The 55,529-nt window shown below is 67.5% G+C and carries 54 protein-coding genes, 1 pseudogene and 1 riboswitch (1 of these 56 running past the window's edge); of the genes and pseudogenes, 31 read left to right on the top strand and 24 right to left on the bottom strand.

Going from position 1 to position 55,529, the window contains the following annotated elements:
* The 5 genes from gcvP to gltX all read right to left on the bottom strand — a co-directional run.
* Positions 1–2,306: the 5' portion of an aminomethyl-transferring glycine dehydrogenase gene (gene gcvP, locus CXR42_RS16530; RefSeq protein WP_103258702.1), read on the bottom strand. The gene continues 532 nt to the left of window position 1, outside the view; only the first 2,306 of its 2,838 coding nucleotides appear in the window; it begins with the start codon at positions 2,304–2,306; the stop codon falls past the left edge of the window.
* 105 nt (positions 2,307–2,411) lie between these two features.
* Positions 2,412–2,771, bottom strand: a complete 360-nt coding sequence (gene gcvH / locus CXR42_RS16525) for a glycine cleavage system protein GcvH (protein ID WP_103258701.1) — start codon at positions 2,769–2,771, stop codon at positions 2,412–2,414.
* Between the two features lie 9 nt (positions 2,772–2,780).
* Entirely contained in the window at positions 2,781–3,902 is a 1,122-nt protein-coding gene (gcvT, locus tag CXR42_RS16520) for a glycine cleavage system aminomethyltransferase GcvT (protein WP_103258700.1), read from the bottom strand.
* Positions 3,903–4,060: 158 nt separating this feature from the next.
* Positions 4,061–4,160, bottom strand: a riboswitch (glycine riboswitch).
* Positions 4,161–4,237: 77 nt separating this feature from the next.
* A complete protein-coding gene (locus CXR42_RS16515; protein WP_245875473.1) occupies positions 4,238–5,650 on the bottom strand; it encodes an MATE family efflux transporter in 1,413 nt (470 codons plus the stop codon).
* A 103-nt stretch (positions 5,651–5,753) separates the two neighbouring features.
* Positions 5,754–7,079 carry a glutamate--tRNA ligase gene (gene gltX / locus CXR42_RS16510; RefSeq protein ID WP_103258699.1) on the bottom strand — a complete coding sequence of 442 codons (1,326 nt, stop codon included), beginning with the start codon at positions 7,077–7,079 and terminating at the stop codon, positions 5,754–5,756.
* A 203-nt stretch (positions 7,080–7,282) separates the two neighbouring features.
* Between gltX and CXR42_RS16505 the strand changes: the two genes are divergently transcribed.
* From CXR42_RS16505 to CXR42_RS16495, 3 genes are all read left to right on the top strand, one after another.
* Entirely contained in the window at positions 7,283–7,693 is a 411-nt protein-coding gene (locus tag CXR42_RS16505; RefSeq protein ID WP_103258698.1) for a metallopeptidase family protein, read from the top strand.
* 110 nt (positions 7,694–7,803) lie between these two features.
* Positions 7,804–8,736, top strand: coding sequence for an MBL fold metallo-hydrolase (locus tag CXR42_RS16500; protein ID WP_103258697.1), 933 nt, complete (start codon positions 7,804–7,806; stop codon positions 8,734–8,736).
* Between the two features lie 137 nt (positions 8,737–8,873).
* Positions 8,874–9,821 (top strand): 1-phosphofructokinase family hexose kinase, encoded by a 948-nt coding sequence (locus tag CXR42_RS16495; RefSeq protein WP_103258696.1) that lies wholly within the window; start codon positions 8,874–8,876, stop codon positions 9,819–9,821.
* A 192-nt stretch (positions 9,822–10,013) separates the two neighbouring features.
* On the opposite strand, the gene CXR42_RS16490 is transcribed toward CXR42_RS16495, so the two are convergent.
* On the bottom strand, positions 10,014–11,480 hold the full coding sequence (locus CXR42_RS16490) for an MORN repeat-containing protein (RefSeq protein WP_103258695.1): 1,467 nt from the start codon (positions 11,478–11,480) through the stop codon (positions 10,014–10,016).
* Between the two features lie 263 nt (positions 11,481–11,743).
* Between CXR42_RS16490 and CXR42_RS16485 the strand changes: the two genes are divergently transcribed.
* Together CXR42_RS16485 and CXR42_RS16480 are read left to right on the top strand one after the other, a co-directional pair.
* Entirely contained in the window at positions 11,744–13,402 is a 1,659-nt protein-coding gene (locus tag CXR42_RS16485) for an NAD+ synthase (protein WP_103258694.1), read from the top strand.
* The gene (locus CXR42_RS16480; protein ID WP_103258693.1) at positions 13,395–13,790 is read left to right on the top strand and encodes a hypothetical protein; all 396 of its coding nucleotides are present in this window, start codon (positions 13,395–13,397) and stop codon (positions 13,788–13,790) included. Before CXR42_RS16485 ends, CXR42_RS16480 begins: the two co-directional genes overlap by 8 nt.
* A 348-nt stretch (positions 13,791–14,138) precedes the next feature.
* On the opposite strand, the gene CXR42_RS16475 is transcribed toward CXR42_RS16480, so the two are convergent.
* Together CXR42_RS16475 and CXR42_RS16470 are read right to left on the bottom strand one after the other, a co-directional pair.
* Positions 14,139–15,662 (bottom strand): cryptochrome/photolyase family protein, encoded by a 1,524-nt coding sequence (locus tag CXR42_RS16475; protein WP_103258692.1) that lies wholly within the window; start codon positions 15,660–15,662, stop codon positions 14,139–14,141.
* Complete coding sequence (locus tag CXR42_RS16470; RefSeq protein WP_103258912.1) at positions 15,656–16,315, bottom strand: SDR family oxidoreductase; 660 nt, start codon at positions 16,313–16,315, stop codon at positions 15,656–15,658. Before CXR42_RS16470 ends, CXR42_RS16475 begins: the two co-directional genes overlap by 7 nt.
* Positions 16,316–16,704: 389 nt before the next feature.
* Here CXR42_RS16470 and CXR42_RS16465 point away from each other — a divergent pair, with 389 nt between their 5' ends.
* Together CXR42_RS16465 and CXR42_RS16460 are read left to right on the top strand one after the other, a co-directional pair.
* On the top strand, positions 16,705–18,270 hold the full coding sequence (locus tag CXR42_RS16465) for a 2-isopropylmalate synthase (protein WP_103258691.1): 1,566 nt from the start codon (positions 16,705–16,707) through the stop codon (positions 18,268–18,270).
* A gap of 165 nt (positions 18,271–18,435) precedes the next feature.
* Positions 18,436–18,987 (top strand): DUF305 domain-containing protein, encoded by a 552-nt coding sequence (locus tag CXR42_RS16460; protein ID WP_103258690.1) that lies wholly within the window; start codon positions 18,436–18,438, stop codon positions 18,985–18,987.
* 8 nt (positions 18,988–18,995) lie between these two features.
* Here CXR42_RS16460 and CXR42_RS16455 read toward each other — a convergent pair whose 3' ends face one another.
* Positions 18,996–19,895: a LysR family transcriptional regulator gene (locus CXR42_RS16455; RefSeq protein WP_103258689.1), complete on the bottom strand. Its 900-nt coding sequence runs from the start codon at positions 19,893–19,895 to the stop codon at positions 18,996–18,998.
* Between the two features lie 94 nt (positions 19,896–19,989).
* Between CXR42_RS16455 and CXR42_RS16450 the strand changes: the two genes are divergently transcribed.
* Positions 19,990–20,184 carry a DUF1127 domain-containing protein gene (locus CXR42_RS16450; RefSeq protein WP_180996092.1) on the top strand — a complete coding sequence of 65 codons (195 nt, stop codon included), beginning with the start codon at positions 19,990–19,992 and terminating at the stop codon, positions 20,182–20,184.
* Here the strand turns inward: CXR42_RS16450 and CXR42_RS16445 are convergent.
* Positions 20,181–20,915, bottom strand: a complete 735-nt coding sequence (locus CXR42_RS16445) for a hypothetical protein (RefSeq protein WP_103258687.1) — start codon at positions 20,913–20,915, stop codon at positions 20,181–20,183. The two genes, CXR42_RS16450 and CXR42_RS16445, sit on opposite strands and share 4 nt — an antisense overlap.
* Entirely contained in the window at positions 20,912–21,667 is a 756-nt protein-coding gene (locus CXR42_RS16440) for an SDR family NAD(P)-dependent oxidoreductase (protein ID WP_219727962.1), read from the bottom strand. The genes CXR42_RS16445 and CXR42_RS16440 overlap by 4 nt, the downstream gene beginning before the upstream one ends.
* 235 nt (positions 21,668–21,902) lie before the next feature.
* Between CXR42_RS16440 and CXR42_RS16435 the strand changes: the two genes are divergently transcribed.
* The 12 genes from CXR42_RS16435 (at position 21,903) to CXR42_RS16380 (ending at position 35,804) form a co-directional block, all read left to right on the top strand.
* Positions 21,903–22,940: a rod shape-determining protein gene (locus CXR42_RS16435; protein ID WP_103258686.1), complete on the top strand. Its 1,038-nt coding sequence runs from the start codon at positions 21,903–21,905 to the stop codon at positions 22,938–22,940.
* Between the two features lie 31 nt (positions 22,941–22,971).
* Complete coding sequence (gene mreC / locus CXR42_RS16430) at positions 22,972–23,967, top strand: rod shape-determining protein MreC (protein ID WP_103258685.1); 996 nt, start codon at positions 22,972–22,974, stop codon at positions 23,965–23,967.
* Positions 23,960–24,499 (top strand): rod shape-determining protein MreD, encoded by a 540-nt coding sequence (locus CXR42_RS16425; protein WP_103258684.1) that lies wholly within the window; start codon positions 23,960–23,962, stop codon positions 24,497–24,499. Before mreC ends, CXR42_RS16425 begins: the two co-directional genes overlap by 8 nt.
* A complete protein-coding gene (gene mrdA / locus CXR42_RS16420; protein ID WP_103258683.1) occupies positions 24,496–26,442 on the top strand; it encodes a penicillin-binding protein 2 in 1,947 nt (648 codons plus the stop codon). Before CXR42_RS16425 ends, mrdA begins: the two co-directional genes overlap by 4 nt.
* Positions 26,443–26,455: 13 nt before the next feature.
* A complete protein-coding gene (gene rodA / locus CXR42_RS16415) occupies positions 26,456–27,595 on the top strand; it encodes a rod shape-determining protein RodA (protein WP_103258682.1) in 1,140 nt (379 codons plus the stop codon).
* Entirely contained in the window at positions 27,596–28,216 is a 621-nt protein-coding gene (locus CXR42_RS16410) for a DUF1345 domain-containing protein (protein WP_103258681.1), read from the top strand. It abuts the gene before it with no gap.
* Between the two features lie 172 nt (positions 28,217–28,388).
* Positions 28,389–29,303, top strand: a complete 915-nt coding sequence (locus tag CXR42_RS16405; RefSeq protein WP_103258680.1) for a 2-hydroxyacid dehydrogenase — start codon at positions 28,389–28,391, stop codon at positions 29,301–29,303.
* Positions 29,304–29,427: 124 nt separating this feature from the next.
* Positions 29,428–30,333, top strand: a complete 906-nt coding sequence (locus CXR42_RS16400) for a DMT family transporter (RefSeq protein ID WP_103258679.1) — start codon at positions 29,428–29,430, stop codon at positions 30,331–30,333.
* A gap of 185 nt (positions 30,334–30,518) precedes the next feature.
* On the top strand, positions 30,519–31,886 hold the full coding sequence (locus tag CXR42_RS16395; protein WP_103258678.1) for a glutamine synthetase family protein: 1,368 nt from the start codon (positions 30,519–30,521) through the stop codon (positions 31,884–31,886).
* A 79-nt stretch (positions 31,887–31,965) separates the two neighbouring features.
* Positions 31,966–33,342, top strand: coding sequence for an aldehyde dehydrogenase family protein (locus CXR42_RS16390; protein WP_103258677.1), 1,377 nt, complete (start codon positions 31,966–31,968; stop codon positions 33,340–33,342).
* Positions 33,343–33,346: 4 nt separating this feature from the next.
* Positions 33,347–34,519 carry an iron-containing alcohol dehydrogenase gene (locus CXR42_RS16385; RefSeq protein ID WP_103258676.1) on the top strand — a complete coding sequence of 391 codons (1,173 nt, stop codon included), beginning with the start codon at positions 33,347–33,349 and terminating at the stop codon, positions 34,517–34,519.
* A gap of 46 nt (positions 34,520–34,565) precedes the next feature.
* The gene (locus tag CXR42_RS16380; protein ID WP_103258675.1) at positions 34,566–35,804 is read left to right on the top strand and encodes an NAD(P)/FAD-dependent oxidoreductase; all 1,239 of its coding nucleotides are present in this window, start codon (positions 34,566–34,568) and stop codon (positions 35,802–35,804) included.
* Positions 35,805–35,833: 29 nt separating this feature from the next.
* Here CXR42_RS16380 and CXR42_RS16375 read toward each other — a convergent pair whose 3' ends face one another.
* From CXR42_RS16375 to CXR42_RS16345, 7 genes are all read right to left on the bottom strand, one after another.
* Positions 35,834–36,070 carry a hypothetical protein gene (locus tag CXR42_RS16375; RefSeq protein ID WP_103258674.1) on the bottom strand — a complete coding sequence of 79 codons (237 nt, stop codon included), beginning with the start codon at positions 36,068–36,070 and terminating at the stop codon, positions 35,834–35,836.
* A 100-nt stretch (positions 36,071–36,170) separates the two neighbouring features.
* Positions 36,171–36,404, bottom strand: a complete 234-nt coding sequence (locus tag CXR42_RS16370) for a hypothetical protein (RefSeq protein WP_146038093.1) — start codon at positions 36,402–36,404, stop codon at positions 36,171–36,173.
* 138 nt (positions 36,405–36,542) lie between these two features.
* Positions 36,543–36,755 (bottom strand): hypothetical protein, encoded by a 213-nt coding sequence (locus CXR42_RS16365; protein WP_103258672.1) that lies wholly within the window; start codon positions 36,753–36,755, stop codon positions 36,543–36,545.
* 157 nt (positions 36,756–36,912) lie between these two features.
* Positions 36,913–37,131, bottom strand: a complete 219-nt coding sequence (locus CXR42_RS16360) for a hypothetical protein (RefSeq protein ID WP_103258671.1) — start codon at positions 37,129–37,131, stop codon at positions 36,913–36,915.
* A 174-nt stretch (positions 37,132–37,305) separates the two neighbouring features.
* Positions 37,306–37,533, bottom strand: coding sequence for a hypothetical protein (locus tag CXR42_RS16355; protein ID WP_103258670.1), 228 nt, complete (start codon positions 37,531–37,533; stop codon positions 37,306–37,308).
* Between the two features lie 216 nt (positions 37,534–37,749).
* Complete coding sequence (locus CXR42_RS16350; protein WP_103258669.1) at positions 37,750–37,953, bottom strand: hypothetical protein; 204 nt, start codon at positions 37,951–37,953, stop codon at positions 37,750–37,752.
* A 157-nt stretch (positions 37,954–38,110) separates the two neighbouring features.
* Positions 38,111–39,097: a 2-hydroxyacid dehydrogenase gene (locus CXR42_RS16345; protein WP_103258668.1), complete on the bottom strand. Its 987-nt coding sequence runs from the start codon at positions 39,095–39,097 to the stop codon at positions 38,111–38,113.
* 120 nt (positions 39,098–39,217) lie between these two features.
* Between CXR42_RS16345 and CXR42_RS16340 the strand changes: the two genes are divergently transcribed.
* The 5 genes from CXR42_RS16340 to CXR42_RS16320 all read left to right on the top strand — a co-directional run bounded on the left by CXR42_RS16340 (position 39,218) and on the right by CXR42_RS16320 (position 44,142).
* Positions 39,218–39,763, top strand: coding sequence for an SH3 domain-containing protein (locus tag CXR42_RS16340; RefSeq protein WP_103258667.1), 546 nt, complete (start codon positions 39,218–39,220; stop codon positions 39,761–39,763).
* On the top strand, positions 39,747–40,655 hold the full coding sequence (locus tag CXR42_RS16335; protein ID WP_103258666.1) for a cation diffusion facilitator family transporter: 909 nt from the start codon (positions 39,747–39,749) through the stop codon (positions 40,653–40,655). Before CXR42_RS16340 ends, CXR42_RS16335 begins: the two co-directional genes overlap by 17 nt.
* 66 nt (positions 40,656–40,721) lie before the next feature.
* Positions 40,722–41,378: a TetR/AcrR family transcriptional regulator gene (locus CXR42_RS16330; RefSeq protein WP_103258910.1), complete on the top strand. Its 657-nt coding sequence runs from the start codon at positions 40,722–40,724 to the stop codon at positions 41,376–41,378.
* Positions 41,378–42,565: a pyridoxal phosphate-dependent aminotransferase gene (locus tag CXR42_RS16325; RefSeq protein ID WP_103258665.1), complete on the top strand. Its 1,188-nt coding sequence runs from the start codon at positions 41,378–41,380 to the stop codon at positions 42,563–42,565. Before CXR42_RS16330 ends, CXR42_RS16325 begins: the two co-directional genes overlap by 1 nt.
* A complete protein-coding gene (locus tag CXR42_RS16320; protein ID WP_103258664.1) occupies positions 42,562–44,142 on the top strand; it encodes a 5-guanidino-2-oxopentanoate decarboxylase in 1,581 nt (526 codons plus the stop codon). Before CXR42_RS16325 ends, CXR42_RS16320 begins: the two co-directional genes overlap by 4 nt.
* Here CXR42_RS16320 and CXR42_RS16315 read toward each other — a convergent pair.
* Complete coding sequence (locus CXR42_RS16315) at positions 44,130–45,275, bottom strand: MFS transporter (protein ID WP_103258909.1); 1,146 nt, start codon at positions 45,273–45,275, stop codon at positions 44,130–44,132. The genes CXR42_RS16320 and CXR42_RS16315 overlap by 13 nt on opposite strands.
* 222 nt (positions 45,276–45,497) lie before the next feature.
* Here CXR42_RS16315 and CXR42_RS16310 point away from each other — a divergent pair, with 222 nt between their 5' ends.
* Entirely contained in the window at positions 45,498–46,103 is a 606-nt protein-coding gene (locus tag CXR42_RS16310) for a 50S ribosomal protein L25/general stress protein Ctc (RefSeq protein WP_103258663.1), read from the top strand.
* A 141-nt stretch (positions 46,104–46,244) separates the two neighbouring features.
* Here CXR42_RS16310 and CXR42_RS16305 read toward each other — a convergent pair whose 3' ends face one another.
* Positions 46,245–46,829, bottom strand: coding sequence for a TetR/AcrR family transcriptional regulator (locus CXR42_RS16305; protein ID WP_103258662.1), 585 nt, complete (start codon positions 46,827–46,829; stop codon positions 46,245–46,247).
* 97 nt (positions 46,830–46,926) lie between these two features.
* Between CXR42_RS16305 and CXR42_RS16300 the strand changes: the two genes are divergently transcribed.
* Genes CXR42_RS16300 through CXR42_RS16290 form a run of 3 tightly spaced genes read left to right on the top strand, consistent with a single transcriptional unit; the run spans position 46,927 to position 49,261 of the window.
* Positions 46,927–47,514: an NAD(P)H-dependent oxidoreductase gene (locus CXR42_RS16300; protein WP_103258661.1), complete on the top strand. Its 588-nt coding sequence runs from the start codon at positions 46,927–46,929 to the stop codon at positions 47,512–47,514.
* A gap of 59 nt (positions 47,515–47,573) precedes the next feature.
* The gene (pth, locus tag CXR42_RS16295) at positions 47,574–48,248 is read left to right on the top strand and encodes an aminoacyl-tRNA hydrolase (RefSeq protein WP_103258660.1); all 675 of its coding nucleotides are present in this window, start codon (positions 47,574–47,576) and stop codon (positions 48,246–48,248) included.
* Entirely contained in the window at positions 48,245–49,261 is a 1,017-nt protein-coding gene (locus CXR42_RS16290; RefSeq protein WP_103258659.1) for a DUF2332 domain-containing protein, read from the top strand. The genes pth and CXR42_RS16290 overlap by 4 nt, the downstream gene beginning before the upstream one ends.
* Positions 49,262–49,399: 138 nt before the next feature.
* On the opposite strand, the gene CXR42_RS16285 is transcribed toward CXR42_RS16290, so the two are convergent.
* A complete protein-coding gene (locus CXR42_RS16285; protein WP_103258658.1) occupies positions 49,400–50,350 on the bottom strand; it encodes a YcjF family protein in 951 nt (316 codons plus the stop codon).
* A gap of 29 nt (positions 50,351–50,379) precedes the next feature.
* Positions 50,380–51,795 (bottom strand): YcjX family GTP-binding protein, encoded by a 1,416-nt coding sequence (locus CXR42_RS16280; protein WP_103258657.1) that lies wholly within the window; start codon positions 51,793–51,795, stop codon positions 50,380–50,382.
* Between the two features lie 211 nt (positions 51,796–52,006).
* On the opposite strand from CXR42_RS16280, the gene truA reads away from it, so the two are divergent.
* Entirely contained in the window at positions 52,007–52,777 is a 771-nt protein-coding gene (truA, locus tag CXR42_RS16275; protein ID WP_103258656.1) for a tRNA pseudouridine(38-40) synthase TruA, read from the top strand.
* 156 nt (positions 52,778–52,933) lie between these two features.
* On the top strand, positions 52,934–53,206 hold the full coding sequence (locus CXR42_RS16270) for a hypothetical protein (RefSeq protein WP_103258655.1): 273 nt from the start codon (positions 52,934–52,936) through the stop codon (positions 53,204–53,206).
* A gap of 84 nt (positions 53,207–53,290) precedes the next feature.
* On the opposite strand, the gene CXR42_RS16265 is transcribed toward CXR42_RS16270, so the two are convergent.
* Complete coding sequence (locus tag CXR42_RS16265) at positions 53,291–55,171, bottom strand: MFS transporter (protein ID WP_219727961.1); 1,881 nt, start codon at positions 55,169–55,171, stop codon at positions 53,291–53,293.
* Between the two features lie 182 nt (positions 55,172–55,353).
* Positions 55,354–55,529, bottom strand: a pseudogene (locus CXR42_RS19810) (adenylate kinase); the annotation flags it as partial.

Genomic DNA, 55,529 nt, shown 5'->3' with positions numbered 1-55,529 from the left:
ATCGCCACGCGGGTCGCTTGAGTCAGCCCCGGCCCGCCCATCATCAGACAGTAGGCCCAGGAGATCAGCAGGATCGACGCAGACCCGTAGGGTGCCGCCGAAACCGCACCGTCGCCCCCCGTCTCGGGATGACCCGGCAGATGTGGCGCAAGGTGGGCTTTGACGCCGATCGGCCCCATGCCCGGCCCGCCGCCGCCATGCGGGATGGCAAAGGTCTTGTGCAGGTTCAGGTGGCTGACGTCCCCGCCGATCTCACCGGGCTTCACCAAGCCGACAAGCGCGTTCATGTTCGCCCCGTCGATATAGACCTGCCCGCCGTGGTCATGGGTGATCTGGCAGATGGTCCGCACGGTCTCCTCAAAGACGCCATGCGTCGACGGATAGGTGATCATGCAGGCCGCCAGCCGGTCGCCCGCCGCCTCGGCCTTGGCGCGAAAGTCCTCGACATCCACGTCGCCGTTGGCCGAGGCCTTCACGACGACGACCTCCATCCCCGCCATTTGCGCCGAGGCCGGGTTGGTGCCGTGGGCACTGGTCGGGATCAGGCAGATCGTGCGCTGCGTGTCGCCGCGGGCGTGGTGATAGGCGAGGATGGTCAGAAGCCCCGCATATTCCCCCTGCGCGCCCGAGTTCGGCTGCATCGACATGGCGTCATAGCCGGTGATCTCGCACAGCTTGGCCGACAGGTCGCTGATGGCCTCATGGTAGCCAAGGGCCTGGTCACGTGGCGCGAAGGGGTGAAGGCTGCCGAACTCCGGCCAGGTGATCGGCATCATCTCGGCCGCAGCGTTCAGCTTCATCGTGCAGGACCCCAGCGGGATCATCGCCCGGTCCAGCGCCAGGTCGCGGTCCGACAGGCGGCGCATGTAGCGCATCATTTCCGACTCGGCCCGGTTCATGTGGAAAACCGGGTGGGTCAGATAGTCCGAGGTCCGCAGCATCTCCTCGGGGAAGCCCAGGGTGGCGCGGTGCGGCGGCACCCCGTCGATGCCAAAGGCGCGCAGGACCTTGATCAGCACGCGCTCGTCCGTCGTCTCGTCCAGGCTGATCCCGATGCGGTCATTGCCGATCTTGCGGAAGTTCAGGCCCTCGTTGCGGGCGGCCGCCAGGATACCGGCCTGACCGACACCAACCTCGACCGTGATCGTGTCGAAGAACGCCTTGGGCGCCACCTTCGCCCCCGCCGCCTTCAACGCGCGGGCCAGCCGCTGGGTCAGGAAATGCACCCGTTCCGCAATCGCGCGCAGGCCCTTCGGCCCGTGGAAGACCGCATACATCGACGCCATCACCGCCAGCAAAGCCTGCGCCGTGCAGACGTTCGACGTGGCCTTCTCGCGCCGGATATGCTGCTCGCGGGTCTGAAGGCTAAGGCGATACGCCTTCCCCCCCTGCGCGTCGATCGAGACGCCGACGATCCGCCCCGGCATCTGCCGCTTGTGCGCATCCTTCACCGCCATGAAGGCCGCATGCGGCCCGCCATAGCCCATCGGCACGCCAAACCGTTGCGCCGAACCCACGGCGATATCCGCCCCCATCGCGCCCGGCTCTTTCAGCACGCACAGCGCCAGAAGGTCGGTCGCCATGATCGCGATGGCCCCCGCCGCGTGCAAGGACGCGATGCGCTGGGTGAAGTCGATGACATGGCCATAGCTGGAGGGATACTGGAAGATCGCGCCAAAGACTTTCGAGGGGTCCAGCGCCCGGACATCATCCTCGATGATCTCGATCCCCAAGGGCATGGCGCGGGTGCGGATCACGGCGATGGTCTGCGGATGGCAGAAGCGGTCCACGAAGAAGGCCTTCGCCTTGGACTTCGCCACCCGCTCGGCCATGGTCATCGCCTCGGCCGCCGCCGTCGCCTCGTCCAGCAGGCTGGCGTTCGCCACGTCCAGCCCGGTCAGGTCGCAGACCATGGTCTGAAAGTTCAGCAGCGCCTCAAGCCTGCCTTGCGCAATCTCGGGCTGATAGGGCGTATAGGCGGTGTACCACGCCGGGTTCTCCAGGATGTTGCGCTGGATCGCCGGGGGCGTGACCGTGCCGTAATAACCCTGCCCGATCAGGCTGGTCATCACCCGGTTCTTCGCCCCGACTTCCTTCATGCGGGCCAGCAACTCATGCTCGGCCAAGGGGGCCCAGGGCAACGGCTGCGACTGCCGGATCGAGGGCGGCACCGTCTGGTCGATCAACTCATCCAGCGTGCGGATACCAACGGCGGCCAGCATCTCCTCCATCTCCACCGGAGAGGGGCCGATGTGACGGCGGTTGGCAAAGTCATAGGGGTTATAGTCGGTCGGGGTAAAACTCATGTCCTGCTCGGGGCCGCATCTGGACCCGCTCCCTTTCATCTTTGCCCAAATATCCCGGGGGGTCCGGGGGGCTGACCCCCCCGGCGCCTGCCACCGGACGCGCGATCAGCCGATCAGGTCCTGATACTCGTCCTCGTCCATGAACTGGTCGAGCACGCTCAGGTCGTCCAGCTTCATCTTGAAGAACCAGCCGGCACCCGTCGGGTCCTCGTTCACCAGGGCCGGCGCATCGGCCAGCTTCTGGTTGACCGCGACGATCTCGCCATCGACCGGGGCCAGGATGTCCGAGGCCGCCTTGACGCTTTCGATCACGCAGACCTCATCGCCCTCGGCGACCATCGTGTCGGTCTCGGGCAGTTCCACAAAGACCACATCGCCCAGCTGGGTCGCGGCGTGTTCGGTGATGCCGACGACCACGAGGTCACCCTCGACGCGCAGCCATTCATGTTCCTTGGTATACTTCATAATCGGTCCTCAGCGCTTGTAGGTTGTCGGTTGGAAAGGCATCTCGGTCACAGTCACGGGCATGCGCTTGCCGCGCACTTCGCCCAGCAAGGTGGCACCAAGCATAGCATGGGCGCGGGCCACATAGCCCATCGCAATCGGGGCATTGACGCTGGGTCCGAACCCGCCCGAGGTCACGCGGCCGACCGGCGTGCCGTCCTCGGCGAACAGCTCCACCCCCTCGCGCATCGGGGCGCGACCCTCGGGACGCAGACCCACCCGCAGGCGTTCCGGCCCCTCGGCCAGTTCCTTCAGGATGCGCGCGGCACCAGGGAAGCCACCCTCGCGCGCGCCACCGGCCTTGCGGGCCTTCTGGATCGCCCAGGTCAGGTTCGCTTCGACCGGACTGGTCGTCGTGTCGATATCATGGCCGTAAAGGCAAAGCCCCGCTTCCAGCCGAAGGCTGTCCCGCGCGCCAAGGCCGATGGGGGCAACCCCCGGCTGGGCAAGCAGCTTGCGGGCGAATGCCTCTGCCCCGGCTTCGGGGATCGAGATCTCGAACCCGTCCTCGCCGGTATAGCCCGACCGCGACACCCAGATATCCCCGAACACCCGGTGATCCATGAACCGCATCGCCGCAACGCCGGGCAAAAGGCCCGCAAGCGCCGCCTCGGCCCCCGGCCCCTGCAGGGCCAGCAGCGCACGGTCGGTCACCGGCTCTACCGAAACGCCGGGCATCCCGGCGATCATATGGGCGATATCCGCCGCCTTGCAGGCCGCATTCACCACCACATAGAGATGGTGGCCCCGGTTGGTGAACATCAGGTCATCCAGGATGCCGCCCGCATCGTTGGTGAACAGCCCATAGCGTTGCCGCCCCTCGGCCAGGCCCAGCACGTCCACCGGCATCAACGCCTCGAACGCCAGCTTCAGCTCGTCCATCGACCCCGTCGGCCGCAGGATCACCTGCCCCATGTGGGATACGTCGAACAGCCCGGCCGCAGACCGCGTGTGCAGGTGTTCCTTCATCACGCCATCCGGGTATTGCACCGGCATCCGGTAGCCCGCAAAGGGCACCATCTTGCCGCCAAGCCCTTCGTGCAGCGCATCCAGCCCCAGCAGCAAAAGCTCCGCCCCATCCAGGTCAGCCATCGCTGTCCCTCCGTCATCTCTGGCCGGAAAACGCACCGGCACCGTCAGGCAGGCAAATCCCCACCCTGCGATGCCCCCTCTGTCCTTGCGCCATTTGGCGCGCCTGAGATCGTTATCCCTTCGGCGTCCCGACCGTGCCGGGAACTCTCCAGAGTCTGTCGTCAGCTACGGTCCCTTGCGCCTGAGAGTTTACCGGGGCGGTTGCTCCTTCGGCACCTTCGGGTCTTGCGACCTTCCGGATTCTCCCGAACCTGACGCGCCTTGGGTAGCGCAAAGCCCCCCGACCGGGCAAGAGGGAATCGGAATACGACGGTATGCGACGCGGAAGCGACGGCTCAGGCCCGCCGCTCGCCCGGACTTGCGACCGGTTCAGTCTCAGGCGCGGGGTCCGGCGCAGGTCGGCCGCGGGACATGTGGACCGCGGGCGACTGGATCGCCAGAAGCGCCAGCCAGGCCGCCGCCAGTCCGAAAACCACGCCCCCCAGGGCCTGGCCGATCAGCACGCCCTCGGCCCCCCAATGCCCGCCCAGCCACAGCGCCAGCGGGATCGTCCCCACCGTGTGCCGCCCCCAGTTCACCACCGTCGACCAGAAGGGCCGGCCCAGATTGTTGCAGACCGCGTTGCCGACAAAGACCATGCCGTTGAAGAACCACAACAGTGCCAAGGGCCCGCAGAACAGATAGACCAGATCCCGCGTCAGCCCCTCGGCCTGAAAGGCATCCGCAATCGGCCCCCGCAGCGCAAACAGCAGCGCCGAGACCACCAGGATCACCAGCCCCGTAAAGATCAGCCCATCCAGAAACGCGCGCCGCACCCGGTCCATCCGACCGGCACCGAAGTTCTGCCCGATGATCGGCCCCAGCGCACCGGACAGCGCGAAGATCACCCCGAACGCGACCGGGGTCAGACGCCCCGCAATCGCCATGCCAGCCACCGCCGCCTCGCCATAGGCGCTGGTCGCCCGCGTGACGAAGGCCTGGCCCACCGGCGTCGCGACCTGAGTCAGGATCGCCGGCACCGCAATCGCCCAGATCGGCCCCATGTCGGCCATCACCTGCCCCGGGGTCGGCCGGTCAAAGCCGCCATACTGCGCCGTGATCGGCCGCAGCGCCATCCAGGCGATCACCACCCGCGCCGCGACACTGGCAATCGCCGCCCCGGTCAACTCCCAGCCCAGGCCGAAGATCAGGATCGGGTCCAGCACAGCCGTCGCCACCGCGCCCCAGACCGTCGCCATCATCGCCGCCCGCGCATCGCCATGGCTGCGCAGGATCGCGCCGCCGACCATGCCAACCATCAGCAAAGGCTGCGACGGGATGACGATCTGCAGGAAATGCACCGTCAGCGCCGCCGTCTCTCCGCTCGCGCCCAGCAAGCTTACCAGCGGCCACAGGAACGCCCAGACCACCGCCGCAAAGAACGATCCTGCAGCAAAGCTCAGCACCAGCCCGGTGGTCGCCTTCTCGCGCGCCAGGCCTGGGTCCCGCGCCCCCAGCGCCCGCGCGACCAGGGCCCCCACGGCGATGGTCATGCCGATCCCGAAACTGGTGGTGAAGAACAGGATCGCCCCGGCATAGCCGATGGCCGCCGCCAGCTCGGCCCGGCCCAGAAGTGCGATGTAGAACATATTGATCAGGTCGACGACGAACACCGCCATCAGCCCGACCGAAGAGGTCAGCGCCATCACCGACACGTGCCGGAAAAGGTTCCCTTCGACGAATTTCCCCTGCGCGCCCGGTCCAGCCATAGTATCCTCGGTCCTTGCGCCGAACTAGGCTCCGACCATTTTCTGTCCACAAATATCCTCTGGGGGTCCGGGGGGCGAAGCGCCCCCGGGGCCGGCCAAGGGATCAGAGGTTCGGCACCTTGCGCAAAAGCGGCATCACGTCCGCCATCTCCGGCCCCGCATCGCGGCCCGTCAGCGCCCGGCGCAGCGGGCGGAACAGGTCCTTACCCTTGCGCCCCGTCGCTTCCTTCACCGCTGCGGTCCATTCGCCCCAGGTCGCCGGGGTCCAGGGCTTCGGCGGCAGCAGCGCCAGCGCCTGCGCCACGAAATCGCGGTCGCCCGCGTCGATCACCGGCTCGGCCCCGTCGCGGAACAGCGCCCACCAGTCCTCAAGGTCCGCCAGCACCGTGATGTTGCCCTTGGCCACCGCCCAGAACGCCTCGGCCTCGCCCTCCGGCACGCCCAGGTCCAGCACCCGCGCCTTCACCGCCTCAAAGGGCAGCGACTGGACATGGTGGCGCGTCAGCGGGAACAGGTCCTCGGCATCGAACTTCGTTGGCGCAGCCCCGAAGGACCCCACGTCGAACCCGGCCACCAACTCGTCCATGCTGGCCGCCAGTTCCACCGGCTTCGACGACCCCAACCGCGCCATCAGGCTCAGCAGGGCCAGCGGCTCCACGCCCCTCGTCCGCAGGTCGCGCAGGGACAACACGCCCAGACGCTTGGACAATTCCTCGCCCTGCGGCCCCGTCAGCAGCGAGTGGTGCGCAAAGGTGGGGGGCACCCCGCCCAAGGCCTTCATGATCTGGATCTGCGTCGCGGTATTCGTCACATGGTCCGCGCCCCGGACGATATGGGTCACCCCCATCTCCACGTCATCCACCGACGAGGCAAAGGTATACAGCACCTGGCCATCCGCCTTGATCAGCACCGGGTCGCTTACAGATGCGGCATCAATCGAGATGTCCCCGATGATCCCGTCCTTCCACTCGATCCGCTCCTGATCCAGCTTGAAGCGCCAATAGCCCTGCCGGCCCTCGGCGCGGTAGACGTCCTTCTGCGCCTCGGTCAGGGACAGGGCCGCCCGGTCATAGACCGGGGGCTTGCCCATGTTCAGCTGCTTCTTCCGCTTCAGGTCCAGTTCGACCGGCGTCTCGAAACACTCATAGAACCGCCCTGCGGCCTTCAGCTGCTCGGCCGCCAGCGCATAGCGGTCCATGCGCTTCGACTGCTGCTCGATCCGGTCGTAGCGGATCCCAAGCCAGTCGAGGTCCGCCTTCAACCCGTCGATGTATTCCTGCTTCGACCGCTCCTGGTCGGTGTCGTCCAGCCGCAGGATGAAGGTCCCGCCGTTCTGACGCGCGATCAGGTAGTTCATCAGCGCAGTGCGCAGGTTGCCCACATGGATCCAGCCGGTGGGCGAGGGGGCGAAGCGGGTGGTGACGGTCATGGCCTTGGGCTCCTTCGAACGCCCTTCCCTGTCACAAGCCCCCGGCTTTGTCCAGTTTGCGGCGCGCAAGCCACCCTTCCGTGGCAACGCCGTCCGCGGGGCTCGATGCCCCAAGGACGGCAGCCGGCGCGGGATCGACGCCACCGAAAGTCACCCCCGCACGCCCCCTTCCCCCCGCCCGGAACCACGCCTATCTTCCGCCCATGACAAACCCGAGCCCCGACAGCATCGCCCCCTCCCTCGCCCTGATCGAGCAGCTTGCGCACGAGGCGATCTCGACCCTGCCCGCGCAATTCCGCGATCCGGCGACCCATGTCCGCCTGCGGGTCGAGGATTTCCCCGACGACGACATGGTCGAGGAGTTGGGACTCAGCGATCCGTTCGAACTGACGGGCCTTTATGAAGGCATCCCGCTGACCGAAAAATCCACGTCCGACCAGATGACCCGCCCTGATGTGGTCTGGCTTTTCCGCCGCCCGATCCTTGACGAATGGGCCGAACGCGGCAACGTCTCGTTGCAGGAACTGGTCAGCCACGTGGTCGTCCACGAACTCGCCCACCATTTCGGCTGGTCGGACGAGGACATCGCCACCATCGACCCCTGGTGGGAGTGAGCGGTCCCGCACACCCCCTGTGCAGCACCGCACCTCAACTGACGGACCCGTGACCGGACGCAGGGGCACCTCGCCCTATCCTTCCTGCACCACAACCCACAGGAGGATACATGACCACCCTGTCCCGCCGTCAGGCGCTTATCGCCGGTGCCACCATTCCCCTTGCCGCAACTTTCCTGCCCCAGGCCGTTCGCGCGCAGGAAACCATGCAAGGTTCGGGCTTCGCGCCCTGGAACCGCTTCAAGCTGGGCGGGTTCGAGGTGACCACCCTCCTCGCAGGCACCCGCGCTGGCGACAAGCCGCAGGAAACCTTCGGCACCAATGCCTCGCCCGAGGATTTCGCCGCCCTCTCGGCCGCGAACTTCATCCCCGCCGACATGACCCAGAACTTCTTCACCCCCACCGTAGTCAATACCGGGGCCGAGCTCGTGCTGTTCGACACCGGCCTTTCAGCCGAGGGCACCCTGGCCGCCCTGACTGCGGCCGGCATGACGCCCGACATGGTGGATGTCGTGGTCATCACCCACATGCACGGCGACCATATCGGCGGCTTGATGGGCGCGGATGGCACCACGCCGACCTATGCCAACGCGCGTTACGTGACCGGCTCGGTCGAGCATAACGCCGCCACCGAAGCTGGCGACGAAGGCTTCCTGAAGAACGTCGCCCCGCTGAACGACCGCTTCACCTTCCTCGACGACGGCGGCAGCCCGGTATCGGGGATCACCGCAATGGCTGCATTTGGCCACTCGCCCGGCCACATGGTCTACCAGATCGAATCCAACGGCCAGCGCCTGATGGTCACCGCTGACACCGCGAACCACTATGTCTGGTCGCTGCAACGGCCGGACTGGGAGGTGCGCTTTGACCGGGACAAGGCCGCTGCCGCAGCGACCCGCAAGGCCGTATTCGGCCAGATCGCGGCCGACCGCATCCCCTTCATCGGCTACCACATGCCCTTCCCGGGCGTCGGCTATGTCGAGGCGATGGGCGACGGCTTCCGCTACGTCCCGGCCAGCTACCAGCTTCTGCTGAACGGCTGATCCCCGGACCCAAATTCCTTAAGCTAGGAATTTGTCTAGAATCTTGATCAAGATTTTTGCCCCCGGCCATCAGCGTCGGGGGCAGTTCCATTCCGGCGCAAAGGGCTTATGATAGCGGTAACACGAACAGGTGCCGCATGACCCAAGCCCCGATCCTGACCCTGACGCTCAACCCCGCGCTCGACATGGCGACCGAGGTGCACGAGCTGATCCCCGGCCACAAGCTGCGCTGCGCCGAACCGCTTCTGGACCCCGGCGGCGGCGGTCTGAACGTCAGTCGCGCGATCAAGGCCCTGGGCGGCGACAGTCTCGCCCTCGTTGCCATCGGCGGGCTGACCGGCGACCGCCTTGCCGGATTGATCCGGGGCGAAGGGGTCACGTTCCTCTCCATCCTCGGCCCCGGCGAGACGCGCCAATCGCTGACCGTGAACGAGGCGACGACTGGCAAGCAGTACCGCTTCATGCTCCCCGGCCCGGTCTGGGGCGAGGCGGAACGCGCCCGCGTCTTTACCCTCCTGCGCGCCACCGCCCGACCCGGCGGCCTTTCGGTGATCTCCGGCAGCCAGCCCCCCGGCGTGCCCGTCGACTTCCCCGCCCAGCTAGCCGCCTCGATGCCCGAAAGCCGCGTCGTCCTCGACACCTCCGGCGCCACCCTGACCGAGGCAGTGCGCCATCCGATCCCCGGCCTTGAAGTCCTGCGCATGGACGGCCCCGAGGGCGAAGAGCTTGCCGGCAAGCCACTCCCCACGCTGTCGGACACCGCCGAATTCGCGCAGTCGCTGGTTCACAAGGGCGTGGCGAAAATCGTCATCATCGCCCGCGGCGCCGAAGGCAACGTGCTGGCTGACGCCGACCAGCGGCTCTTTTCCAAGGCGGCCAGGGTGCGGGTGAAATCCACCGTCGGCGCCGGCGACAGCTTCGTCGCAGCCTTCGTCCTGGCGCTCTCGCGCGGCCAATCCCATGCCGAGGCGCTGGCCCTCGGCTCTGCCGCCGCCTCCGCCGCCGTCACGACCGATGCCACCCAGCTGTGCCGCCCCGAGGATGTGATGCGCCTGCTGCCGGAATGCGCCGTCACGTCCGTCTAGACGCATCGGCAGCGTAGGGTGGGGTTCAACCCCACCCTACCAATGCCGCAGCCCCACCACCGCATCCCAAAAGGCGCAGGTCCAGACTCGCTCCGCTCTCATGCAGCACCGGGTCGTGAAAAGACATCGCGGAGACACCAAGCACGTCCAGACCCAGCACCAGGTTGGCCGTTACCCCACCGCACTGGCCGATCAGGGCGCGGCTTCGGCCGGTGCCCCTTCCGCCGGTGCCGTCGCATCGGCGGGCGCTTCAGGCGTCCCTTCCGGTGGTGCCGTCAGAATCCCATTCTGCCAGATCCCCGCCGCCACCTCGCCCGACGGATAGGTCATCTCGCCCTGCCCTTCGCGCCGGCCGGCCTTGAACTGGCCCACATAGACCTCGCCACCCGGATAGGTTGCCGTGCCCTGACCCTCCATCTGCCCGGCCACCCACTGGCCGACATAGCGGAAGCCTTCGGTCGTCGAGAACTCGCCTTCGCCATGGCGCAGCCCGGCCTTGAACCCGCCCTTGTACAGGCTGCCGTCGGGATAGACCGCGGCACCCAGGCCCTCGCGCTGGCCGTCCAGCCAGTCGCCCTCATAGCGATAGCCGTCGGGATAGGTCATCACCCCCACGCCCTGCGGGCGGGCATTGCGGAAAGCGCCCTCATAAACCCGGCCACCGGCATAGCTGGCCCGGCCCTGCCCGGCGATCAGGCCCTTGTCCCAGTTGCCCTGATAGGTCGTGCCATCGGGATAAGTGATCGCCCCCTGCCCATGCGGCTGATCCGCCAGCATCGCCCCGATATAGACCGACCCGTCGGGATAGGTGATCGAACCGGTGCCCTCCATCCGGCCCTCGACCCAGGTGCCCTCGTATTTGAACCCGTCCGCGGCAGTGAATGTGCCCTGCCCGTGGCGGCGGTCCTTCTGCCACTGGCCGTCATAGAGATCGCCGCTCTTGTGCGTCAGCACCCCGCGCCCCTCGCGCTGGCCGTTGACGAAGGCGCCCTCATAGACATCGCCATTGGGCTGCACCAACCGGCCCTGGCCGTTGATCTGACCCTCGGCCCAATCCCCCTCATAGACCAGACCGTCCGGCATTGTCAGCTTGCCCTTGCCGGACCGCTGGCCGGCCGCCAGCGTGCCCTCATAGGTCGCGCCATCTGGATAGGTGATCTTGCCCGTGCCTTCCTTGACGCCCAGGACCCAGCCGCCCTCATAGGTATAGCCCGAGGGGTTGGTCTGCTTGCCCTGCCCGTCATGCTGACCGCGTACGAAGCCGCCCTCATAGACCGCCCCATTGGCATAGCGGGCCACGCCCTGCCCGGTCATCTGGCCCTGAACCCAGTCGCCCTCATAAGTCCGCCCGTCCGGCGCGGTGATCCGGCCCTTGCCCTCGGGCTGGCCCTTCACGAAGGCGCCCTCGTAGATCGACCCGTTCGGATAACGGGCGGTGCCGACCCCGGTAATCTCGCCCTCGACCCACTCGCCGCTGTATTCAAAGCCCGAGGGCAGCCGGTACGTCCCCATCCCGTGCTGCCGGCCGTTCAAGAAGGTGCCTTCATAGACCGAGCCGTCGTCATACTGCTTGGTGACGATATCGCCGTCCTGGGCAAGCGCGGGCAGGACAAGGGCGGGCAGGGCAAGCAGGGACACGAGAACGACAAGGCGACGCATGGACGAATCCCCGAACAGTTTGCCGGGCAGCGTAAGGGGGCCGCACTGGGGTGACAAGCGCGGGCACCTCCTCGTTCGACTTCGTCTCCTCGTCGGGGCGCACCCGCGCGCAAAGGCCACCTCATTGCGCACAGTGCCATACCCGCCGACTCCTTTTGCTGAAATGGTGCGCCGTCGCCGTCAGCGAGGAGTGACGAAGTCATCGACGAGCGGTTCCATCCCCGACGATCCCGTCCTACAAGGACAGGAACGGAGGCTCTCGCATGACCGATACGTTCAAGATGATGCTGGCGCAGTTGAACCCGGTGGTGGGCGACATCCCCGGGAATATCGCCCGCGCGCATGCCGCCTGGCAGGCCGGTCGCGCCGCCAAGGCCGACATGGTCGCCCTGACCGAGATGTTCGTCACCGGCTACCAGACCCAGGACCTGATCCTGAAACCCGCCTTCGTCACCGACGCCATCCGCGCGGTCGAGGCGCTGGCCGCCGACTGTGCCGATGGCCCGGCGCTTGGCATCGGCGGGCCAGTGCGCCTGGGCGGCAGGCTTTACAACGGCTACTACGTCTTGCAGGGCGGCAAGGTCCATGCCCGGGTCCTCAAGCACCACCTGCCGAACGACGCGGTCTTTGACGAAAAGCGCGTCTTTGCCTCGGCCGATGTGCATGGGCCCTATGTCATCAACGGCGTCCGCATCGGCACGCCGATCTGCGAGGACGCCTGGCACCCGGACGTGGCCGAAACCCTGGCCGAGACCGGGGCCGAGATCCTGCTGATCCCGAACGGCAGTCCTTATCATCGCGGCAAGCCGAACCTGCGGCTGAACCTCATGGTCTCGCGCGTGGTCGAAACCGGCCTGCCTCTGGTCTACCTGAACATGGTCGGCGGCCAGGATGACCAGGTCTTTGACGGCTCCTCAATGGTGCTGAACCCCGGCGGACGGCTGGCCGCGCAGCTGCCGCAATTCGACGAGGCCGAGGTGATGGTCACCTTCCGCCGCACCGCCGATGGCTGGCAGGCCGACCCGGGCGAGATCCACGAAATCCCCCCGATCGGCGAGGCGGACTATCGCGCCTGCGTCCTGGGCCTGGGCGACTACATGCGCAAGACCGGCTTCCGCAAGGCGGTGCTGGGCCTTTCCGGCGGGATCGACAGCGCCATCGTCGCCGCCATGGCCGTGGATGCCCTGGGACCCGAGAATGTGCGCTGCGTGATGCTGCCCAGCGAATTCACCAGCGCCCATTCGCTGGAAGATGCCACCGCCGCCGCCCGTGCGCTTGGCTGCCGGCTGGACACGGTCCCGATCACCGGCGCGCAAGCCGCCGTGGGGGCGGCGCTGGGCCCGCTCTTTGCCGGCACCGAACCCGGGATCACCGAGGAGAACATCCAGTCCCGCCTGCGCGGCCTGCTTCTGATGGCGCTCTCGAACAAGTTCGGCGAGATGCTCCTGACCACCGGCAACAAGTCCGAGATGGCGGTGGGCTACTGCACGATCTACGGCGACATGAACGGCGGCTACAACCCGGTCAAGGACATGTACAAGACCCGCATGTTCCTGACCGCCCGCTGGCGCAACGAACACCACCGCCCCTGGATGAAAGGCCCCGCCGGCGAGGTGATCCCCCAGCGGATCATCGACAAGCCCCCCTCGGCCGAGCTGCGCGCGAACCAGACCGACCAGGACAGCCTGCCGCCCTACGAAGTGCTGGACGCGATCCTGGAAGGACTGGTGGAAAAGGACCTGTCCGTGGCCGAGATCGTGGCCCAGGGCTTCGACCATGCGACCGTGAAGAAGGTGGAACACCTGCTTTACCTGGCCGAATACAAGCGCTTCCAGTCCGCCCCCGGGGTCCGGCTGACGCAAAAGTCGTTCTGGCTTGACCGCCGCTACCCCATCGCGAACCGCTGGCGCGACAATGGCTGAGGCTTCGGCGGCTGACGCTTCGGCCGAGATCGTCGTCGTCAACCGCTATAGCCTGCGCGATGCGCAGGCGTTCGCTTCGGCGGCGACGGCCCTTGCGGCGCGGGTGCGCGACCAGGGGGACCCGGGGGTGCTAAGCTACCGGTTCCACTGTTCCGACCAGACGACCGCCTGGGCCGTCGTCCGCTATGCCGATGCCGCGGCCTGGATCGGCCACCACGACCTCGCCATGGCCTGGCCCGAGATGGCCGCCCTCCGCGCCGCCGCCGATCTGGACGAGGTGCTGCTTGCCTGCGAACCGACCGCCGAGATGCAGGACTGGATCGACCGCCTGACCCTGCGCCCCCGCCTGCGCAGCCTCGGCCACCCGGTCGCGGGCTTCCAACGGTAAGGTGGGCGTATCGCCCACCTTACGCCCGCGCGGGCGGAGAGGCTGGCCCGCACTTTACCAGGGCCTGAACGGAAATGTCCGCCCAAGCGTCGCTACCAGCCTCGGTTTGGGGTGCAGATTGGCTGCGAACAGACGGCCGAACGTCCGCGCTTGGATCGACCGCACCAACAGTCATCCCCGCCCCCGCAGCCGGGCCACCTCCCTGTCGCGGGGTGGCGCCTATCTTCCCTGTGTCCATGCCTCGGACGCAAGGACGCCGCCACCGGACGCGGGCACCAGACTGCAGCCAAGACCACGACGTACCGGGCAATCCGGGCGTAGGGTGGGCGATCCGCCCACCTCTCCCGCTTACACCACCTCGCCCGCCTCCAACCGCGCCAGCACCGCCTCAGCCCCGGCCAGCACCGCGTTCCGGTGCCCCTCGGCCATCGCGTCCCAAACCCGGTACATCTGCGCCATCCGTGGGTTCGCCCGGAACCTATCCCGGTGGCGGTCCAGGAAGTGCCAGTACAGCAGGTTGAACGGACAGGCCCTGTCCCCGACCTTTTCCTTCACCCGGTACCGGCACGCCCCGCAATGGTCCGACATCCGGTCGATATAGGCCCCGCTCGAGACATAGGGCTTCGACCCCAGAAGCCCCCCATCCGCGAACTGGCTCATCCCCAGCGTATTCGGCGCCTCCACCCATTCGAAGGCATCGACATAGACCGACAGATACCACTCATGCACCTGCCCCGGGTCCGCCCCCGCCAGCAGCGCAAAGTTCCCTGTCACCATCAACCGCTGAATGTGGTGCGCATAGGCCAGGTCCCGGGTCTGCCCCACGGCGGCCCTCATGCAGGCCATCCCCGTCTCCGCGCCCCAATACACCCCTGGCAACGCCCGGGAATGCCCCAGCGCGTTCCCCTCCAGATAGGCCGGCCCCTTCAGCGCCCAGATCCCCCGCACATATTCCCGCCAGCCGATCACCTGCCGGATGAACCCCTCTGCTGCCTGGATCGGCACCCGCCCCGCCTTCCAAGCCGCCTCCACGGCAAGGCAAACCTCCATAGGCCCCAGAAGCCCGATGTTCAGATACGGAGAGATCACCGCATGGGAAAGGAACCCCTCCCCCTCCAGCATCGCATCCTGCTCTTCGCCGAACCGGGGCAACCGCTCCTCGACAAACTCGCGCAGCGCCGCCAACGCCCCCGCCCGATCCGTCGCCCAGCGAAACGGCCGCAACCGCCCGAAATGGGCAAACCGCGCCGCCACCAGGGCCAGAACTTCCTCCACCACCGCATCCGGCGCGAAATCGCGGGGCCGAGGCCGCAGCAGATCGGACTTGGCAGGCTTGCGGTTGTCGTGGTCGAAGTTCCACTGCCCGCCGACGGGCTGGCCCCCCTCCATCAAGAGACCGGTCTTTCGCCGCATCTCGCGATAGAACCACTCCATCCGCAACTGCTTGCGCCCCTCGGCCCAGGCGGCGAACTCGGCCTCGGAACACAGGAACCGGTCATCCTCCAGCACCCGCACCGGCACCGGCAATGCCTCCAGGTCGCGCAAGAGCCGCCACTCGCCCGGCTTGGTGGCCAGCACCTCCGACGCGCCGAACTCAGCGGCCCGCCGCAACAATTCGCCCGGGATCGTCTGCGCGTTCCCGGGGTCGTCCAGCCGCGAATAGGCGACCCGCCAGCCCTCGGCCTCCAGCCCGGCCGCGAATTTCCGCATCGCCGCCAGGATCAACGCGATCTTCTGGGGATGGTGCGGAACGCTGGCCCCCTCGCCCATCACCTCGGCCATGACCACCACGTCGCGCGCCTTGTCTGCCGCTTTCAGCGCCGCGATGTCGGGGGTCAGCTGGTCGCCAAGGACAAGAACCAGCCTCACCACGGCACCCGCGCCCCAGACCAGTCGAAGAACCCGCCCGTGTCGGCCACCGTCAGCCCGTCCAGCACCCGCAAAAGATTGCCCGCCGCCGCCTCGGGCGTCACCGTCTCGCGCCCCTTGTGGAACTCCGCGCCAAAGCCGGTGTCCACCGTGCCCGGATGCAGCGTCACGCAGATCGCCTCGCGGTGACTGCGCGCCACCTCGATCGCCGCCGTGTGGACCAACTGGTTCAGCGCCGCCTTCGAGGCGCGATAGGAATACCAGCCCCCCAGCGCATTGTCCCCGATTGACCCCACCCGCGCCGAAAGTGCCGCAAAAACCGATCGCCCCTCGCGCGGCATCAGCCGCAGCGCATGCTTCAGGACCAGCGCCGGCCCTGCGGCGTTCAGCGCGAACTGCGCCGCCAACTGCCCCGCATCCAAGGCCCGCAGCGATTTCTCCGGCCCCCGCCCCTCCGGCGCCAGTGCCCCGGTCGCCACCAGCACCAGATCGAAGGGCCCCTCCAGCGCCCCAAAGACCCGCGCGACCGAGGCCTCATCCGTCACGTCCAGCCCATCGCCCGACCGCGACAGCCCCACCACCTCGCCCCGCCTCCGCAAGGCTGCACCCAAGGCCGCGCCGATCCCGCCCGACGCCCCCACAACCAATGCCCGCAAGACCAGCTCCTTCGCTTTTCCCGACAGATAGCGCCCGCCCGACCCGCGCCCATGCTTTCTCTTCTGCAAATATCCCCGCCGGAGGCTCCGCACCGAAAACCCGCGCAACCGCCGCAGGATCATCCCCCGGCAGCGCCGTCCGCGGGGGCTCGATGCCCCCAAGGACGGCACCCCGCTCAAGAAAATCCCCCTTCCCTTCCGGCGATTCCGCCGTATAGTCCGGCCCATGACCAAGGGACGCCACATCCACTCCACCGCCGGGGCCGCCAGCCTCGCGCTGCCCCTTGGCCTTCTCCTTCTTAGCCGCCTCTGAGCGTGCCCCCGGGCGCGACCGCTCAGAGGTGACCAGCGCCCAGACGCACCGCAGCTAAGACCAAAGGACCAGACCCATGACCCAACAAGACCGCGTCGTCATCTTCGACACGACACTCCGCGACGGCGAACAATCGCCCGGCGCCACCATGACCCATGAGGAAAAGCTGGAGATCGCCGGCCTCCTTGACGAGATGGGCGTCGACATCATCGAGGCGGGGTTCCCCATCGCCTCGGAAGGCGACTTCGCCGCCGTGTCGGAAATCGCGAAGCGCGCGAAGAACAGCACGATCTGCGGCCTCGCCCGCGCGAACTTCAAGGACATCGACCGCTGCTGGGAGGCCGTTCGCCACGCGAAATCCCCCCGCATCCACACCTTCATCGGCACCTCGCCCCTGCACCGCGCGATCCCGAACCTGGACATGGACCAGATGGCCGAGCGGATCCACGAGACGGTCACCCACGCCCGCAACCTCTGCGACAACGTGCAGTGGTCTCCGATGGACGCGACCCGGACCGAACACGACTACCTCTGCCGCGTCGTGGAAATCGCGATCAAGGCCGGGGCGACGACGATCAACATCCCCGATACCGTCGGCTACACCTACCCGATGGAGTCGGCCCAGATCATCCGCATGCTCCTGGAACGCGTCCCCGGTGCCGACCAGGTCATCTTCGCCACCCACTGCCACAACGACCTTGGCATGGCGACGGCGAACTCCCTCGCCGCCGTCGAAGCCGGGGCCCGGCAGATCGAATGCACGATCAACGGCCTTGGCGAACGCGCCGGGAACACGGCCCTGGAAGAGGTCGTGATGGCGATGAAGGTCCGCAACGACATCCTGCCCTTCCGCACCGGCATCGACACCACCAAGATCATGGGCCTGTCCCGTCGCGTCGCCACCGTCTCGGGCTTTGCCGTCCAGTTCAACAAGGCCATCGTCGGCAAGAACGCCTTCGCGCATGAAAGCGGCATCCATCAGGACGGCATGCTGAAGAACCGCGAGACGTTCGAGGTGATGCGCCCCGAAGATGTCGGCCTCTCGGGCACCTCGCTGCCCTTGGGCAAGCACTCCGGCCGCGCCGCCTTGCGGGCCAAGCTGAACGAACTGGGCTTCGACCTTGCCGACAACCAGCTGAACGACGTTTTCGTCCGCTTCAAGGCGCTGGCCGACCGCAAGAAAGAAGTCTACGACGACGACCTGATCGCGCTCGTCAGCGACGAGCAGACCAACGACGCCTACGAATTCCTCCAGCTGAAGAAGCTGCGCGTCGTCTGCGGCACCGAAGGCCCGCAAGAGGCCGACATGATCCTGACCATCGACGGCAAGGATCACCACATCGACGCGACCGGCGACGGCCCTGTCGATGCGGCCTTCAACTGCGTGAAGATGCTCTTCCCCCACAAGGCCCGCCTGCAGGTCTATCAGGTCCATGCGGTGACCGAGGGGACCGACGCCCAGGCCACGGTCAGCGTCCGGCTGGAGGAGGACGGGCGGATCGTCACCGGCTCGTCGGCCGATACCGACACGATCGTCGCCTCGACCAGGGCCTATATCAACGCCCTGAACCGCCTCATCATCCGCCGGCAGAAAACCGCGCCGGGCGAGGATGTGAAGACCGTCTCCTATCACGGCGAATAGGCAAAGGCCCCCGGCTGTCCACACCGGACAGCCGGGGCGCTGGCAATGAAATCAACCTCTTGCCTGTGGGCGTTCGGAGATCGTTAACCAACCCGCGCCGCCAGACCGGGAACCTGACGCCCCCTTGCCGGGTTGCCCCCCTGCTGCACACAGGAGGGATCTGCCATGGACCACCAGAACCAGGGCATGGGTTGGGGGCGCTTTGCCGCGATGATCCTGACCTCGACCGCCGTCATGGTCGTCCTGATGTATCAACTCGTCTACGAATGGGACCACGTGTACTTCAGCGTGAACCGGCTGGTTGCCTCGCTGGTCATGGGCTGCGTGATGGTCGTCATCATGCTGGGCTTCATGTGGCCGATGTACAAGGGCACTGCCACCAAGGTCATCGTCCTGGCGGCCGGCATCCTGGGGGCCATCGCCCTTCTGGCTGTCAACCGCAGCCAGGCGCTGATAGACGACCAGTCCTTCATGCGGTCGATGATCCCGCACCATTCCATCGCCATCAACAACGCCCGCAAGGCCAGCATCAGCGACCCGCGCGTGCGCGAACTGGCGGACAAGATCATCGAGTCGCAAGTGACCGAAATCGAGGAAATGCGACTGCTGCTGAACGACATCGACACCAACGGCAAGCGCGGCGCGGCGGACCTTCCGCCACGTCCGGCCGAGCTGACGCCCGAGATGGCCGAAGAGGCGCGGCAGGTCTTGGAATAAGGGGCGCCCTACCTTTCGGACGGGTCGCCGCGCAGGAACGCGATGAAGGCCGCCAGCGGCGGCGACTGGTTCCGGCGGCTGGGATAGTACAGGTAGCAACCGGGGAACGGCGGGGTCCAATCGTCCAGAAGCCGGACCAGACGGCCGGCCGCGATCTGCTCTTCGACCTCGGTTTCAAAGAAATAGCCGATCCCCAGACCCGCCAGACAGGCGGCCAACCGCAGCCGCAGGTCAGACCCGATCAGGCGGCCGGTGACGGGGATGCGCAACTCTACCCCGTCCTTTTCCAACTCCCAGCGGTAAGGCGTGCCGGTGGACGGCGCGAGCGAGACCAGACAGTCGTGTCCCTCCAGATCGCGGGGGTGCCGGGGGGCGTCCCGGCTTGCCAGATAGGCGGGCGCGGCGACGACCGCCATCCGCAGGGGGCCGCCAAAGGGCACGGCGATCATGTCGCCCTCCAGCCGCTCGGCCAGACGGATGCCGGCGTCATAGCCCTGGGCCACGATATCGACCAGCGCATCGCTGGCCTCGACCTGCACGGTCACGCGCGGGTGTCGGGTCAGGAAGCCGGGCAAAAGCTGCGCCAAGAGCGGCACAGCCACCCGCACCACGTTCAGGCGCAGCGGGCCCGAGACCTGGCCCGCCGCCGCAAAGGCCGCATCGACCACGCCCTGAAGATCGTCCAGCACCGGCAACAGCCGTTCGGCCAGAGCCTGCCCTGCCACAGTCGCGGCCACGCTGCGCGTCGTGCGGTTCAAGAGGCGCTGGCCCAGCCGATCCTCCAACGCGCGGATGGTCTGCGACAGGGCCGAGGGCGAAACCCCAAGATGCTGCGCCGCACGGGCAAAGCTGCCGTGCCGCACCACGGCGGCAAAGGCACGAAGTTCGCTGTAATCGCTGCCCCGCATTCCTTAGCCCTGCTTCATGGCCCGTGCATATAATGTCCGATTATCGCAGAAAGCCTGGCGTGGCAAAAGGGGACAGCGAAAGAAGGAGGCAATCATGTGGAGCAAACTGAAAGAGTGGTGGGCGACCGAAGGCGCGTTGGTCCAGCTATCTGGGCTGGATGATCGGCTTCTGGCCGACATGGGCCTTGAGCGCGAGGCCCTTCGCGCGCGGGTCACGGGTGAGGCCGAAGCCCGCGCCACAGGCGCCCGCGGCGCGGTGGTGTGTGAGGGCTGCCAGGTGCGGGCCTAAAGCCCGCCGAACCAGCCCTTCACTGCTGCGGTATGCGCGACCAGCGCGGGGGTCTTGGCCCACTGCGCCAGAAGCTCGGCCCAGGTTAGCGCCACAAAGGTCACGTCGTCGCCCTTTACCGCGCGGGCGAAACTGGCAACCTCGGTCCGGTGGCGGATGATGGCCTTGGGGTCGACGGGCTTGCCGCTGGCCCAGGTCTGCGGCTCGGCGTGCAGGTAGACCAGCACCGCCCCCCGCGCGCGTTTGAGGCCTTGGGTGCGCAGGGCGTAGGCCTGTTTCACCAGGGTCACGGCGTCAAGGTGGCGATAGGTCTGAGTGCCCGTCGTCAGCGCCTTACGCAACGCGCCAAACCGCGACATGCCGGGGCCCCAGTCGCGGGCATCGAAAGGTTCGGTAAAGGCCACGGTCTTGGCCGGGCGGAAGGGCTGATAGCGTTTCGACGCGATCCCGACCAGCGTCGTCGGCGTGGTCACGACGGCGTCCAGCCGGGGATGCCGGGTGCCGCGCATCGGCAGTTGCATCTCGACCCCAAGCTCGACCGTTTCGGGCAGGCCCATCGGCACGCCGGGCAGGGGCAACAGCAGGCGCGGCCGGGTCAGGAACCAGCCGAAGGTATTCGCCACCAGGGCGGCGGAGGAGTCGGGGCTGTCCAGGTCGCTGCCGGGAAGGCGGCCAAGGGCGGCCTGGATGGCATCGGCCGGGACGCCGGGAAGGAAGGAGGGATCGGTCATCCTTTCATCTCTTGCAGCGTATTGCCGCCGTCCACAACCAGCATTGCGCCCGTGACATAAGATGCCTCGTCCGACGCAAGGAACCGCGCGCAAGCCGCCACCTCCTGGGGTGTGCCGGGGCGGCCGGCGGGGGTGCGGGTGCCGGCGGCGATCTCGTCGGGGGATGAGCTTTCGGTGGCGATCCACCCGGGCAGGATGGCGTTGCAGGTGATCCCCTGCCGCCCATACTCCAGCGCGATGGAGCGGGTCATGCCGGTGACCGCCGCCTTGGCCGTGGCATAGGCGGAACTGCCGTCGATGGTCACGACCGGGCCGGTGACGCTGGAGATGTTGACGATCCGGCCGTGCCCCCGCGCGGCCATGCCCGGCAGGGCGGCGCGGCAGCAGTGGAAGGTGGTGTTGATGTTCAGCGCCATATGGTGCGCCCAGGCCTGATCGCTCCACCCCGCAAGCTGCGCGCGGTCGACGTCGCGGCCGGACTGCACCATGCCGGCGTTGTTGACCAGGATCTCGACCGGCCCCAGCGCCGCCTCGACCGCGGCGAAGAGGCCTGCGACCTCGGCCGGATCGGTCAGGTCGGCGACATGGCCGACCCCGCCCAGCGCCGCCGCGCGGTCATGGATACGGGCCGTCGTGGCCGTCACCGCGACCCTTGCGCCCGCCGCCGCCAAAGCCTGCGCGATGGCGAAACCGATTCCCCCCGCGCTGCCCGCGCCGGTCACCAGCGCCACCCTGCCCGCCACGCCCGCCATGTCCGTTCCTTCCTGATCTCGCGCTGTCAGACTGCCACATCGTATAAGTGCAAGAAACCCGCTGTCATGCCCCACCTGGGCCTGTGGATAGGTTCGATTCCCGCAGGCACGCGGAAGTGAGCAGATTGCCGCCCGCGGGGCTTTCCCTTTTGCGTCCACCGCCCTTATAAGAAGGCGCCCCGACGGGACCCTGCCCGAGTCGGGCGCTTCCGTATTTCACCGTGAAGGAACCAGCATGTCGCTTTTCCCGGCCCTCTTCTCGTCGGACATGGCCATCGACCTCGGCACTGCGAACACGTTGGTTTACATCCGGGGCAAGGGAATCGTCCTGAACGAACCCTCGGTGGTGGCCTACCACAACAAGGACGGCAAGAAGCAGGTCCTGGCGGTGGGTGAGGATGCCAAGCTGATGCTGGGCCGCACCCCCGGCACGATCGAGGCGATCCGCCCCATGCGCGACGGCGTCATCGCCGACTTCGAAGCGGCGGAAGAGATGATCAAGCATTTCATCCGCAAGGTTCACAAGCGGTCCACCATCTCGAAACCCAAGATCATCGTCTGCGTCCCGCATGGCGCGACCCCGGTGGAAAAGCGGGCGATCCGGCAGTCGGTCCTCTCCGCTGGCGCCAAGCGCGCCGGCCTGATCGCCGAACCCATCGCGGCGGCCATCGGGGCGGGGATGCCGATCACCGAACCGACCGGCAATATGGTCGTCGACATCGGCGGCGGCACCACCGAAGTCGCGGTCCTGTCCCTGGGCGATATCGTCTATGCGCGGTCGGTCCGCGTCGGCGGTGATCGGATGGACGAGGCGATCGTCTCCTACCTGCGCCGGCACCAGAACCTGCTCATCGGTGAATCCACGGCCGAGCGGATCAAGACCTCCATCGGCACGGCCCGGATGCCCGACGACGGGCGCGGCCAGTCGATGACCATTCGCGGCCGCGACCTGCTGAACGGCGTCCCGAAGGAAACCGAGATCAACCAGGCCCAGGTCGCGGAAGCCCTGGCCGAACCCGTGCAGCAGATCTGCGACGCGGTGATGCAGGCACTGGAAGCCACCCCGCCGGACCTGGCCGCCGATATCGTTGATCGGGGCGTGATGCTGACCGGGGGCGGCGCGCTTCTGGGGGAACTCGACCTCAGCTTGCGTGAACAGACCGGGCTCTCGATCAGCGTCGCCAACGAGTCACTGAATTGTGTTGCGCTGGGGACCGGGAAAGCTCTGGAATACGAGAAACAGCTTCGGCATGTGATCGACTACGACACCTGAGGCGCTTGCCCGGAAGGGAAGGCTGAATCCCGTGGCCAAGACCCGCATCGGACCCGAAGAGTTCCAGCGCCCGCTGCGCCGCCTGTTGGTCGGCATCGCGGTGCTGCTTCTGCTGGGCCTGTTCCTTTTGTGGCGCATCGACTCGCCCCGGGTCGAGCGGTTTCGCGCCGCGCTGATCGATGCGGTCGTGCCGTCAATGACCTGGGCCATGGCGCCGGTGACCTGGGCGACGGATGTGCTGGGCAACTTCCAGTCCTATGCGCAACTCTTGGAGCAGAACCGCGAGCTGCGCGAGGAATTGCGCAAGATGGAGGCCTGGAAAGAGGCCGCCCTGCAATTGGAACAGAAGAACGCCCGCCTTCTGGACCTGAACAAGGTGCGGCTGGACCCGAAGTTCACCCATGTCACCGGCGTGGTGATGGCCGACAGCGGCAGCCCGTTCCGGCAATCGGTCCTGCTGAACGTGGGCGCGCGTGACGGCATCCGCGACGGCTGGGCCACGATGGACGGGATCGGCGTCGTCGGCCGGATTTCCGGCGTGGGCGAGCGCACCGCCCGCGTGATCCTGGTCACCGACACCAACAGCCGGATTCCCGTCACCGTCCAGCCTTCGGGGCAAAAGGCGATCCTGTCGGGCGACAACAGCCCCCTGCCGCCCCTGGAGTTCATCGAGGATACCGACGAAGTGCGCCCCGGCGACCGGGTCGTCACCTCGGGCGATGGCGGGGTGTTTCCGGCTGGCCTTCTGGTCGGGCAGGTCGCCCTTGGCACCGACAAGCGGTTGCGCGTGGTGCTGGCGGCCGATTACCAGCGGCTTGAGTTCCTGCGCGTGCTGCGCAGCCACGAGTTGGAGCCGATCACCGATCCCGGTGGGCTGATCGCGCCGCCGGTCCTGCCGCCCTCGCCCGATGCCTCGGCCGCGACGGCAGAGGCGGCGGCCGGCGCGCCGCCCACCGACACCGAGGGCGGCAATGTCGAGGCGGCCGGGTCCGGCGCGGCCGAAGGGGCAGAGGGCGGCGATGGCTGACTTCTGGCGCCAGACGCACTGGATCTTTCGCGCGCTGTTCCTGGGGCTGGCGCTGATCCTGCTGTTCATGCGGCTTCTGCCGCTTTCGCATTCGACCGGCGCCTTGCCGGGGCCGGACCTGCTGATCTGCCTGATCCTGGCCTGGATCGTGCGGCGGCCCGACTTCCTGCCAATGCCGCTGATCGCCGGGGTGATCCTGGTCGAGGACCTGATCCTGCTGCGCCCCCCCGGCCTTTGGACCGCCATCGTTGTCCTTGCGACGGAATTCCTGCGCGGCCGTATCATCCTGACGCGCGAGTTGAACTTCGTCGTCGAATGGATGCTGGTCTCGGGCGTGATGCTGGGGATGATGCTGACCTATCGGCTGGCCCTGGGCCTGGCCTTCGTGCCGCAACCGCCCTTCGGCTTTGCCATCGTGCAGGTCTTGTGGTCCATTGGGCTTTATCCGCTGGTCGTGGGCCTGTCGCGGCTGGTCTTCGACCTGAAGAAGCCCGCCATGGGCGAAATCGACGATTTCGGGAGACGGCTGTGAGACGCAATCCCCGCGATACCGAGGAATCGAACCGCACCCTGAACCGGCGCACGCTGTTGCTGGGCGGGGCGATGGGCGCGATGGTCGCCGTCCTGGGCGCGCGGATGCGCTATCTGCAGGTCGAACAGGCCGACGAGTTCAAGCTCCTGGCCGAAGAGAACCGGATCTCGATCCGCCTGATCCCGCCGGATCGCGGACTGATCCGCGACCGCAACGGCAAGCTGATCGCCGACAACGAACAGAACTATCGCGTGATCATCACGCGTGAGGCGGCGGGGGATGCCGAACTGGTCCTGCGCCGGCTGGCCAACGTGATCCCGATGACCGCCGAGGAGTTGGACAGCGCCATCGAAGAGGTGAAAAGCCTGTCCGCCTTCGTCCCCGTCACCGTGGCCGAACGGCTAAGCTGGCAGGATTTCTCCAAGGTCGCGCTGAACGCCCCCGCCCTGCCCGGTGTCACACCCGAGGTGGGCCTGTCGCGGCAATACCCGCTGGACACCGATTTCGCCCATGTCGTCGGCTATGTCGGCCCGGTCAGCGACAAGGACCTGGAGGGGCTGGCCACCCCCGACCCTCTGCTACGCATCCCCAAGTTCCAGATCGGCAAGATCGGCGTGGAAAAGTGGATGGAGGACACCCTGCGCGGTGCCGCCGGGACCAAGCGGATCGAGGTGAACTCGGCCGGCCGCGTCATGCGCGAGCTTGAGCGCCAGGAAGGCGAGGCCGGCGCCGACATCCGCCTGACGATCGACGCCGACGTGCAGAACTTTGCCCAGGCCCGCCTGGGCGAGGAAAGCGCCGCCGTCGTGGTGATGGATGTGACGAACGGCGACATCATCTGCTGCGCCTCGGCCCCGTCCTTTGACCCGAACCTTTTCGTGCGCGGGATCAGCCACAGCGATTACAACGTCCTGATGGAGGACGACCACCGCCCCCTGGCCAACAAGACCGTCTCGGGCGCCTATCCGCCGGGGTCCACCTTCAAGATGGTCACCGCGCTGGCCGCGCTGGAGGCGGGGGTGATCACCCCGGAAACCCGCGTCCGCTGCCCGGGCTATATCGAATACGGCGGCCGGCGGTTCCATTGCTGGAAGCGGGGCGGGCACGGTTCGGTCGGGTTGGTGCGGTCGCTGTCGGAAAGCTGCGACGTCTATTATTACGACATCGCGCAGAAGGTCGGCATCGACAAGATCGCCGAGATGGGCCGCCGCCTGGGCCTGGGCCAGCGTTACGAGATCCCGATGTCGGCGATCACCGAAGGCATCATGCCGAACAAGCAGTGGAAGCTGGAACGCCACAAGCAGGACTGGCGGATCGGCGACACGATCAACGCCTCGATCGGGCAGGGCTATGTCCTGTCCTCGCCCCTGCAACTGGCGGTGATGACGGCGCGGCTGGCCTCGGGCCGGGCGGTGCTGCCTCGGCTGATCCGCATGGTGAACGAGAAGGAACTGCCAGCCCCCGAGGCCGCGCCGCTGGGCCTGACGCAAGAGTTTCTCGATGGCATCCACCTTGGCATGTACGAGGTGGTGAACGGCGAACAGGGCACCGCCAAGTCCAGCCGGATCGTCGATCCGACGCTGATCATGGCCGGCAAGACCGGCACCAGCCAGGTGCGCAACATCACCGCGGCCGAACGCGAGGCCGGGGTGATCTCGAACGACCAGCTGCCCTGGAACCGGCGCGACCATGCGCTGTTCGTCGGCTACGCCCCCTATGACGCGCCGCGCTATGCGATCTCGGTCGTGGTGGAACACGGCGGCGGCGGCTCGACCGCCGCGGCGCCCATCGCCCGCGACGTGATCCTGCGCGCCCTCTCGGACGGGTTGCCGTCGCTGGAGGCCTATCCTTCCAGCCAGCGCGGCCGGATCGAAAGCATGTTGAAAGAACTGCCCCTGCGCGACCCGGTGACCGGCATGGTCCCGGTCAAGACCCAGACCTGACGGGGGCGCGGCGATGAGCTTTCTGGAATATCGCGTCAAGCAGGCCCCGGTCGGGTTGCGCAAGGTGCTGTACCTCAACTGGCCGCTGGTGGTGCTGCTGACGGCAGTTGCCTCGGTCGGCATCCTGATGCTGCACTCCATCGCCGGGGGCGAATTCGACGTCTGGGCCAAGCGCCAGGCCCAGGTCTTTGGCGCGGGGCTGGTGCTGATGTTCATCATCGCCATGATCCCGATCTGGTTCTGGCGCAACATGGCCGGGATCGCCTATCTGGTCGCCTTCCTGCTTCTGATCCTGGTCGAGTTCATGGGCGAGACCAACATGGGCGCCCAGCGCTGGATCAACCTGGGGTTCATGCAGTTCCAGCCGTCCGAGATGATGAAGTTCAGCCTCGTGATGATGCTGGCGGCCTATTACGACTGGCTGGACCCAAAGCGCATCTCGCGGCCGCTGTATGTGCTGATCCCGGTCCTGCTGACCGTTGCGCCCACGGTGCTGGTCCTGATGCAGCCGAACCTGGGCACCTCGCTGATGCTGCTTCTGGCCGGGGCGGCGGTGATGTTCGCGGCCGGGGTTTCGCTGTGGTACTTCGGGGGGGTCCTGGCGCTGGTGGTGGCGGTCATCGTCGGCGTCTTTACCCTGCGCGGAACGCCCTGGCAGTTCCTGCATGACTATCAATACACCCGGATCGACACCTTTCTGAACCCCGGCGCCGATCCCCTGGGGGCGGGCTACAACATCATCCAGGCGCAGATCGCCCTTGGCTCGGGCGGGTGGAGCGGCAAGGGCTACATGCAGGGCACGCAGTCGCGGCTGAACTTCCTGCCGGAAAAGCACACCGACTTCATCTTCACCACCCTGGCCGAGGAGTTCGGCTTTGTCGGCGCCTTCTCGCTGCTGGTGCTGTATGCGCTGATCATCGGCTTTTGCCTGGTGGCGGCCTTCCGCAACCGCGACCGGTTCTCGGCGCTGCTGATCGTTGGCGTAGCGGCGAACTTCTTCTTCTACATCGCCGTGAACCTGTCGATGGTGATGGGCATGGCGCCCGTGGTCGGCGTGCCGCTGCCGCTTCTGTCCTATGGCGGGTCGGCGATGCTGGTGCTGCTGGTCGGCTTTGGCCTGGTGCAAAGCGCCCATGTCCATCGGCCGCGCTAGATGATCCGCTTTCACCCCCGGCACGGCCGCTTTCTGGCCGCCTTCGCCTTGGGGGCGCTGATCGCCTTTGTCGCCTGGGTGCAGGGCCTGTCGCCGGCCTTTGCGCTGTTGTCCGGGGTCAACGCGTTCTTCGTCTTGTATCTTGGCCTGATGGCGCTGCGCATCCGCAGCCTGACGGCGGCCGAATTGCGCCGCCACGCCGCCGCGGCGGACGAAGGCGTGGCGCTGATCCTGTTCCTGACAGCCCTGGCGGTGCTGGCCAGCCTGACGGCCATCGCCGTGGTCCTGAATGCCGGGTCCGGTGGCCGCGCCCAGATCGGCGCGCTGATCGGCCTGCCCCTGGGCTGGGCCGCGCTGCATGTGCTGGCCGCGCTGCACTATGCGCATCTGCACTATCGCGGTGCGCAGCCCGGCATGGTCTTTCCCGGCCTGGGCGAGCCCGAGGCACTGGACTTCCTCTATGCCAGCTTCACCATCGGCATGACCGCCCAGGTCTCGGATGTGCAGGTCCAGACCCGGGCGATGCGGCAGGCGGTGCTGGTCCATGCTGTCGCCTCGTTCTTCTACAACACCTGCATCCTGGCGCTGGCGGTGAATGCCGTGCTGACCGTGGGCCTCTAGGGCCGGCGATTTCCGAACGGAAATGGGACCGGAATTCGTACGAATTCCGCGCCCGGTGGACCGAGGGGCGCGCGGGGGAAAGCCTTGACAAACGGTTAACGCCCGCGGCCAAGCTGTTGAAATCGCCTGCCAACCGAAGCCTGTCCACCGTGGACACATAAAGGCCCACCCCATGCCGACCATCCTTTTCGCCGCCCCCTCGCTCTGGCCCGAATACCGCGAGGCCCTGCCCCAGGCCCTCGCCGAGGCCGGGCTGGCCGGGGACGTGGTGACCGAAGCCGCCCCCGATCAGGTCGATTACATCGTCTACGCCCCCTCCTCTCCCCTGCAGGATTTCACCCCCTATACCCGGACGAAGGCGGTCCTCAGCCTGTGGGCGGGGGTCGAGCGGGTGGTGGGCAACCCCACGCTGATCCAGCCCCTGTGCCGGATGGTGGACCCCGGCCTGACCGAGGGGATGGTGGAATGGGTGGTCGGCCACACCCTGCGCCACCACCTGGGGATGGACCGCCATATCGTGAACCCCGGCCATGTCTGGGACCCGACCTGCCCGCCGCTGGCGCGGGAGCGGCCGGTGACGCTCCTTGGGATGGGGGCGCTCGGCACCGCCTGCGCGGCGGCGTTGCGGGGGCTGAACTTTCCGGTGACAGGGTGGAGCCGCACCGCCAAGCCCGGCTGCCTGCATGGCGAGGACGGGCTGCGGCAGGCGCTGGCGACGGCGCAGGTGCTGGTCACCCTCCTGCCCCGGACGGCCGAGACCGAGAACCTTCTGAACGCCGACCGGCTGGCCCTGCTGCCCCGGGGGGCGGTGATCCTGAACCCCGGCCGTGGGGCGCTGATCGACGATGCCGCGCTGTTGGCCGCGCTGGACCGGGGCCACATCGGCCACGCCACACTGGACGTCTTTCGCATCGAACCCCTGCCCCCGGACCACCCGTTCTGGTCGCACCCGCAGGTGACCGTCACCCCCCACATCGCCGCCGACACCCGCGCCAGTTCCGCCGCCCGCGTGCTGGCCGAGAACATCCGCCGGGGCGAGGCGGGCGAGCCGTTCCTGCACCTCGTCGACCGCCAGCGCGGCTATTGACCCGCCGCCTGCGAGGACCGAGGCGCAGCCGACCGGAGGAGCCGTCCCCCGCCCCAACCTGTCGCGAACAAGACAGCCAGCCCCGCCGCGCCATGCCAGCACTACCGCAAAGCGAGGTGCGGCGATGCGGTACGGACAAGGGGTGGCGCTGGTCCTGGCGGCGGGGACGCTGTGGTCGCTGATGGGACTTGGCCTGCGCCAGATCGAGGCGGCATCGGTCTGGCAGATCCTGTTCTGGCGCTCGGTCGGGATGGTGCCGGTCCTGCTGGCCTTCGTCTGGTGGACCTCGGGCGGCCAGCCGCTGCGGCAGATCCGTCAAGTCGGACTGGCCGGTGCCATCGGCGGTTTCGGCCTGGTCTTTGCCTTTGCCGGCGCGATCTATGCGATCCAGACCACGACCATTGCCAATGCGGTATTCCTCTTCACCGCCTCGCCCTTCGTCGCGGCGATCCTGGGCTGGATCATCCTGGGCGAGAAGGTCCGCCCCTGGACCTGGGCCGCCATCGCCCTGGCTGTGTTCGGCATGTACCTGATGGTGCGCGAAGGGCTGGCGCTGGGGGCGCTGGCCGGCAACATCGCGGCGCTGCTCTCGGCGGTGGGGTTCGGCGCCTTTTCGGTGGCCCTGCGCTGGGGCAAGGTGGGCGAGATGCTACCCGTCTCGATGCTGGGGGGCGTGTTCTCCGTCCTGGTGGCGGGTGCGGTCCTGGCCGCGCGGGGCGAGCCGGTCGTCGCCTCGGCCTGGGACATGGGCGTGTCGCTGACGATCGGCGCGCTGATCCTGGCCCTGGGCATGGTCATGTACACGCTGGGCAGCAAGGTGATCCCGGCAGCCGAACTGACACTCTTGTCGCTGATCGAGGTCCTGCTTGGCCCGCTCTGGGTCTTCCTGGCCCTGGGCGAAACGGCCAGCACCGCCACCTTCGTCGGCGGCGGGGTCCTGCTGGTCGCGGTCGCGCTGAACGCCGTGATGGGGACGCGGGCGCAATTGGCGACAGGGGTTGCGAAAGCGCCCCGACCTGTGAATGAATGATCAAATTCACGGGGCCGATTGCCTTCGTGACGGGGAGATCATCGGATGCGGCCAGAACCGCAGGATACGGAAAGCGGCCCCTGCTGGCCGCGCAAGCCCGAGTTCGGCGGGGCGCTGCAGGCAGTTTGCCTGCCAACGGGCGCCTGGCGCCCCTGATCCGACATCCGAAAAAGAAGTGAGGCACCATGCCCGGAAATCTGACGCTTGAAGAACTGAAGGCCGCCGTCTCGCGCGGCGAGATCGACACGGTGGTCGTCGCCGGCATCGACATGCAAGGCCGCCTGATGGGCAAGCGCTTTCATGCGCAATTCTTCGTCGACGGCGGCTATGAGGAAACCCATTGCTGCAACTACCTGCTGACCGTGGACATGGAGATGACCACGGTACAGGGCTACAAAAGCACCAGCTGGGAAACCGGCTATGGCGACTATGTGCTGAAGCCGGACCTGCGCACCCTGCGACGCATCCCCTGGCTGCCGGGCACCGCGCTGGTGCTGGGCGACACGCAAGACCACGCCACCCACGCCGATGTGCCCCACGCCCCCCGCTCGATCCTGAAGCGTCAGGTCGAACGCGCCCGCGCCATGGGGTTCGAGCCGATGATGGCGACGGAGCTGGAGTTCTACCTGTTCGAGAACAGCTATGAAAACCTGCGCGATGGCGGCCTGAATGCCCTGCGCACGGTCGGCGGCTACAACGAGGATTACCACATCTTCCAGACGACGAAGGAAGAGGACGTGATGCGCGCCGTCCGCAACGGGCTGTATGGCGCGGGCATCCCAGTCGAGAATTCGAAGGGTGAGGCCGAGGCGGGGCAGGAGGAGATCAACTACAAATACTCTGACGCGCTGGATACGGCCGACAACCATGTGATCATCAAGAACGCGATCAAGGAAATCGCCTGGGCCAAGGGCAAGTCGGTGACCTTCATGGCCAAGTACGACCACCGCCGCGCGGGGTCCTCCAGCCATATCCACCAAAGCCTGTGGTCGCTGGACGGCAAACCAAGCTTTGCCGACAAGGCGGACGGGCACGGCATGTCCGAGGTGATGAAGCACTTTCTGGCCGGCCAGCTGCACCACGCGCGGGACATCACGGCCTGCCTGGCGCCGTATGTGAACAGCTACAAACGCTTCTGCGTGGGGATGTTCGCGCCCACCAAGGCGGTGTGGAGTGCGGACAACCGCACGGCGGGCTTCCGGGTCTGCGGCGTGCATACCAAGGCGGTACGCGTGGAATGCCGTATCCCCGGCAGCGACGTGAACCCCTACCTCGCCTGCGCGGCGCTGCTGGCAGCGGGCCTGGACGGGATCGAGAAGAAGATGGCGCTGGAGCCCGAGTTGAAGGGCGACATGTATTCTGCCAAAGGCATCCGCGAGATCCCGCACACCCTGCGCGAGGCGGCCGAGTTGCTGAACGGCTCGGCCATGCTGCGGCAGGCCTTCGGGGATGACGTGGTGGACCATTACCACCACGCCGCACAGTGGGAGATTGCCGAGACCGACCGCGTCGTCACGGATTTCGAACGCGAGCGGCTGCTGGAACGGGCCTAGGGCGTAGGGTGGGCGATATCGCCCACCTTACCCCCGTGCTTAACACCGTGTCGGGGCGCTCCCGACGAACGAGGACGAAATGAAACCAATCCAACTGATTTCCCCCGTTGACGGCAGCGTCTATGCCGAACGGATGCCGCTCACGCCCGAGGCTGCCGAGGCCGTCGTTGCCCGTGCCAAGGCCGCGCAGAAATCCTGGGCCGCGCGGCCCCTGGACGAGCGGATTGCGCTGGTCAAGGCCGGGGTCGCCAAGCTGAACACCATGACCGATGTCGTGGTGGAAGAGATTGCCTGGCAGATGGGCCGCCCCACCCGCTATGGCGGTGAGTTTGGCGGGGTGAACGCCCGCACCGACTATATGGCCAGCATCGCGGCCAAGACCCTTTCCCCCGAGATGATCGAAGATTCGGACAAGTTCCGGCGCTACCTCGCCCGGGAACCCGTGGGCGTCGTCTTCATCATCGCGCCGTGGAACTATCCCTACCTGACCACGATCAACACCCTGGTCCCCGCCCTGATCGCGGGGAATACCGTGGTGCTGAAGCACGCCAGCCAGACCCTCCTCGTCGGCGAGCGTCTGGCCGAGGCGTTCCACGCTGCAGGCGTGCCCGAGGATGTGTTCCAGAACGTCGTCCTGGACCATGCCACGACCGAACGCCTGATCGGCGCGCGCAGCTTTGGTTTCGTGAACTTCACCGGCTCGGTCGGCGGGGGGCAGGCGATCGAGCGTGCGGCCGCGGGCACCTTCACCCCCCTGGGGCTGGAACTTGGCGGCAAGGACCCGGGCTATGTCCGTGCGGATGCGAACCTGGACCTGGCCGTGGACGTCCTGATGGACGGGGCGATGTACAATGCTGGCCAGTGCTGCTGCGGGATCGAGCGGATCTATGTCCACGAATCGCTCTTTGACAGCTTTGTCGAGAAATCGGTGGCCTGGGTCGGCCAGCTGAAACTGGGCAACCCCTTCGACGCCTCTACCACCCTGGGGCCGATGGCGCACAAGCGGTTTGCGCAAGTGGTGCGCGACCAGACGGCCGAGGCGATTGCCAAGGGCGCGAAGCCATTGCTGGACCCGAAGAAGTTCGCCGATGACGGCGGCGCCTATCTTGCGCCACAAATCCTGGTGAGCGTCGATCATTCGATGCGGGTGATGCGGGAAGAGTCGTTCGGTCCCGTCGTCGGCATCATGCCGGTCAAGTCGGATGCCGAGGCCATCGCGCTGATGAACGATTCGCCCTATGGCCTGACGGCCAGCATCTGGACCCAGGACTATGACACCGCCGCCGCCCTGGGCGCGCAGGTGGAAACCGGGACGGTGTTCATGAACCGCGCCGACTATCTGGACCCCGCCCTGACCTGGACCGGCGTCAAGGACACCGGGCGCGGCACCTCGCTTTCCTATCTCGGGTTCCATTCCGTCACCCGGCCGAAATCCTATCACCTGAAGAAAGCCTGACACCATGACCCACCCCGCCGCTCACTCGGTTCCCAACCGGAACTGGTCCTACCCCACCGCGATCAAGTTCGGCGTCGGCCGCATCGCCGAACTGGCCGAGCATGTGAAATCGGCCGGCATCCAGAAGCCCCTTCTGGTCACCGACAAGGCACTGGCCAGCCTGCCGATCACCGCGGCGGCGCTGGATGTGCTGGAGGCCGGGGGCCTGGGCCGGGCGGTGTTCTCGGAGGTCGATCCGAACCCGAACGAGAAGAACATGGCCGACGGCATCGCGGTCTATCTGGCCGGCGGGCATGACGGGGTGATCTGCTTTGGCGGCGGCTCGGGCCTGGACCTTGGCAAGATGATCGCCCTGATGGCGCATCAGCGGAAAGACCTGTCGGTCTGGGACCTGGAGGATATCGACGACTGGTACACCCGGGCCGACGGCTCCAAGGTCGCGCCGATCATCGCGGTGCCGACCACGGCCGGCACCGGGTCCGAGGTCGGGCGGGCGGGCGTGCTGACCAACAGCGTGACGCACAAGAAGAAGATCATCTTCCACCCGACGCTGATGCCCAAGGTCACGATCTGCGACCCTGCCCTGACCACGGGAATGCCGAAGTTCATCACCGCCGGCACCGGGATGGATGCCTTGGCCCACTGCCTGGAGGCCTATTGCAGTCCGTTCTACCACCCGATGTCGCAGGGCATCGCGCTGGAAGGGATGCGGCTGGTGTTCGAGAACCTGACCAAGGTCTACGACAACCCGATGGACCTGGACGCCCGCGCCCACATGATGAGCGCGGCGGCCATGGGGGCGGTCGCGTTCCAGAAGGGGCTGGGGGCGATCCATTCGCTGTCGCACCCGGTTGGCGCGGTCTATGGCACGCACCACGGCACCACCAATGCGGTGGTCATGCCCATGGTGCTGGACTTCAACCGCGCGACGATCGAGGACCGGATCACCGCGGCCGCGGCCTATCTGGGGATCGCCGGGGGCTTCGACGGGTTCCGCGCCAGGGTGATGGAGTTGCGCGCGCATCTGGGCATCCCGGCCAACCTGACCGCCATGGGCGTGAAACCGGCGGACCTGGACATGCTGACCGACATGGCGCTGGAGGACCCGTCCTGCGGCGGCAACCCGGTGGTGATGACGCGCGAGAACACCCGCGCGCTGTATGATGCCTGCATGTAGGGTGGGCAATATTGCCCACCCTACGCCCGCGCGTAGTGAGTGACCGATGTTCAACCGGGAACGGACCGAGATCGCCGTAATCGGCGCTGGCGTGGTGGGCCTGACCATCGCGCTGGAGCTGGTGGACCAGGGCCGCGAGGTGGTGCTGGTCGATCCCGGCCCGCCCGGCATGGGCGCAAGCTATGGCAACGCCGGCACCATCGCCGGCTATGCCACCAGCCCGGTCGGCACGCCGGATGTATTGCGGTCGCTGCCGTCGCTGATGTTCAGCCGGACCTCTCCGCTGGCGATCCGGCACCGGGCCTTGCCCAGCCTGATGCCCTGGCTTCTGCGCTTTCTGCGCCAGTCCCTGCCCGCCGCGACCGAGCGGAACGCCCGCGCCATCGCCGCGCTGCTGGCCGATGCGGGCGAGCGGTGGGATGATCTGGCGCTGCGGGTGCAGGGCGCCGGCATCCTGCAGCGTCGCGGCTGTCTTTACCTTTATGAGACCGCCGAGGCCCTGCAGGCGGCCGAGGCCGAGATGGCCCGCCGCCGCGTCCTGGGGGTCGAGGTCGATCTGATCGGCCCCGACGAACTGGCCGAAATGGAGCCCGCCCTGCCCCCCGCGGCCGGGGCGGCCTTCTTTCCCGGCGCGACCTTTCTGGATGATCCGGGCCGGATGATGGGGCTTCTGGCAGCGGCGGTGCTGGCCCGAGCGCGGCATCTGCCGGTGCGGGCCGAGCGTCTGACGCGCAAGCCGGACGGCGTGGTGATCGAGGGGCCGGGTCTGCATCTGCACGCGCGCCGCGTGATCATCGCGGCCGGGGCGCATTCCCGCGATCTGGCGCGGCAGGCGGGGGATCGGGTGCCGCTGGACACCGAACGCGGCTATCATGTCGAGTGGGACATGGCCGAGCCCCTGCTCTCGCGCCCCACTTGCCCCACGGCGCGCGGCTTTTACCTGTGCCCGATGGCGGGCCGGTTGCGGGTGGCGGGAACGGTCGAGTTGGGGGGGCTGCGCCTGCCGCCCTCACCCCACCGCATCGAGCGGCTGGTCGAGGGGGCGCGGACCTTCTTTCCCGATCTTGGCGCACCGGACCGCGAGTGGATGGGGTTTCGCCCCAGCCTTCCCGACAGTCTGCCGGTGATCGGGCCGTCGGTCGGCGGGGCCGAGGTGGTGCTGGCCTTTGGTCACGGGCATCTGGGCGTGACGCTTGCCCCGGTCACCGCGCGGATCGTGGCGGCGCTGCTGAACGAGCAACCGCCGCCACTGGATACTGCGCCCTACAGACCCGGGCGGTTCTGACCGCCCGGGCTGGTCGGGTCGGCGTAGGGCTAGTTCCCGACAATAACCGGGGGCGGGGTTTCTTCTTCATCATCATCGCCGCCGCACAGCGCGACGCAAAGGATGATCGGGATCAGCAGAAGCGGCAGGATACCGGCCGAGGAGGCCGGCCGTTCCTCGACCACCGGAATCTCTTCTTCTTCAATGATGATGGGCCCGCCGGCATGGGCGGTGGCAGCCGAAAACACCAGGCCGGTGGCCAGCGTGGAAGCCAGAAGTCTTTTCATCTCACGTCCCCAGGTTAGATTTGCCTTGCCGCCCGGGATCGGGGGCACGGACCCAACGCCAAAGCGGCGAAAGCGTTCCGTGCCCCAGGCAGAAACTGCCTTACAAGTCTTCTTCGTCAATGATCATGCGCTGCGGCTCATCGTCATCCCCGCCGCACAATGCGACGCACAGGATGATGGGGATCAGCAGAAGCGGCAGGATGCCGGCCGAGGAGGCGGGCTTTTCGGCGACGACTTCCTCTTCCTCTTCGATCACCACCGGGCCGCCGGCATGGGCGGTGGCAGCGGACAGGACAAGGGCCGAGGCCAGGGTAGAGGCAAGCAGTTTGTTCATGGGGTCAATCCTGACGTGAATCATCCCGCTTCAGGGACGGGACACGGAAAGCCTGCCACAGGACACATCGAAATGCGATGATCTAAAGCAAAGGGCGGCCCTATCGGACCGCCCCCAAGTCATTGTGTAACCCTGCGATCAGGCCGGGCGCACGGGCTCTTCATCATCGCCGCCGCAGAGCGCGACGCAGAGGATGATCGGGATCAGCAGAAGCGGCAGGATGCCCATCGACGACGCGGGCTTTTCAGCGACGACTTCATCTTCTTCGACGATGACCGGTCCGCCGGCATAGGCGGTGGAGGCCGACAGCGCCAAGGTCGAGACCAGGGCGGATGCGATCAGTTTGTTCATGATTGTCCCTCAGGTGGTTCGTAACGCTTTTGGCAGCGTGCGGTCACCATAAAGGCCCCGCAGGCGGGTCACAATTCGTCCAGGAAATAACTGTGGACCTGTTGCGCAACTGCGGCATCAGGGCGGGGTAACCCGGTCGGATTACCCCTTGGGGCGATCAGTCGGTTTGCGACCGTTCTTCTTCGTCATCCCCGCCACACAGGGCGACGCACAGGATGATCGGAATCAGCAACAGCGGCAGGATACCGGCCGAGGAGGCGGGCTTTTCGGCCACGACTTCGGCTTCTTCCTCGATCAGGACGGGGCCGCCGGCATAGGCCGTGGTGGCCGCCAGGGCCATCGAGGTCGCCAGGGCGGATGCAATGAGGTGCTTCATGTCTTGTTCCTTGGGTAGAATACAGGCGCTGCAACAGCGCCGACATATGCTAACCGGCGAATACGGCAGGCTCAATCTGCGGAGGCCCTTTTTTCGGGGTCTGTGGCGCGGATGCGGCAGTAATGAAAAGGGCGGCCCCGAAGGACCGCCCCTGACTTTTCGGCATGGGGCCTATCAGCCCATGTTGTCCGGGAGTTCGCTCGCTTCATCATCATCGCCGCCGCACAGCGCGACGCACAGGATGATCGGGATCAGCAGAAGCGGCAGGATGCCGGCCGACGAAGCGGGCTTTTCAGCCACGACTTCGGCTTCTTCTTCAACGACGATCGGGCCGCCGGCATAAGCGGTGGTGGCCGAGATGGCCATAGCCGAAGCCAGGGCGGCAGCAAGGATCTTGTTCATGGTAAAAACTCCATTTCAGGGACGTGTGCAGGCAAGCGCCTACGCAACTGAAGGGTACCCTAGTTACTTTGCAGTAAATGCTCAAACCGGGGAAATGCGCTGGGCGAAAGCTGTTGCATTTTCGCACCAAGGGTTAACGGCAACGAAAAAGGCCAGTCCAAAGGACTGGCCCTGAACCGGTGCGAGGCGGCCCAAAGGACCGCGACGCGGATCCGATTACTCGGCAGCTTCGTCGTCATCGCCGCCGCACAGAGCGACGCACAGGATGATCGGGATCAGCAGGAGCGGCAGGATGCCGGCCGAGGAAGCGGGCTTTTCCGCCACGACTTCAGCTTCTTCTTCAACCACAACCGGGCCGCCGGCCATAGCGGCCGAGGTGCCGAGGGTCAGGGCCATGACCGAGGCGACAAGTTTCTTCATGATGGACTCCAAAGAATGTTGGACGATCCCGTCAAAATGACAGGGCGCCCATCGACGCTATCGGCGCTGGCTATCAGCATCAATGAATAACCATGATTCCGCCGATTTCGGCCTGCAATCGTTGCGGTTTTGGCACAAGAATTGGCGGTTCTGGCGGCTAGAACATGCCCGGCACAACCTGGTCGGGTGGACGGTGGCCATCGGCGAAGGTCTTTATGTTGATGATCACCTTCTCGCCCATCTCGATTCGCCCTTCGATCGTGGCCGATCCCATATGCGGCAGCAGGACGACATTGGGCAATTCGCGTAGCCGGGGGTTCAGTTCGCTGCCGTGTTCATAGACATCAAGGCCCGCCCCCGCCAACTCTCCGGCCCGCAGGGCGCGGGTCAGGGCGTTCTGGTCGATGACCTCGCCGCGCGAGGTGTTCACCACCACGGCCGAGGGTTTCATCAGCTTCAGCCGCCGCGCATTCAGCAGGTGGAAAGTCGAGGGCGTGTGCGGGCAATTCACGCTGACGATGTCCATCCGCGCCAGCATCTGGTCCAGGCTTTCCCAATAGGTCGCCTCCAACTCGGCCTCGACTTCGGGGCGGACGCGCTTGCGGTTGTGATAGTGGACCTGAAGACCGAAGGCCCGCGCCCGGCGCGCCACGGCCTGACCGATCCGGCCCATGCCCAGGATGCCCAGCCGCCGCCCGCCCAGCCGGCCGCCCAGGTTGGCCATCGGCGACCAGCCCGGCCAGGCACCGGACTGCATGATCGCCAGCGCCTCGGGGATGCGACGGGTGACGGCCAGAATCAGCGCCATCACCATGTCGGCCGTATCCTCGGTCATCACACCGGGGGTGTTCGACACCAGAATCCCGCGCTGCCGGGCGGTGGCCACGTCGATATGGTCCACCCCCGCGCCGTAATTGGCAATCAGCTTCAGCTTCTCGCCAGCCTGGGCCAGCAGGGCAGCGTCGATCGTGTCGGTGATCGTGGGCACCAGGACATCGGCCTGGCGCATCGCCGCCGCCAGCTCTTCCCGCGTCATGGCGGTGTCGGGGTCGCGCAGGGTGACATCAAACAGCTCTTTCATCCGGGTCTCGACGACCTCGGGCAGGCGGCGGGTCACCACGACCGACAGACGCTGTGCTGGCATGAACTTTCCCCTGACCCTTCCAAATCCACCGTGCTTGAGGCAAGGTTAAGCCAAGGGGCTGAATGCACAAGCCCCAGTAGAGGGGCACGCGCCCGACAGCGGGCGACAAGGCGGACGGGCATGAAACGGTTCCTGGGTGGCATTGCGATCCTGCTGGCGCTGGCGGCCTTGCCGCTGATGGCGCAAGAGACGGACAGCCCGCAGCCGGAAAAGCCGCCGGAAAAGCAGTGCCTTCCCGATGTGGGCTGCGTGACCAACCTGCCGCTGCCCCGTTACGTCTCGCTGAAAGGGTCCGAAGGCAACGCGCGCCGCGGCCCCGGGCTGACGCACCGGATCGACTGGGTGTTCACCCGCGCCGGCATGCCGCTGAAGATTACCGCCGAGTTCGAGAACTGGCGCCGGGTCGAGGATAATGAGGGCGCGGGCGGCTGGGTCCATTATTCGCTGCTGTCCGGCGTGCGCACGGCGATGATCACGCTGGACATGGCCGAGATCCGCGCGGCCCCGGACGATTCCGCGGCGGTGGTCGCGCAGGCCGAGATGGGCGTGATCGGCCGGGTGCAGGAATGTCAGGCCGACTGGTGCCGCGTCGGGCTGGAGGGCGCGCGGGGCTGGGTGCGCAAGACTGCCCTCTGGGGGGTGAAGCCCGATGAGATCGTCGAATGACCCCCGCCCGCAGGGGTTGAAGCTGGCGATGTCGGCCGGGCTTGCCTCGGTCCTGGTGGCGGGGCTCTTGGTCGCGCTGAAGCTGTGGGCCATGGCCGAGACCGGCGCGCTGTCCATCGCCGCGTCGCTGGCCGATTCGGCCCTGGACCTGATGATGTCCCTGGGGGCGGCGGCAGCCATCGTCTATGCCGCGCGCCCGGCCGACGAGGATCACGCCTTCGGCCATTCCAGCGCCGAGGACCTGACCGCGCTGGCGCAGGCGCTGTTCATCCTGATCTCGGCCGGGGTGATCGGCTGGGCGGCGGCGACGCGTCTTGCCTCACCTGCCCCGCAAGAGTTGACGGCGCAGGGCCGCGGGATCCTGGTGATGGGTATCTCGGTCGTCCTCACGCTGGCGCTGGTCTGGTGGCAGGGCCGGGTGGCGCGGGCCACGGGCAGCAAGGTCGTCGCGGCGGACCGGCTGCATTATCTGGGCGACCTGCTGCCCAGTCTGGGGGCCATTGCGGCGCTGTGGGTTTCCTCGCGCTGGGGGATCGGGTCGGTCGATTCGGTCGTGGCCCTGGGCGCAGCGGGGGTGCTGGCCTTTGGCGCAATCCGCATCGGGAAAGCGGCCTGGGACGCGCTGATGGACCGGGCGGCCGACCCCGAGATCCTGATCGGCATCGCCAATATTGCCCGCGACTGGCCCGGGGTGCGGGGGTTCCACGACCTCAAGACGCGGATGGCGGGCAGCCGGATCTTCGTGAACCTGCATATCGAGCTGGACGGCGACCAGTCCCTGCGCGAGGCGCATGCCATCGGCGCCAGTCTGCGGCGGGCGATCCTGACGGTCTATCCGCAGGCGGATGTGATCATCCACAAGGATGTCTACGATCCCACCCGAAAAACCTGAATTGTTGCGGACTTGACTTCGCCGCCCCGCGCGTCGATTATCCGCGCGTATAACAAAATGGCCCCCATGCAACCCGCCCGTCGCCTCTATCGCCGCGAAAGCGAGGAAAATCGCCGTTCGGCCCTGATCTCGGCCACGCAAGAGCTGGTGGCCGAAGGCGGGCCCGAGGCCGCGACCGTGCGCGCCATCGCCGCGCGGGCCGGGGTGACGCCGGGGCTGATCCGGCACTATTTCCAGACCAAGGACGAATTGACCCGCGCCGCCTATCGCGCGCTGATGGACGGGATGACGGCCAAGGGCGCGGACGCGCTGGACGGCGTCGGCGCCCTGCCCGAGGAACGGCTGGCAGCCTTCGTCGCCGCCTCGCTGCGGCCGCCGGTGCTGGATGCGGGGGCGGTGGTCCTTTGGGCCGGCTACATGCACAAGGTGCGCAGCGACCCCGAGCTTCTGGCGGTCCATGAGGCGGGCTATCTTGCCTATCGCGACACGCTGCAAGGCCTGATCGAGGCCCTTCCGCGCAAGGCCAAGCCCGGCCAGACCCGGTCCGAGGCCATCGCCTGCAACGCGCTGATCGATGGTCTCTGGATCGAGGGGTCGCTGCTGCGCACCACCTTCCAGCCGGACGAGGTCGTCGCCATCGGCCTCCGCTCCGTCGCTGCCATCCTGGGCGTCGAATTAACCGCCCCTCCCGTCCCGCTGCCAGACCCCGGAAAGACACTCTGATGCGCTATGCTTCCGTCACCGACCGACTTGCCGACCTTGGCGGCGCGAAATGGGCCGTCCACGCCCGCGCCCGCGCCCTGAAGGCGGCGGGAGAGCCGATCATCGAACTGACGATCGGCGAGCCGGACGTCGCCACACCCGAGCCGATGCTCGAGGCCGCGGCACAGTCGATGCGGGCGGGGCGCACCGGCTATTCCAACGGCCGGGGCGAGCCGGCGCTGGTCGCGGCACTTGCTGCCCGCTACAGCGCGCGCCGGGGGCGCGAGATCGGGCGGGATCAGATCATGTGCCTGCCGGGCACACAGACCACGCTGTACGCCATCCTGCGCACGCTGGTCGAAGCCGGGGACGAGGTGCTGCTGGGCGACCCGATGTATGCCACCTACGAGGGGCTGATTTCCCAGACCGGCGCGACGATGGTCCCGGTGCCCCTGCGCCCGGAACACGGGTTTCGCATGCAAGTCGCCGACGTGGCCGCCCGGATCACCCCGCGCACGCGCGTCCTGTTCCTGAACACGCCGCACAACCCCACTGGCGCCGTCCTGCGGGCCGAGGATATCCGCGCGCTGGGCGACTTGGCCCGCGCCCATGACCTGTGGATCCTGTCGGACGAGGTCTATGAGGATCTGGTGTTCCCGGGCGTGCCCTTCACCTCGCCCCTGGATTTCGCCGAATTGGCCGACCGGGTGGTCGTCGCCTCGTCGATCTCGAAGTCGCACGCCGCGCCGGGGTTCCGGTCCGGCTGGTGCGTCGGCCCGGCCGAGTTCTGCGCGCGGCTGCTGCCGCTTTCAGAAACCATGCTTTTTGGCAGCCAACCCTTCATCGCCGACATGACTGCGCTTGCAGTTTCCGAACCTTCGCCCGTTGCGGCCGGGATGGCCGAGCGGTTCGCACGCCGCGCAGCGCTGATCGCGCAGCAGTTGTCGGGGGTGAACGGCCTTTACGTCCACCGGCCCGAAGCCGGGATGTTCGCCCTGGTCGATGTCCGCGCGACGGGTCTTTCGGGCGAGGCGTTCGCGCTTGGCCTGCTGGACCGGCAGCAGGTCGCGGTCATGCCGGGCGAAAGCTTTGGCGCGGGCCTGTCGGGCTGGCTGCGCCTTAGCCTGACCCAGCCCGATGAGCTGGTGATCGAAGCCACCAACCGCATCGCCGCCCATGCGGCCGGCCTTCTGGGGAACGCAGCATGACCACCGTCGGCATCCGTCTCGTCGAGGGGTTGATCGCCCGCGGGATCGACACCGTTTTCGGCATCCCCGGCGTTCACACGATCGAGCTGTACCGAGGTCTCGCCGCCGCCGAGGACAAGATCCGCCACGTCACCGCCCGGCACGAACAGGGCGCGGGCTTCATGGCCGACGGCTTTGCCCGGGTGGCAGGTCGACCGGCTGCCGCTTTCGTCATCACCGGGCCGGGGCTCACGAACACGATCACCGCCATGGCGCAGGCCAAGGCGGATTCGGTGCCGATGCTTGTCGTCTCGGGCCTGGGGCGCAGCGATACGCTGGGCAAGGGGCTGGGCCGTTTGCACGAACTGCCCGACCAGGGCGCGATGATCGCGACGCTCTGCCACAGCGAAACCGTGACCGACCCGAAAAAGCTGGGCGAGGTTCTGGACCGCGCCTTTGCCGCGATGACGGCGGGGCGGCCGGGGCCGGCGCATATCCAGATTTCCACCAACATGATGGGCCAGCCCTGCCCGGCCTTGCCGCCGCCCGTGGTCTCGGGGGCGGCCGTGCCCCTGCCGCTGGGCCGGATGCGCACCATCGCGAACACGCTGAACAATGCCGACCGCATCGTCATCCTTGCAGGAGGCGGCACGCGCGGCGCGCATGACGAGTTGCGCAAGCTGGCCGAGATGCTGGACGCCCCCGTGGTCCTGACCGCGAACGCGCGCGGCGCGATGCACGGCCACCGGCTGTGCGTGCCGGCCTCGCCCAGCCTGGCCGCCGTGCGCAAGCTGATCACCGAGGCCGACCAGGTCCTGGCCGTGGGGACCGAGATCGGGCCCACCGACTATGACGTCTATGCCAAGGGCGGCGTGCCAGACCTGTCGGGGATGGTCCGCATCGACATCTGCGCCGACCAGTTGGGTCGCCACCCGGCCAAGATGCCGATCAAGGCCGATGCCGGGCCGATGCTGGCCTCTCTACTGGGGATGGTCCTGCCCGCGAACCGCGAGGGTCTGCGCCGCGCCGCCACCGCGCGTGAGGCGGCGCGCGCGGAGTTGGCGACTTTGGGCGAGCAGTTGCCCGCTCAGCTGGACATGATCGAGGCGATCCGCGACGCGATGCCGGGCGCGATCATCGTCGGCGACAGCACCCAGCCGGTCTATGCCGCGAACCTGTACTACGACCACGACCGCCCACGCGGCTGGTTCAACGCCGCCACCGGCTATGGCGCGCTGGGCTTTGCCCCCGGCGCGGCGGTGGGGGCGGCGCTGGCGGCCCCGGGCACCCCGGTCGTCTGCCTGATTGGCGATGGCGGGCTGCAGTTCAGCCCCGGAGAGTTGCGGACAGCCGTCGATGAAAAGCTGCCGATCACCTATATCGTCTGGAACAACGCCGGCTTCCGCGAGATCGCCGACACCATGCGCCAGTACAAGGTGCCGGTCCTTGGCTGCGACCCCTCGCCCCTGGACATGGAGCATTTCGCGATGGCCTGCGACATGCTGTTCGCCGCCGTGCCCCCCGACCCCGAGGTTCTGGCCGACATGCTGGCCACCCCGCATGACGGCCCGCGTTTCCTTGAGATTCAGGTGCGCTGACGCGCCAGCAAGGGCGCCAGCAGGAAGATCACTCCCACCAGACAGGCGGCCCACAGGAAGGCCGCCCGCAACCCGAAGCTGCCGGCGATCAGGCCCAAGAGCGGCGGGCCGAAGAAATAGCCCATGTATCCCAGCTGGGTCGCACGGACCACGGCGCGGGCGCGGGCCTCGGGCCGGCTAAGCTGGCCCACCAGCGAAAATGCCGTCGGTGCCAGGACCGAGGCGCCGATCCCCATGACGAAGAACCCCAGATAGGCCCCAAGCGGGCTGCCCGCCTGGCTGGCGATGGCCGCCCCGATCGCCGCCACCACCGCGCCCAGCCGCAACAGGGTGTAGGGGTTGACCCGCCCCGCCAGCCACTGGCCACCCAGCCGGGCAAAACCCATGGTCAGGGCCAGCATCGCCGGACCCAGCGCGCCTTCCTCGGGGCTGCCGCCCAGGGTCTTTTCGATATGCAGGGCCGACCAGTTCTCGGCCGCGTTCTCGGTCATGAAGGCGATCAGCACGATGCCCCCGCCCAGCACGGGAACCAGGCCAAGGGGCAGCGCGCTGCCGTCCTTGGGCTTGCGCAGCCCCTCGATCCGGCCGTCGCGCTCCACCGTCAGGAGCGCAAAGGCCAAGCCAAGAAGGCCCATCGTGCCCATCACCCAACCCGGCCCCCAGCCCGCCCCGCGCATCAGGCCGGTCAGGATCGCTCCCCCGGCATAGCCGAAGGAATAGACCGCATGGGCAAGGTTCATCAGATGCAGGCCGCGGTCGTTCTCCATCGCGGCGACGCGGGCGTTCATCAGCACGTCGGTCAGCCCCGTGGCAGCCCCGGCGCAAGCCATGGCCAGGGGGAACAGCCACAGAACCGGGGCATGGCCGGGCAGGGCAAAACCCACCGCCATCAGCGCCGTGGCCAAGGGCAGTGCCGCCCGGCCCAACGCCGCGCCGAAAGCCGGGGCCACCAGCATGGCGCTGATCGCGGCGATGGGGGTAAAGAAGATCAGCAGGCCCAGTTGCGCCTCGTCCACGCCCAGCATTGCCTTCAGGTCCGGCAGCGCCGCCGCGAAAGTGCCCCACAGCACCCCCATCGCCCCAAAGGCCGCCAGGGCGGGCCGGGCATGGGTCAGGGTGGCAAGGGGGGACATCGGCGGCTCCATCTGCGCGAAGGCGAGTGGTAGCCCGCCACCCATGCGCCTGCCACCCCCCGCGCGACCACCTGCGCCCCCGAAAGCGACACCGAAACTGGCGCCAAAGGGGCACCCGGGCGACCCGGCACTTCGCGCTTTCCTTCCCGCCGATTCCCCGCTATAGGCCCCCGGTCGCGCCGTGCACCCTTGGAGGACGGCGGACTTATATGGAGAGAACCTATGGCACGCGAGATCATCGATCTGAACGCCGAGGTACGGACGGGGACAGGCAAGGGGGCCGCCCGTCAAGCCCGTCGTGACGGCTACGTACCTGGCATCATCTACGGCGACGGGGCTGAACCCACGCCGATCAAGGTGAAATACAACTACCTTCTGACCAAGCTGCGGCAGGGCCGGTTCCTGCAGACGCTGTTCAACCTCAAGGTTGAAGGCCAGCCCGACGTTCATGTCGTGTGCCGGGGCGTCCAGCGCGACGTGGTCAAGGACCTGCCGACGCATGTCGACTTCATGCGCATCCACGATGACAGCCGGATCGAGCTGTTCATCCACGTGACCTTCATCAACCACGAAGCCTCGCCCGGCCTGAAGCGTGGCGGCACGCTGACCGTGGTGCGCCCGGAAGTGGAACTGGAAGTCACCGCCGGCGACATCCCGGACCACATCACGGTCGACCTGACCGGCAAGCTGATCGGCGACGTCATCCACATCAACGACGTGGTCCTGCCGGAAGGTGCCAAGCCGACGATCAACCGGAACTTCGTGATCGCCAACATCGCTGCGCCCTCGGGCCTGGTGTCGGAAGAGAACGCCGAAGCCTCGGCCTGATCTCGGTCATAGACCAATCGCGCGGGGGGCCTTCGGGTCCCCCGTTTGCATTTCGGGTCGGCTCGTCGATGCAGTGCCTGCACACCGCGCAAGGGTGCGCCCTCCGCGACGAGCAGACGAAGTCGCACGAGGAGCCGCCACTCAGCCCCCCAGCAGCGCCGCCGTCATCGCCTGCAGCAGCGCCTCGGCCCGCGCCCGCACCGCCGCCCGGTCCCCATGCAGCGGACACTGAGCCGAGGCTGCGGCATGGAACACCAGCGCCATCAGCGCCTCGGCCAGCACGGCCGGCTCGGCCCGGTTCGCCACCAGCCCGCGCGGCTGCATCGCCGCCAGCCCCTGGGCCAGCCGCTCGATGGCAGCGCAGATCATCAGGTCCAACCCCAGCCCCGCGCCGGCCGGACCGCTGAACCGCGCAAGCAGGGCAACCGTGTCGGCCTCCTCGGCAAAGGCGGTGAAGATCGCCGCCAGCACCGCCTGAAGGTCCGCGCGGTCCGCCGGCACCGGCAGCGCCGCGACCCGTGCCGTCAGCTGTTCAGCCAGCAGCGTTGCCAGAAAATGATCCCGGTCGGGAAAATGGGCAAAGAACGTGCCCTTGGCCGTCCCCGCCCGTAGCACCACCTCGTCGGTGCGCAGCCCTGAAGCCCCGCCCTCGGCCCAAAGCTCCCGCCCTGCCGCCAAAAGCCGGTCGCGCGTCGCCAGCGTCCGCGCCTGCACCTTCCGCGTCACGCCGCCCTCCCGGCAAAAATATTGACCACAGTCATTTTATTATTGACCACGGTCAGTTTATCGCCATTATTGACCACAGTCAAATTTTGGAGCCCCCATGTCCCGCCGCATCCTGATTGCCGATCTGCACCCCGGCAGACAATCACTCAGCGCCGCGCTTGCGCAAGCCTATCGCGACGGTGCCCAGGCGGTGGGCCACCAGACCCGCGTCTCCACCCTGTCCGACATGGCCTTCGACCCCGACTTCGGCCAGTCCAGCTTTCGCAACGCCCCGCCGCTGGAGCCGGACCTGCAAGCCTTCCGCGACGACCTGACCTGGGCCGAGCATATCGTCCTGATCTGCCCGATGTGGTGGGGCGGGCTGCCGGCCAAGACCAAGGGCCTGTTCGACCGCACCCTTCTGCCCGGCTATGCCTTCGACCCGCGCCAACGCCGGATGGGCCTGCCGAAAACCCTGCTATCGGGCCGCTCCGGCCGCTTCATCCTGACCTCCGACACCCCCGGCTGGGCCTTTTCCCTGATGTACCGCAGCGCGCTGCGCCACCAGGTCCAGCGCCAGATCCTGTCCTATGTCGGGATCAAACCCACCGGCTTCACCCATTTTTCGCCGGTCGAGCATTCCACCCCCGACATCCGCGCCCGCTGGCTGGCCCGGACCGAAGCCCTGGGCACCAAGGCCGCGTAAGGTTGAGCCCGCCCGCCCCCCGGTCTATACCGGCACCGGCACAGAACGGGGGCGGACAGGTGAAACTCTTCGTGGGTCTCGGCAATCCCGGCGCGAAATATGCCGGCAACCGGCACAACATCGGCTTCATGGCCCTGGACCGCATCGCCGCCGACCACGGCTTTTCCCCCTGGCGCAAGGCCTTCCAGGGCCTGGTCAGCGAGGGCCGCCTTGGCGCGGAAAAGGTCGCGCTCCTGAAGCCCGAGACCTTCATGAACCTTTCCGGCCAGTCGGTGCAGGCGGCCGTCGCCTTCTGGAAACTGCCGCTGGCCGACCTGACCGTCTTTCACGACGAGCTTGACCTTGCCCCCGGCAAACTGCGCCTGAAACAGGGCGGCGGCCATGCCGGCCACAACGGGTTGCGCTCGATCCATGCGCATCTTGGCGACGATTATGCCCGCGTCCGGCTGGGGATCGGCCATCCCGGCCACAAGGATGCCGTCGCGGCCTATGTGCTGCACGACTTCGCCAAGGCGGATGGTGAGTGGCTGGAGGACCTTCTCCGCGGCATCTCGGACGGGGCCGAGGCGCTGGCGGCGGGCGATGGGCAAAAGTTCATGAACGCGGTCGCGTTGCGCACGGCCCCGCCCCGCTCCTCGACGACCAGGGAAAAGCCCCAGGCCGCCCCCGCGCCACAACCGCCGCAGGATGACAGCCGCAGCCCGATGCAAAGGCTTCTGGACAAGTTCCGGTGACGCCGATCCGGCAGGCCTTTCGCGACCAGGCCGATGCCTGCGCCGCCCTTGGCTCGCCGCTGATGCAGCGCCTGCTGACCGGCCTGGCGCAGCACCTTCTACCCGGCGACCCGGTCAGCGACCGCATCCTGTCCTGGCCCGGCGACCCGTCCTCCCGCGCCGACTCGGTCCCGCTGCGTCTGGCCAGCGGGCTGCATGCGCTGGTCCTGACCGGCCAGGCGCCCGATCTGGCCGCCGCCTACCAGACCGACGCCGATCCCACCGGCATCGCCCTCGCTACAATCCGCCAGCACCCGCGCTTGCTGCTCGACTGGCTCGCCTCCCCGCCCCAGACGAACGAGGTGCGCCGCTCGGCCCCGCTGATCGCCGCCGCGCACTGGCTGACCGCGCGCTTCGGCCTGCCCCTTGACCTTAGCGAGCTTGGCGCGAGTGCCGGTCTGAACCTCCTCTGGGACCAGTATGCGCTGACGGTCCAGGGCCAATCCTTCGGCCCGCCGGACCCAGCCTTGACGCTTCGCCCCGATTGGACCGGCCCCCTGCCGCCCCGCGCCGCGCCCATTGTCCTTGACCGCAGGGGCGTGGACCTGAACCCCCTCGACCCCGTCACCGACCGGCTGCGCCTCTTGGCCTATATCTGGGCCGACCAGCCCGACCGCCTTGCCCGCACCCGCGCCGCACTCGACCTCGCCGCCAGGATACGTCCCCAGATCGACCGGGCGGACGCTGGCGACTGGCTGGCGACCCGCCTTGCCACACCGACACCCAGCGCCTTGCACCTGGTCTTCCACACCGTCGCCTGGCAATACTTCCCGCCCGCCACCCAAGCCCGCGCCCTGGCCGCGATGGAAACGGCCAGCCGCCAAAACCCCGTCGCCCGCCTGGCGATGGAGGCCGACGACCATTCCCCCGGCGCAGCCCTCACCCTCACGCTCTGGCCAAAGGGCGAAACCATCCGCCTCGGCCGCGCCGATTTCCATGGCCGCTGGGTCGACTGGCAAGCGCCACCCCCCTGACCCTTTCACATTTGCCCAAATATCCTCCGGGGGTCTGGGGGTGGAAAACCCCCAGCGACCGAGCCGTTGCGCGCCCTTCGCGCGCACAAGGCGAGACAAAAGGCTTGCGCCGCAAGGCGCTCAATCTGAAAACCGCCGCTACCCGCGCGGCACCAGCCCGGCCAGGGCGCGCGACACCAGCGAGGACACCGCCGGCCGCTCCAGCGCGACAAAGGGCATCGGCCGGCACAACTCCATCGCCGCCACCCCCACCCTCGCGGTCAGCGCCCCATTGACCACCCCCTCGCCGAACCGGCGTGACAGCTTCGACAGCACCCCGCCCCCCGCGACCGAGCCGATCATGTCATCCGTCAGCGCCAGCGCCCCCGCCGCAAGCAGCGAGCCAAACACCCGCCGCAACAGCTTCAGGCTGCCGAAACTGCCCGACCGCCCGCCATAGATCTCGGCGATCCGCCGGATCATCCGCAGGTTCGCCACGGCCGCCGTCGCCACATCGGCCAAGGCCAGCGGCACCAGCGCCGTCACGGTCGCCACCTGCCGCGCCGCGCCCTCGATCACCAGCCGCGCCTCGGCGTCCAGGGTCGCCAGCAACTCCCTCTCGGCCAGCGCCAGCAGGGCATCGGCGTCCATCACCTCGCCCTCCCGCTCGGCCAGCCGTGCCCGGCCCCAGGCGGTATCCGCCCGCGCGCCATACAGACCCACCAGCCCCGCAACCACGCGCCGGGCGGATTTCAGGTCCGCCGCCGCTCTCGCGTCCACCGCCCGCGAGCGCAGGCCGTCCAGCCGGCCCAGCCGCAGGAAGGCCGCCCATTCGCGCAAGGCCAGGATCACGCCTGCCGTGACGGCCACCACCACCAGCGCAAAGGCCGCCCAGCCCAGCACCACGTTCCGCGCCAGAAGGCCCACGACGAAATCATAGGCCGCGACCGACAGCGCAAAGGTGAACAGCGCGCCAAAGGCCCAGACCGCGAACCGCGTCAGGGCCGACCCACGCTTCTGAGACAGGGCCACCACGGCCTGCATCGCCTGCCCCTCGGGCAGCGCATCCGGCACCGGCGGGGCCAGCGAGGGATCGACGGCTTCGGCCATCTCCTCCAGGAAGGGCTTTGGCGGGCGGCTCACAACTGGTCTCCGATCAGGAACTCGACCGCCCGGTCCAGCCGGATATGCGGCGGGCCTTCCCCCGGTTTCAGGGTCAGCCGCGCCGGGGCAAAGGTCATCAGACTGTAGTCCGCGTCCAGCCAGGCCTCCGCCCCCTCCCGCGCCGGCGACAACAGCCGGGACGGGTCCGACGGCAGCGCGCCGGGATACATCAGCGCGGGCTTGCCGGTGGACTGCAGCACCCCCCGCACCGCCGGAACCTCCACCCCATCCCGCGTAACCACCTCTTCCACCGTCGCGCGCAAGCTGGCCAGCGACATCGCCTCGGTCCGCGCGCCCGAGAAATCCGCCCGCTGCTTCGCCTCGGCCAGCAGCGACGTGGTGATCGCCGTCAAAGCCGGGTGCTGTTCATGGTGCAGATGGTCCGCCTTGGTGGCGGCGAACAGGATCCGCTCCACCCGGTGCGCGCCAAAGATCGACGCCAGCCACGAGTTCCGCCCCGGCCGGAAGCTGGACAGGACCTCGGCCATCACCCGCCGCAGATCCTCGACCGCGCGCGGCCCCTGGTGGATCGCGCCCAGCACATCAGCCAGCACCACCTGCCGGTCGATCCTGGCGAAATGGTCGCGAAAGAACGGCCGGACAACGCGCGACTTGTAGGCCTCGTACCGCCGTTCCATCTCGCGCCACAGGCTGCTGCGGCCGGTGCTGGCGGGCTTTGGCAAGGGGGCAAAGGTCAGGACCGGAGAGCCGGCAAGGTCGCCGGGCAACAGGAACCGGCCGGGGGTCACGTCGACCCGGCCCAGGTCGCGGGCGGCCGTCAGATAGGCGGTGAAGCTTTCGGCCAGCTCGCGGGCCTTGCCCTCGTCCAGCCGCAGCGCGCCGTCCTCGGCCCTCGCGAACGCCAGATAGGCGGCGGCCTCGGGGCGCTTTTCCAGCCGGGCAAGGGTGGCCTCGGACCAGGCCTCATAGCTTTGGTCAAGCAGGGAAAGGTCCAGCAGCCACTCGCCAGGGTAATCGACGATGTCGAGGTGCAGCGTCCGGGGACCGCGCCAGGACGACAGGAACCCGGCCGGCTGGACGCGGAAGGACAGGCGAAGCTCGCTGATCGCGCGGGTCGAGGCGGGCCAGCGCGGGCTGTCGCCGGTCAGCGCGGCCAGGTGCGCCTCATAATCGAAGCGGGGCAACGTGACGTCGGGCTGCGGCTGCAGGTAGACCGCCTGGATGCGCCCCTCGGCCTGCGCCTTCAACTGCGGCATCCGCCCCCGGTTAAGGAGGTTGGCAACCAGGGCGGTGATGAACACCGTCTTGCCCGCGCGGGACAGCCCGGTCACGCCCAGGCGAAGGGTGGTGTCGAACAGCGTCTCGGACAGGCTGGCCCCGGCGCCTTCGATCCCGCGGGTGATCCCGTCCGTCAGTCCGGAAAATGCCACGGTCCGTCCCTTTCCTGCGTGGGGCTGAAGATAAGGGCGGGCGCGCGGGAATGGAAGCGCGGGCGTAGGGTGGGCGATATCGCCCACCTTACGCCGGCCTGTCCAGGGTAGATGCAGGGCGATTGCCGAATGGGGTCAAAGACTTGGGCGCAGGGGTCGGGACAGTGGCAAGGATTGCGCGCGCCCCCGCTTCCGGGGTAGGGAAAACCTCATGCCCCGCTATGCCCTGCAGATCGAATACGACGGCGGCCCCTTCGCGGGCTGGCAGCGGCAGGCGCAGGGCCAGCCGTCCGTGCAGGGCGCCATCGAAGCGGCCCTGGCCAGGCTGGAACCCGGCCCCCATACCATCGCCGCCGCAGGGCGCACCGATGCCGGGGTCCATGCCACGGCGCAAGTGGCCCATGCCGACCTGACCAGGGATTGGGATCCGTTCCGCCTGGCTTCGGCGCTGAATGCCCACCTTCGCCCCGACCCGGTGGCGATCCTGGCCTGCGCGCGGGTGCCCGACGACCTTCACGCCCGGTTTTCGGCCACCGGGCGGCGCTATACCTTCCGCCTTGTCGCCCGCCGCGCGCCGGTCACGCATGACAAGGGCCTGGTCTGGCAGGTGCTGAACCGGCTGGACCTGGACGCGATGCGGGCCGGCGCGGCGGAACTGATCGGCAACCACGACTTCACCACCTTCCGCTCCACACTTTGCCAGGCGAAAAGCCCGGTCAAGACGCTGGACCGGATCGAGATCGGCGAACACCCCTACCCCGGCGGTGTCGAGTACCGTTTCGACCTGGCCGCGCGCAGCTTTCTGCACAACCAGGTGCGATCCATTGTCGGCACGCTGGAACGGGTCGGCGCCGGCGCCTGGACGCCACAGGATGTGCGCGCGGCGCTGGAGGCGCGGAACCGCGCCGCCTGCGGGCCGGTCAGCCCGCCGCAGGGGTTGTATCTGGTCGGCGTTAGCTATCCCGTTGACCCGTTCAGTTGAACCGGGCCGCTCGTCGATGACTGCGTCACCCCTCGCTGCGGTCCGCCCCGACGCCGCCGACGAGAAGACGAAGTCGCACGAGGAGGGTTGCCGGTCGCTCCCCGGGGGCTTGTGCGACCCGGCGGGATCGGGACAGGATGCCAGCCGGAGGACCCGATGATCGAGCTTATCCAGACCCAGCTTGCCGACCCGTTCCGCATCGGCCTGATCGTGGCCCTGGTCCTGACCATGTTCCGCACCCGGGCCGCCACGGGTACTCTCCTTCCGCTGGCGGCAGGCGTGGTCTTCGTCGCGGTGCTGCTGCCCTCGACCAACCCGCCGGCGACGGGCGGCCTGCTGCAGGCGGTACTGGCGGGCGTCCTGTCGAACCTGGTCATCCTGGCCATCGTCCTGGCCGGTGCGGTTCTGCTGCGCCGGCTGCGCGGCTAGGGTCGCGAAACCCGGCGCCGCGCAATCGGCCCCACAGTCGATACGACCCGGGCCAAGGCCAAAGCCCCGGCCCGGATCAGGGGATCAGCGCGCCACATCCTCGGCGAAGATGTCCTTCCTGTGCGTGCCGCCCGGCACGAACAGGACACCGATCACCACCGTCATCAGCGCGATGACGATCGGGTACCAAAGCCCGCCATAGACCGAGCCGGTCTGCGCCGAGATCGCGAAGGCGGTCGCAGGCATCAACCCCCCGAACCAGCCGTTGCCGATGTGATAGGGCAGCGACAGGCCGGAATAGCGGATGCGGGTCGGGAACAACTCGACCAGCATCGCCGCGATCGGGCCATAGACCATCGTCACCAGCAGGATCAGATAGGTCAGGATCAGGACGATCAGCAGTTTCTGGCCGCTGAAGATGTCGAAGAAGTTCTGCGCCACCGCCACGGTCATGTTGTCCTGGGCCATCAAGGGATAGCCCGCCGCCGCAATCGCGTCGTTCACCGCCTTGGTAAAGGCGGCCGGCCTGGCCCTTTCGGCATCCAGCGCCGCCTGGGCCGCGTCGATCGCCGCCGGGTCGGCCCCGGCTTTCGCCGTCTCCAGCGCCAGGGTCAGTTCGGCCACCGCCGCAGCCTGGGCCGCGCCGACATAGGCCGGGATCTCGGTCTGGCCTATCCGCACGCTGGCGACCGTGCCGGCCGGTGCCTCCACCGTCTCGTAGTTCACCGAGGAGCGTGACAGAAGCGCCTTGGCGATGTCGCAAGAGTTGGTGAACTTCGCCGTCCCGACCGGGTTGAACTGGAACGAGCAGTCATCCGGGTCGGCGGTCACCACGACCGGGGTCTGGTGTGCCGCGTGCAGCATCGGGTTCGCGGTCTGCGTCAGCAGCGGGAACACGTAAGGATAACTCACCGCCGCCAGAAGGCAGCCGGCCAGGATGATCGGCTTGCGGCCGATCCGGTCCGACAACGCCCCGAAGAACAGAAAGCCCGCCGTGCCCAGGATCAGCGACCAGGCCACAAAGACGTTGGCCGAGAAGGCATCCACCTTGATCACGTTCTGCATGAAGAACAGCGCATAGAACTGGCCCGAGTACCAGACCACCGCCTGACCAGCGACCAGGCCGAACAGCGCGATCAGGGCGATCTTGCCGTTCTTCCAGGTCCCGAACGCCTCGCGCAGCGGGGCTTTCGAGGCCATGCCCTCTTCCTTCATCCGCTTGAAGGCCGGGGATTCGTTCATCTGCAGCCGGATATACAGCGAGATGAGCAGCAGGAAGATCGAGCCCAGGAAGGGAATCCGCCAGCCCCAGGCGTTGAAGGCCTTCATCATCTGCGGCGTGCCGTCGGGGTTCAGCACCGCCGCTCCGGCCACGTCCAGCACCGGCTGGTCGGGGAAATTGCCGTTCACATAGCCCTGGACCGACAGGATCACGATCAGCGACAAAAGCAGGCCCAGCGTTGCCGTCGTCTGGATGAAGGCGGTGAAATAGCCCCTTCGGTCGGCCGGGGCGTGTTCGGCCACATAGACCGCCGCGCCGCCGTATTCGCCGCCAAGTGCCAGGCCCTGCAACATGCGCAGCGCGATCAGGATCACCGGCGCGGCGACGCCCCAGGCATAGTAGTTGGGCAAAAGACCGACCAGGAAGGTCGACAGACCCATGATCAGGATCGTGATCAGGAAGGTGTATTTCCGCCCGATGATATCCCCAAGCGAACCGAAGACCAGCGCGCCGAACGGGCGCACGATGAAGCCCGCGGCGAAAGCCAGAAGCGCAAAGACGTTCCGGGTCGCTTCCGGGAAGGGTGTAAAGAACTGCGCACCGATTACCGCGGCCAGCGAGCCGTACAGGTAGAAGTCATACCACTCAAAGATCGTCCCGGCCGAGGAGGCGAGAATGACTTTCTTCTCCTCCGGGGTCATGGGACGCGAACGAGCACCAACATCCGTTGCCGTTGCAGTCATGGTTACCTCCGTGAGGCCCCTCTGGCGCGGGGGCCGGTCCCGTGATGGTCTCTTGCACTTGCGTGGCGATGGGCGGACCTTTCCCCTGGCCGTTTCGGCACAGGTTCCCTCGCAGGCTGGACCCTAGGGCCCGCCAGCCTGCTTTTCCAGCCCCCAGCGCGCTGGCACGCGCCGGGAGGGATTCAGGGCGCCACGTTTTCGACGATATTTGCGAGTGCTTTTCGGATGTCGGCGATGTGTCCCATCGCGTTGATCCGTTGGAGCACGGCCTTTTCGTCGTAATACGCGATCAGCGGTGCCGTCTGGGCGTGATAGGCGGTCAGCCTTTCGCGCACCGTTTCGGCGGTGTCGTCGGCGC

The sequence above is a fragment of the Tabrizicola aquatica genome (genome assembly GCF_002900975.1).
Classification (GTDB): domain Bacteria; phylum Pseudomonadota; class Alphaproteobacteria; order Rhodobacterales; family Rhodobacteraceae; genus Tabrizicola; species Tabrizicola aquatica.
This window is presented reverse-complemented; position numbering and strand designations above follow the sequence as displayed.

Excerpts from the sequence above, each read along its gene's own strand:
- gcvH (WP_103258701.1), bottom strand. The coding sequence starts at position 2,771 with ATGAAGTATACCAAGGAACATGAATGGCTGCGCGTCGAGGGTGACCTC.
- gcvT (WP_103258700.1), bottom strand. The coding sequence starts at position 3,902 with ATGGCTGACCTGGATGGGGCGGAGCTTTTGCTGCTGGGGCTGGATGCG.
- CXR42_RS16515 (WP_245875473.1), bottom strand. The coding sequence starts at position 5,650 with ATGGCTGGACCGGGCGCGCAGGGGAAATTCGTCGAAGGGAACCTTTTC.
- gltX (WP_103258699.1), bottom strand. The coding sequence starts at position 7,079 with ATGACCGTCACCACCCGCTTCGCCCCCTCGCCCACCGGCTGGATCCAT.
- CXR42_RS16505 (WP_103258698.1), top strand. The coding sequence starts at position 7,283 with ATGACAAACCCGAGCCCCGACAGCATCGCCCCCTCCCTCGCCCTGATC.
- CXR42_RS16500 (WP_103258697.1), top strand. The coding sequence starts at position 7,804 with ATGACCACCCTGTCCCGCCGTCAGGCGCTTATCGCCGGTGCCACCATT.
- CXR42_RS16495 (WP_103258696.1), top strand. The coding sequence starts at position 8,874 with ATGACCCAAGCCCCGATCCTGACCCTGACGCTCAACCCCGCGCTCGAC.
- CXR42_RS16490 (WP_103258695.1), bottom strand. The coding sequence starts at position 11,480 with ATGCGTCGCCTTGTCGTTCTCGTGTCCCTGCTTGCCCTGCCCGCCCTT.
- CXR42_RS16485 (WP_103258694.1), top strand. The coding sequence starts at position 11,744 with ATGACCGATACGTTCAAGATGATGCTGGCGCAGTTGAACCCGGTGGTG.
- CXR42_RS16480 (WP_103258693.1), top strand. The coding sequence starts at position 13,395 with ATGGCTGAGGCTTCGGCGGCTGACGCTTCGGCCGAGATCGTCGTCGTC.
- CXR42_RS16465 (WP_103258691.1), top strand. The coding sequence starts at position 16,705 with ATGACCCAACAAGACCGCGTCGTCATCTTCGACACGACACTCCGCGAC.
- CXR42_RS16460 (WP_103258690.1), top strand. The coding sequence starts at position 18,436 with ATGGACCACCAGAACCAGGGCATGGGTTGGGGGCGCTTTGCCGCGATG.
- CXR42_RS16455 (WP_103258689.1), bottom strand. The coding sequence starts at position 19,895 with ATGCGGGGCAGCGATTACAGCGAACTTCGTGCCTTTGCCGCCGTGGTG.
- CXR42_RS16450 (WP_180996092.1), top strand. The coding sequence starts at position 19,990 with ATGTGGAGCAAACTGAAAGAGTGGTGGGCGACCGAAGGCGCGTTGGTC.
- CXR42_RS16445 (WP_103258687.1), bottom strand. The coding sequence starts at position 20,915 with ATGACCGATCCCTCCTTCCTTCCCGGCGTCCCGGCCGATGCCATCCAG.
- CXR42_RS16440 (WP_219727962.1), bottom strand. The coding sequence starts at position 21,667 with ATGGCGGGCGTGGCGGGCAGGGTGGCGCTGGTGACCGGCGCGGGCAGC.
- CXR42_RS16435 (WP_103258686.1), top strand. The coding sequence starts at position 21,903 with ATGTCGCTTTTCCCGGCCCTCTTCTCGTCGGACATGGCCATCGACCTC.
- CXR42_RS16425 (WP_103258684.1), top strand. The coding sequence starts at position 23,960 with ATGGCTGACTTCTGGCGCCAGACGCACTGGATCTTTCGCGCGCTGTTC.
- rodA (WP_103258682.1), top strand. The coding sequence starts at position 26,456 with ATGAGCTTTCTGGAATATCGCGTCAAGCAGGCCCCGGTCGGGTTGCGC.
- CXR42_RS16410 (WP_103258681.1), top strand. The coding sequence starts at position 27,596 with ATGATCCGCTTTCACCCCCGGCACGGCCGCTTTCTGGCCGCCTTCGCC.
- CXR42_RS16405 (WP_103258680.1), top strand. The coding sequence starts at position 28,389 with ATGCCGACCATCCTTTTCGCCGCCCCCTCGCTCTGGCCCGAATACCGC.
- CXR42_RS16400 (WP_103258679.1), top strand. The coding sequence starts at position 29,428 with ATGCGGTACGGACAAGGGGTGGCGCTGGTCCTGGCGGCGGGGACGCTG.
- CXR42_RS16395 (WP_103258678.1), top strand. The coding sequence starts at position 30,519 with ATGCCCGGAAATCTGACGCTTGAAGAACTGAAGGCCGCCGTCTCGCGC.
- CXR42_RS16390 (WP_103258677.1), top strand. The coding sequence starts at position 31,966 with ATGAAACCAATCCAACTGATTTCCCCCGTTGACGGCAGCGTCTATGCC.
- CXR42_RS16385 (WP_103258676.1), top strand. The coding sequence starts at position 33,347 with ATGACCCACCCCGCCGCTCACTCGGTTCCCAACCGGAACTGGTCCTAC.
- CXR42_RS16380 (WP_103258675.1), top strand. The coding sequence starts at position 34,566 with ATGTTCAACCGGGAACGGACCGAGATCGCCGTAATCGGCGCTGGCGTG.
- CXR42_RS16375 (WP_103258674.1), bottom strand. The coding sequence starts at position 36,070 with ATGAAAAGACTTCTGGCTTCCACGCTGGCCACCGGCCTGGTGTTTTCG.
- CXR42_RS16370 (WP_146038093.1), bottom strand. The coding sequence starts at position 36,404 with ATGAACAAACTGCTTGCCTCTACCCTGGCCTCGGCCCTTGTCCTGTCC.
- CXR42_RS16365 (WP_103258672.1), bottom strand. The coding sequence starts at position 36,755 with ATGAACAAACTGATCGCATCCGCCCTGGTCTCGACCTTGGCGCTGTCG.
- CXR42_RS16360 (WP_103258671.1), bottom strand. The coding sequence starts at position 37,131 with ATGAAGCACCTCATTGCATCCGCCCTGGCGACCTCGATGGCCCTGGCG.
- CXR42_RS16355 (WP_103258670.1), bottom strand. The coding sequence starts at position 37,533 with ATGAACAAGATCCTTGCTGCCGCCCTGGCTTCGGCTATGGCCATCTCG.
- CXR42_RS16350 (WP_103258669.1), bottom strand. The coding sequence starts at position 37,953 with ATGAAGAAACTTGTCGCCTCGGTCATGGCCCTGACCCTCGGCACCTCG.
- CXR42_RS16345 (WP_103258668.1), bottom strand. The coding sequence starts at position 39,097 with ATGCCAGCACAGCGTCTGTCGGTCGTGGTGACCCGCCGCCTGCCCGAG.
- CXR42_RS16340 (WP_103258667.1), top strand. The coding sequence starts at position 39,218 with ATGAAACGGTTCCTGGGTGGCATTGCGATCCTGCTGGCGCTGGCGGCC.
- CXR42_RS16335 (WP_103258666.1), top strand. The coding sequence starts at position 39,747 with ATGAGATCGTCGAATGACCCCCGCCCGCAGGGGTTGAAGCTGGCGATG.
- CXR42_RS16330 (WP_103258910.1), top strand. The coding sequence starts at position 40,722 with ATGCAACCCGCCCGTCGCCTCTATCGCCGCGAAAGCGAGGAAAATCGC.
- CXR42_RS16325 (WP_103258665.1), top strand. The coding sequence starts at position 41,378 with ATGCGCTATGCTTCCGTCACCGACCGACTTGCCGACCTTGGCGGCGCG.
- CXR42_RS16320 (WP_103258664.1), top strand. The coding sequence starts at position 42,562 with ATGACCACCGTCGGCATCCGTCTCGTCGAGGGGTTGATCGCCCGCGGG.
- CXR42_RS16315 (WP_103258909.1), bottom strand. The coding sequence starts at position 45,275 with ATGTCCCCCCTTGCCACCCTGACCCATGCCCGGCCCGCCCTGGCGGCC.
- CXR42_RS16310 (WP_103258663.1), top strand. The coding sequence starts at position 45,498 with ATGGCACGCGAGATCATCGATCTGAACGCCGAGGTACGGACGGGGACA.
- CXR42_RS16300 (WP_103258661.1), top strand. The coding sequence starts at position 46,927 with ATGTCCCGCCGCATCCTGATTGCCGATCTGCACCCCGGCAGACAATCA.
- CXR42_RS16285 (WP_103258658.1), bottom strand. The coding sequence starts at position 50,350 with ATGGCCGAAGCCGTCGATCCCTCGCTGGCCCCGCCGGTGCCGGATGCG.
- truA (WP_103258656.1), top strand. The coding sequence starts at position 52,007 with ATGCCCCGCTATGCCCTGCAGATCGAATACGACGGCGGCCCCTTCGCG.
- CXR42_RS16270 (WP_103258655.1), top strand. The coding sequence starts at position 52,934 with ATGATCGAGCTTATCCAGACCCAGCTTGCCGACCCGTTCCGCATCGGC.
- CXR42_RS16265 (WP_219727961.1), bottom strand. The coding sequence starts at position 55,171 with ATGACTGCAACGGCAACGGATGTTGGTGCTCGTTCGCGTCCCATGACC.